Consider the following 57,671-nt stretch of genomic DNA (forward strand, 5'->3'; position numbering starts at 1 on the left):
GTTAACCACCTCAGGAAAATAGATTAGACTTTCGGGTTGAATACCTTTGAGGAAGTCGCCCGTATCCCACTGTCCGTTTTGATTCTTATCAACAACAATACGAAGGAAGTAATCGCCGGGACGCAAATACTGAAACGCAATTTTTCCGTTTGCCGGGATGGGAGCCTGTCTCACAACCTTCTCCTGTCGATCCAGAATTTGCAATAGCCAGGATGGCTCAGGTTCTGCCACATCTATATAGAAGATACCATAACTCTCCTCAGTTTTAACTGAAAACTCCTGTCGGATGGCATTGGTTGATAATCCATAAATATCTGTAAATGCTGCTGAGTCAACCTCGAGCAAATAGCGGCTACCTGGGACGCGATCAAACTCAAACATATACCTTCTGTGCCTTACCGAATCTTGCGTGAGACGCACATCCATGGGTTGAAACAAGGTATCAACCATCTCAGACAGGCGAATGCCTGCATGATTTATGTTTTTAACAGGCGATGGAAAACGGATTGTTAAATCCTCCAAAATTTCCAACGTGCCTTTAAGACCTTCCGGACGCAACACCGGAATCTCTCTCTCTTTTTCATCATCTCCCCGACGACGGGAACGGGTTTCACCTCCGCCTACCTGAAAAAAGTACGCGTTTAGGGTATCCGTTTTCAAAGTGAGATTGGCTGCCGAATCGGGCACGTGATACCGAACACGCAAAAACAAGGAATCGCTCCTGATGAGCACCGAATCGGTAAGCCAGAGCGATATGCTGTCGTGACGTGCACTACGCTCATATACAAACCAGTTGCTCATGTCCCTGTCGACAAGGGTTACATCCAACGTCTCTTTTACGGGGCGGCTAAAAAAGAAATCTATACGATTTCGTGATTTACGTTCCACATCGCGAAGATATTGCCCCACATTGTCTTCCTGAAACAGAAACAGTTGGATGCTATCGGGTAAAAAAGCCTGTTCCTGCACTACCACTGCCGAATCAGGTGGAATTGAATCAATGCGTTCATGAAACCCCACGAATGGTGAAACCAGTTGTGAGTGCCAGGCTATGCGCTCTCCGGGTTGATCATAGCGGAAATTGCGGTTAACATCCTCCAAAGCATAGAGTCGGTATTCGCCGGGAGACAGGTTCTGAATTGAAAACCGTCCGTCGGGATTTGATTTGGTTACCCTTATGGGCACTAGGGTTTTAAAGGCAGAGTCAGCCTGATTTTTATGTACCATAACCAACGCGTTGCTAACAGGAGCCAAGGTTTGCGCATCAAACAAAAAGCCGGAAATTCGCAAACTGTCGATTATCTCCCCGGTAGAAAAGGAGAACCTGAAATCCTGTAGCACATTGCCCTCATTGTTGTCGCTGATGGCATCGGCAAAATCAAGTGTATATGTAGTGTTGGGTTGCAAATCCTCCTTAAACCGGATAACCAGGTTGCGCCCTCTGGCCGACACCTCGGGCAATTCGTTCACGGGAGGCGAAACCATCAATTTCTGGAAAATATCCCTCACCTGAATAATCTCATCAAACTCAATTCGGATTTCATCTCCGATAAAACTCAATGAGCCTTCAGGCGGAATCGAACGAAGCATTACCGGCGGAACCTCATCGCGCGGACCACCGCCAGGGTAGCCAGTGCTGGCGCAACCTCCTGTTGAGAACACAATTGATGCAAATACCACAATAAAAAAGAGTGGCGCCGCATACTTTTTTAATAGTAACAACAGGCTTTGTATACTTTTATAACTCATGGATGATCCTCCGGGAATAAACATGAAATAAATTTAACTGTTTAAACTTAGAAAAAGATAGAAAGTTCTGATTTGTTCGTTATCAACCACACCTTTACATCTTTGCCCATCATTATTTTATAAAAAACGGACCAAAATCAATATTGTGCCATTAAAATAAATCGATTAGCCGCATGCCTCCTGATTTTTATAAATAATGCCCAAAGTTATAAAAAAAGGGCATTCGGGACTTGATGACGATGGATAAACAATATTTATGCCCAATAGCGATATTAAACCCTTTGTGGCAGAAACTTTGCAGGATATTCAAAAAGTAATAATTTTGCTTTGTTACAAAAAACAGCTCTGAAATGGAAATACAACCAGAAAGCACCCTGACAAAAAACAAAAAACTTATTATCGCCCTTGCTGGTCTGGGCTTAATACTAATCATTGTTAGCGCACTCTATTTTTTTCAAAGTAAGGAGATGAACCTCATCGTGGAAAATCTCACTGAAGAAAAAAACATACTTACGGAAGAGTATCAGCGACTAATTGTGAATTTTGACTCCCTGCAAAGTGACAATGACACACTAAATTTAATGTTACAGGTAGAGCGCGAACGAATTCACAACCTTGTGGAAGAGTTAAAAACAATCCGTGCTACCAACACAGCCAAAATACGTGAATATGAGCGAGAACTGACCACGCTCAGGGGCGTATTGCGAACCTATATTTTTCAGATTGACTCCCTAAACGCCAGAAACATTGAACTCACAAAAGATAACATTGAACAACGGCGGCGAGTGGCAGAGATGCAAACTTCAGTGAGGCAACTGGAAACCGTAAGAGCAAATCTTGAACAAAAAGTTACGATTGCCAGCAGGCTCGAAATTTCAGGGATAAAAGCCGATGGCCTCAACGCGTCGGGCAGAACCACCGACCGAAGCAGCCGCACCAGTAAAATACGTATCTGCTTTACGCTTATGCGAAACGTGACCGCACCGGTGGGGATGAAAGATATCTATCTGCGAATTGAACGACCCGACGGACAGCTTCTGATGCACTCACGTGACGACCTGTTTACACATGAAGGTTCACGAATCAATTATTCTGCCATGCGTTCGATTGAGTATGGCGGCGAAAGCACCGAAGTGTGTATCTTTTATGATGCGGATATGGGTGAGCTGCTAAGCGGAGAGTACGTTGCTGATATTTTTGCAGATGGTTTTCATATTGGCAACCACAAATTTGCATTGAGGTAAGTCATTAATAAACGCACGTTATCATATAAAAAAGCCGCTAGAGAAAAACTATCGGCTTTTTTATTTCTCCATGTAGTATTCTTTTGCCAGAGTCACAGTCTTAAGGCTTGTTTAGCACGCGGTTTTATGCATCGTTCCTACGGAACTCAATCGATTTATTAGTTGTTCCTGTGACCGGATTAAAATCCGGCCTTATAAGACTAGCCGTTCCTCCGGAACTCTCGAGAAAAGGGCTGTGACAATAGAAAAGATAGCCTTTATAGAAGAGCCATAGGCTCGAATTATTTTGTAAGGATGGACTTTAGTCCATCTGGTAAAGGTGTAGCATGCTATGCGAGAGCCGTAGGCTCGGGCCATGTTTGGATAGGATGGAATATGTAGCGTTCCTAAGGAACTCAACGAATTTGCTAGCTGGACTTGTGACCGGATTAAAATCCGGCCTTACAATATAAAACGTTCCTACGGAACTAAATATATAAAGTAACCTTTATGCCAGAGACGTAGGCTCGGATATGTTTTGTAAGGATGGACTTTAGTCCATCTGGTAAAGGTGTTGCATGCTATGAGAGAGCCGTTGGCTCGGGGCTTTTTTGGAAAGGGCGTTTTTATGGTTCCAACTCGCCCAGCTTATATGGCGTTGACTGATACACGTAGTAGTTTAGCCAATTTGAATAGAGCAAATGGGCATGGCCACGCCAGGTAACCACAGGCTTTGCCTCGGGATTATCTCCGGGGTAATAATTCTCAGGAACGGCAATCTCCATTCCTTTATTGATGTCGCGCCAATACTCCTCTCCCAAAGTATTTTCATCATACTCCGGATGGCCGGTTACAAAAATTTGCCGACGATCTTCTGATATGGCCAAAAACACGCCTGCCTCTGGTGACTGGCTCAATAAAATAAGGCTTGGCGCGGCATTGACATCCTCAACACGCACCTCGGTATATCGCGAATGCGGCACTTGATACACATCATCAAAACCACGAAGTAAAGGCTCCTTGGGCAGAAGCACATCGTGGTTAAACACGCCAAACATTTTTTTTGTAAGTTCAAACTTTTGCACACCAAAATGGTAGTACATTCCGGCCTGTGCTCCCCAGCATATATGAAAAGTGGAGGTAACATGCTTTTTGCTCCACTCCATAATTTCACATAACTCGGGCCAATAGGTCACTTGCTCAAAGTCGATTAACTCAACAGGAGCACCGGTAATTATCATCCCATCAAAATACTGATCCCTGATTTCATCAAATGTCTTATAAAAAGCCACTAAATGCTCCTGCGGTGTGTTGCGATGTGCATGCGATGAAGTCATCATCAACTCTATCTCCACCTGCAAGGGTGAATTTGAAAGCACCCGAAGCAGATGTGACTCAGTGACAATCTTAAGGGGCATCAGATTCAAAATGAGTATCTTCAAAGGCCGGATATCCTGGGATTCGGCCCGGCTGGCCCCCATAACAAATACATTTTCAGCCTCGAGCAAAGCCTTTGCAGGAAGCGTATCAGGAATATTAACAGGCATAACAATTTTCTAAAACAACAAATATCCAATTTGGGCTACGCTGGCATCCTTGATACCGGCTAACCACATCATCCGCACCCGCAGCAAGTCTGTAAAGACCCTTAGCGTTTCATTACTCCATAGAACAGGATATTCAGAATGTTATCCAGTTGCTGGTGAAATTCTTCACGGTTGGAAACACCTCTGAACAGAGGGATTTCGAGACCTCTGAGAGCTGTGGCTATACCGATAGCTCCCATCCGCGTGTTTTTAACATGAAACACATCATTCAGAACACCCTCATCGAGAATGGTTTTAAGCATCTCATCTTCGAGAGATTCGCCTCTCATCTTAACTGTGTCGAGAAACTCGTATCCACCATAAAGATCCTCCTTTAGCACCTTTTGATAGTTCTCCAGACCAGCCACTGTTTCCATGCGCACAATGACATAATCTCTTAACTTGTTTGCAGGATCCCGGTCGGAACGAACCACATCTTTCAGCTTATCATACAAGAGTTCGGCCTCCATTTCAATAACGGCCTGAAAAATCTCTTCCTTGTTTTTAAAATAATAATAAAGGGAGCTTTTCCCTTTTCTCAAAGCCATGGCAATGTCCTCCATGGTAGTTTTTTTATAGCCAAAACGGGCAAACAGGTCACGTGATGCATCCAGTATAGCCGATCTGGTAGCATCCTGCGCCGGTGTCAACGAACTGTTTTCCAGACTCATGGTGATTTAGATTTTCAATGGTTATTGCAAAAATAAAAATAGTTTCTCAAACAAATGGGAATGAGCGCAATTATTAACGCATCCAGGCATCCTCATCCTGAGCAGGCACAAAGTCCAGCTGTCGTTTCTCTAGGTTTGCACGTGCTACTTTAATGCGTATCGGGTCTCCAAGTTGAAAGCGCCTTCTGGTTTTTCGGCCAATGATGCAGTAGTTTTCTTCATCAAACTGGTAAAAGTCGTCATCCAAATCGCGTATTGGAATCATCCCTTCGCATTTGTTTTCAACAATTTCAACGTAAAGCCCCCACTCACTCACGCCGGAAATAACGCCATCAAAATTCTGTCCCTGACGATCTTTCAGGAATTCGACCTGTTTGTATTTGATGGATGCTCTTTCGGCTTCGGCAGAGCGCTGCTCCATATCGGAACTGTGCTCACACATCTCTTCGTACTTATCGGCTGATACCGATCGTCCGCCGTCAAGATAACGTTGCAACAATCGGTGCACCATCATGTCGGGATATCGGCGAATGGGAGATGTAAAATGGGTATAGTGTTTAAATGAGAGGCCGTAATGACCGATGTTATGGGTAGAGTAGATTGCTTTGGCCATTGTACGTACGGCCAATGTCTCAATGATATTCTGTTCCTTTTTGCCTCTCACATTTTCGAGTAACCTGTTCAATGCCTGGCTAACGCTCTCTTTGCCCTGCGGCATTGCTTCGAGGCCAAATCTGCGCACAAAGCGGCTGAATGTTTCAAACTTATCGGGGTCGGGCAAGTCATGTATGCGATAGACAAACGTTTTGGCGCTCTTGGATTTGCCTCCATCCAACTCATTTTTTCCTATCAACTCTGCCACACGCTTGTTGGCCATAAGCATAAACTCTTCGATGAGTTTGTTGGCTTCCTTCGACTCCTTGAAAAACACTGAGATAGGCTTTCCTTTCTCATCGATTTCAAATTTCACCTCTACGCGCTCAAAACTGATGGCGCCTTTACGAAATCGGGCTTCCCTAATTTTTTTGGCCAAGCTGTTGAGGGTGAGAATTTCTTCAGAAAAATCACCCTTCCCGGTTTCAATAACTTCCTGTGCCTCCTCGTAAGAAAAGCGGCGATCGGAATTGATGATTGTGCGACCAACCCAGGCATCCTTCACCTCAGCATCATCGGTCATTTCAAACACTACTGAAAAGCAGAGTTTATCCTCATTGGGGCGAAGCGAACAAAGGAAATTACTCAAACGCTCAGGCAACATTGGCACCACGCGATCAACCAGATATACCGAGGTGGCTCTGTCGTAACCCTCTTTATCGATAACCGAATCAGGAACAACATAGTGCGTGACATCGGCAATGTGCACACCCACTTCCCAAAGGCCGTTGTCAAGTTTTCGCAACGACAAGGCATCGTCAAAATCTTTTGCATCGGCCGGGTCGATGGTGAAGGTGGTTATATTGCGAAAATCGCGTCGTTTCTTTATCTCTTCAGCAGGAATTTCGTCGGGAATTTTTTCAGCCGCCGCCACCACCTCAGGTGGATAAAAATAGGGCAGGTTAAATTCGGCAAGTATGGCATGCATTTCAGCCTCATTGTCACCCACATTGCCGAGCACATCAACAACTTCACCTACCGGATTTTTAGATTTTGCAGGCCACTCTACAATGCGAACAACGGCTTTTTGACCGTTAACGGCACCCTTTAGTTTGTCTTTGGGTATGAAAATATCCCTATTGATGACTTTATTCTCAGCCACAAGGAAAGCAAAATTGGGACTTACATCAAGTACCCCCACAAAGAGCTCTCTTTTACGTTTAATTATTTCAACAACTTCGCCCTCCATTTGATGCCGCTTTCGTCGGGCATACTGTAGTACTCTAACCCTGTCACCATGAAGGGCATTGTTTAGATTGGCCTGTGTTACAAATATATCCTGCCCGCCATCGTCCGGAACAATATAGGCAGCACCAGAAGCGGTCATATCAACCCGACCCTCAATTTGCGACCCACGTGCCTGTAATTTAAAACGGCCTGTAGATACTTCACCCAAATATCCGCTTTCCGACAACTCATAAAGTAAAACTTCCACTAGCTGGCGACCGCTTTTTTTGGTTACACCAATTATGGAAGCTATCTGTTTATAATTGTAACTCTTTTGGGGATTATTGAAAAAAACATCCTGAATCAATGCTTTCATTTCGGCACGTTTGGGCCGCTTACTCTCCTTATCTTTAATCATCTGTTCTGTTTTAAATCAAAAATAACCAGACGTTCAATTTATTCTGAGCACTTAGGTGTGATGACTTCAGTAAAAAAGAAAATCACAAAAATGGCTGTAACTTTACTTCAAAAACAGTCATTGGCCTTGGCGTTGAAATTAATTGCCAGTCTAAGACTCAAACAATTATCACATCCGGCTTGGTTATCATATCAAATATAAGGATTAAAAGTCTCAAATGCTGAATTTTTGAATAAAAAAATCCGCTACAAAACTATTAGCCACCAAATTCGCCCCCTTAAACAAATCCATCAAAAGGAATATTCAACCGGAAAGGATTATGCCGATTAACCGGACTGCATTTATCCAATTAAAAACGTAACCTTATTCATTTTCAAACGAAAAAGTATTCAGAAACAACAATCAAAATAAACGAGATGTATCTCCTGAAAACGGTTATTTTAGTGCTGTTGATGGCCTTGTTGCCAAATGGAAATGTTTCTTCGCAGGAAACACAACGCAATCTGTTTGATGCCGAAGGACAAAAGACCGGATATTGGGCCATTTTTTCGCCAGAGGACTTCAGCATAATGGAAGAAGGCAGCTATGTGGATGGTAACAAAGATGGATTGTGGAAAACCTACTTCCCAAATGGAAATGTGAGTCACGAAATCACGTGGCGAAATGGTGTGGCCAGAGGCCCGGTGCGTTCATATTATCCTGACGGCACGCTCAGGGAAGAGGGTAATTGGCAAGAGTTCTGTTGGGTAGGCACCTATCGGTACTATCACCCAACTGGGCAATCGGCATACGAATTTCATTTTAACCGCAACGGACGACGCGAAGGCGAACAGCGCTACTTCTATCCCGATGGCGTACTAAAATACAGAGGCAAATGGGACAATGGAGCGATTCTTGGCCAGGTTGAAGTGTACAATGCCACCGGCGATCTGGTTCAACTGAGAAACTACAACGACAGCGGTGAGTTTGAAAGCCTCACCACCAACAACGACGCACTCAAACAGTTTATTGCCGAAACAACACGTCCACAATCCAGTCCCTTTCTTGGTACTGGACACCACACAATTTATAGAATGAATGGGCAGATATATCAAAAAGGCTATTACCAAAACGGCCAATTTATCACAGGCGAAGAGTTTATCTACGACGATCAGGAAAATCTCAGACAGATACGTGTTTATGAGAATGGGCGAATGGTAAGAATTAAATCGGGTGAGGAGTTAAACCGGGCCATCCGTTAATGCCAAACAATGTTACTCCACATATATACACCTAATTGAAAACCCGTAATTTGGGTTAAAGCTTCCCCGGTAAAAATAGTCGTAGTTGGGCAGCAGATAGCGAGCCCATGCTTCCATGCCATTTTTTGTATCTGAGGCAGTCCACCAATAGGCATACTGCCCTTCGCTGTTAAAATGTCCGCTGTGTCCGCGTCGGCCAGCCGGGAGAGCCGTAAAACCAAAACTATTGAATCCGCTTTGCCCACCAGTCCAACCCGATGAAGCTTTCAGGCTGGCACCACCTTGAGAGCCACGCCAACCGAGAGCGGTGTGAATTTGTATTTCGGAATCGATTAAAACTTCAAAATCGTACCAGTCGGCATCGGTCGGCACACGCCAGCCATCGGGACAAATATTTCCTGAAGCAATCACCTGCCAATTATAGAGCGCACCGTACCAATCTTTAAGCTGGTCATTGTTATCGTACCAACAATAGGCAGGCGAACTGTTTTCGCGCCAGTCACTCTCCTTTACAATCAACTCTATGGGAGAGCCATTGTTAAAGCGTGTGGTTTTAAGATTCTCTCCCATCCAGAGCTGCTTACCAATGCTCACCACTGGATAGTTGTTTCCATCGGCATCCCGACATGGCGCAAACCGAAAATCAACGGCGCCATCGATGTGCGGCACAACTACTGTCACAGACTGAAGGGTTCCGGCAGATGCTTTCAACAACAAACGTTCACCCATCCGATAGGGCATCGAGATTGACTTACCCAACGGCATATCATAAGTTGCAAGCGGCACTGCACCGGCACCTTGCAGGTATTCGGCAGAAACTTTGGCATTTCGGGTGTTGTTTCCTGACATCACCCAATGTGAATGCTCCCGGTTTGGGGTTGTAACGATGATGCGGTGCGCACCTGTTTGCATGCCAGATACCTTAAGCGTATGTTCGCCCGCTTTCATGTGAAAATTGGATTTACAAAGCAAGCTGGCATTGGCATTTAACACTTCAACCTGAACAGCGCCATTCTGCGAAAGATTTAACACAATTTCGCAGGTGCCGGCCTGCATATTTGGCCGTATGGTAAGAGGGCGTTCAGGGTTTAGAGCATCAGCCAGACTATCTGCAACAACCTTCAGATTTAAAATATCAAGGCCACTTAAAGTAAGCGTGGTGCCGTTGTGAAGATTTACAACTTCAACCCGATCGATGGGTACCGAGGCACCCGCGCCACGAAATACCAGACTAATGTCTCTGGCAGAAAGTGCAGGCAGGTTAAACAAAAAAAGCAAACAGATCCATCGTATCATAATCCGGCTAACAGTTACAGGAATCACATCTGTGATCTTTACGAATTAAACCCTTAATGGTTTCCCATTCCAGCTTGATATCGTTCACAATTGGCCTCACGGACTCATTTGTGAGGCCGGATGCAGCTTCCAGTCTTGTTGTAATGGTTGCCAGCTTTTCAAAACCCATATTTAGCGCAACCCCTTTGATGGTATGTGCCAATCCAACAACCGCATCAATATCTCCTACTCTGAGAGAATCGTCAATCGCATTCACAAAATCACGCATCTGGCGGCACACACTTTTAATAAGCCTGCTAAAAACTTCCTCGTCCTCATCTATACGCTCCATCAACTCCTTTAAATTGAAATGCTCGTAGCCCTCGAAAGAAAACACTCTGGGGGGCTGCTCGTCTAATTCATTAACAGACAGATACCGAAAAACTGTTTGTTTCAGTCGGTTCTGGTCAATGGGTTTTGTAAGAAAGTCATCCATCCCTGACTCAATGGCTTTTATTCGCTCCTCTTTTAGTGCACCAGCAGTGAGTGCCACAATGGGTACGTGCTGTCCGGTTAGCTTTTCTGCCTCGCGAATACTACGTGTAGCTTCGATGCCGCTTTTTACTGGCATCTGAATATCCATTAAGATCAGATCCACACTATGTTTTTTTATGAGGTTGAGAACCTCTTGCCCTGTGGAAGCTTCGAGGATGGTGAGGTCTGGAATAAAACTCTCCAACATCACCTTAATAAGCTCCATGTTCATTTCCACATCTTCCGCTACTATTATCACAGGATTGTTGATTGACTGCAGCTTCCCGGTTTCCTCAGTTTGAATGCTGATTACTGATTCAGGTGTATTTTTGTTTTCCCAGCGTACATTAATGGTGAAATAAAAAGTTGTACCAATTCCCGGCTGACTTTCGAGGTTGATAACACCGCCCATTTTCGCGGCCAAAAGATTGGAGATGATAAGCCCAAGGCCTGTACCTCCATATTTGCGGGTAGTGCTTGTATCGGCCTGAGAAAATGCCTTAAACAGCCGCACACGCTGTTGCGGTGTGATGCCAATGCCGGTATCGCGTATTTTGAAACTGAAGTTTCCGGTGTCTGCGCCAGTCTCTTCATAGTCGACAGACAATTCCACTTCGCCGCGGGCTGTAAACTTAACAGCATTGCCCAGTAAATTTACCAGAATTTGCTTCAACCTTAAGGGATCAACGTACACATAGCGAGGCATATTAGGCGAAAGCCGCAGTAAAAGGCGCAATGACTTTTGATCGGCCTGATAACGGACAATCTGCATGGTTTGCTCCACCAGCTCAATCAGGTCGATGCGTAACACATCCAGCTCAAGCCGCCCGGCCTCAATTTTTGAGAAGTCGAGAATGTCACTTATAATACCTAAAAGTGTATGAGCAGACGTATTTACATTGTCGAGATATCGGCGCTGAAGGGCATCCAAACTGGTATTTTTAAGCATTTCGGTGAATCCGATGACCCCGTTGAGCGGGGTTCTGATTTCATGACTCATGTTGGCCAAAAATTCCGACTTGGCATTACTTGCAGCCTCTGCCTCCTCCTTCGCCTTCAAGAGTTTTTGTTCCACATCAACTTTCAACAGCGTGTCGGCCAGGGAGTTGGACAAAACCTCTATTAGGAGCAACTCATTCTCATCCCACGATTTCTCATATCTTACAGTATCAAAACCCAGAATACCAACGGGTTCATCATTTTGAATGATAGGCACCGACAGCAGCGACTTAATTTTCTGACGCACAAACTCTTCTCTTTCAAAAACAGCCTCAGATGGCACTGTGTCCACATCGCAGATTTTAACCACCTGCTTGTTTTTGATCTGATTAAACCACCAGCTAATCTCATTCACAGGCAAATTCTGGATGGCACCTTTTTCGGAGGAGATACCGCTTGCACACCACTCATGTGTATTGCTTATTTTGGTTCCGTCATCAGAAAACAGGAAGATATATGCTCTGTCAGTGTCAAAGAACTCGCCGGTTTTTTTAAGCATAAAATCGATTTTTTCATCGATATTATTGACATTTGAGCTTATAAAATCGTAGGAGATCTCAGCAACCAGTTTATGAAGTCGAATTTGATAATCAATGAGATTTTTGGATATCCGCCGATCGGTAATATCACGTGTAACGCCCAGAATGCCTACAAAAAGTCCACGTTTGTCATACATTCCGGAAATGGTTACTTCTGTCCAGACCGATGTGCCGTTTTTACAAGGTTGTTCAAGTTCTATTCGCACATCGGGGAAACGTTCTCCGGAACTGACATAACGCTTCACCTGCTCCATGCCATTCTGAAACGCCTTAATAGAAGATGGAGATATTAATTCAGAAGGCTTTTGATTCATTACCTCTGACGGTGTAAATCCACGCAATCGCTCCACCGAGGGACTTACATAGGTGATACGTCCCTGCAAATTCATCGTCCAGATAACATCCGACGAATTGTCAGCCAGCAACCGGTGACGCTCTTCGCTCTCCTTGAGGAGCTGATCCGCTTTTTTCTGGCTGTTGATGTCTTTAAGGAAGTTCAATGTAGCAGGCTGCCCGTTCCATACGATACGTGTTCCGCTCATTTCGACCCACACAACGGAGCCATTGGCACGTATCAACCGGAGCTGATACCTCGCTTCAGTAGGCTCCCCGGCTATTCTGCTACGGTAACGCTGTATGGCCAATTCCTGATCATCCGGATGTATGAGTTTTGCAAAGTCGATGGACTTTAGTTCGTCGTAGGCATAACCCGTAATCTCTATCAATCTGGGGTTAAAATACACAAGACCAATCCCCTGTGCTACGGCAATACCATCCTGTGATGTTTCAACCAATAGCCGATAGCGCTCCTCGCTTTCCTGTAAAAGCGACATCGCGTTTTGTTGTACCGAGATATCCTCCATAACCCCTTCGATCCAACCCTTGGTGCGTAAGAATTTAGCAGAAATACGAAGCCAAACCGTACGCCCGTCCAACCTGCGAAATCGCGCAACAAAACCCTCTACTTCGCCTGCCTTCTTTAAAACACCTGTAAAATTCTCCCTGTCAAGGATGTTTTCATAATGATCCGAGACATTAAAGTTCGAAGTCATTAATTCAGCTCTGCTGCGAAAGCCTGCCAAATGCGCCACCACCTCATTGGCATCAAGCAGTTTACCGGTTTCAATATCGGTGCGAAACAACCCAACCTGTGAATTTAAAAACAAATTGCGATAAGTCTCTTCAGCACTGTTTAAAGCATCGAGTGCATTTTGGCGTTCTGTCTCATCTTCAAATGTCTCAAGCACAGCATATACGTTACCTGAATCATCTAGCAAGGGGCTTGCTGTTACTTTAAAAATCTTTTCTCCAAATGCGGTATGCTTCTTTTTGATGTAGGATGAAGTGGCTTTTCTCTCAAATGCCTCTCGGGCCTGACACTCATCACACTCCTGGCTCATAGCATTGTAGTTTAGGCACTTGTAACAAGTTGCATCCGACTTCAGATTGGCATGTGGAAACCACTTACGTGCCGCACGATTCATCTCCAACACCTTCATCTCAGATGAGATCATCACAACGCCCAGATTGAGGCTGTTAAAAAGCGTCTCAAACTTATCCCGTCCTTCAATTAGATTGCTTTTGGCCTGCGTCACATGGCGGCTATAAATCACGAGTAAAACCAACAACACCAAATGCATCGAAAAAAATGCAACCATCACCCCAAAAGCAGGGAAAGAGCCAACCGGCAAAAATGTTGATAAAGCATATATCAACAACATGAGTGGATAAAAAAACATTGCGTACTTTAATGCACAATCGTGCCCCACTATTAGATATGAAAAAAACGGAAATATAAAAGTTAACAATAGCAATGATTGACTGTGGCTGGCAGTTGTAAAACTCCACAAAATGAAAACCATTGTAAGCGAAGTGACCATGTTGGCCCAACCAGTATATTTTCTAAACCGGTAGAACCATAACCCTGCCAAAAGCACAAGTATAATATACCCGGCAGACACGACTGTCGATGTATTAAAGCCTTGATTACCTGCAAAAAAATGGACCACAGTCCATAGAATCAGAACCAGAGTAACCTGAAACACCAACCTTACACTCTTGTCCAGCTCTTCCATAAAGAATTCTCTCATATATCCAGATTATATAAGGTTCAAAACCATTACCTAAAACAGATAGTGGTACCAGTGTGTTTTCGAAAATCCATCAATACTTTCATTATACGAACCAACCATGGAAAAATAAACAATTCTTTTAATAAATGCTTGATTCTCTCCATAAACTAAGGGAATTTCTCAACCAACGGACATTTTTTTAGTGTCGATGATTTCGATACAATTTTGTAATTTAGCCATTTGAAAATATGAATAGCTGAAAAATGAAGTCAGAACTGAAAATATTCAATACCCTTACCAGAGAAAAAGAAACCTTTGTTCCGGTAAACCCCCCACATGTAGGGCTTTATGTATGTGGACCCACTGTTTATGGAGATCCTCACCTGGGTCATGCCCGACCGGCAATCACCTTCGATTTGCTTTTCAGATATCTGCAACATCTGCATTATAAAGTGCGCTACGTGCGTAACATCACTGATGTGGGACATCTGGAGAATGACGCCGATGAAGGAGAGGATAAAATAGCACAAAAAGCCCGCCTGGAACAACTTGAGCCAATGGAGGTTGTTCAATATTACACTGAGCGCTACCACAAATACATGGATGCGCTGAACGTGAAAAGCCCATCCATTGAACCGCGCGCATCGGGTCACATCATTGAGCAGTTGGCCATTGTAGACAGCATTTTACAAAAGGGGTTTGCATACGAAAGCAATGGCTCTGTCTATTTTGATGTGGAGAGATATAATCGTGAGCACAAATACGGCATCCTTTCGGGTCGTGTTTTGGAAGATTTATATAGTACCACCCGCAATTTGGAGGGCCAATCAGAGAAAAAAAACAGTTTTGATTTCGCCCTTTGGAAAAAGGCGACCCCATCGCACATTATGCGTTGGCCGTCAAAATACAGCGACGGTTTTCCGGGATGGCACCTTGAATGTACGGCCATGAGCGCCCGTTACCTTGGCGAGACATTCGACATACACGGAGGTGGAATGGATTTACTTTTTCCCCATCACGAGTGTGAAATTGCCCAAAGCACAATAGCTCATGGACATGGTCCCGCCCGCTATTGGATGCATAACAACATGATAACCATCAATGGACAAAAGATGGGCAAATCGTTAGGCAATTTCATCACACTGGAGCAGTTTTTTACCGGCAGCCACAAAATGCTTGAGAAGGCATGGTCGCCTATGACCATCCGTTTTTTTATTTTGCAGGCACACTACCGCAGCACTGTTGACTTCTCGAATGAAGCACTGCTGGCTGCTGAAAAAGGTCTTCAACGACTAATGGAGGGGATGGCGCAACTTGAGAAAATTAAGCCCGGCAATGTAAGTGAGTTTGATGTGGAGTCATTTAAATCAAAATGTTACGAAGCGCTAAATGACGACTTAAACAGTCCCATATTAATCGCCCATCTGTTTGACGCTGTGAAAGCCATCAACTCGGTTGCGGCAGATAAAATCAGCCTCACCGCTGACGATATAAGTGCTTTGTCATCAACCATGCATCTTTTTGTGGAAGAATTGCTCGGCCTCACTCCCGAACTTAAAAGCGAAACCGGCTCAGAAATGCTTGATGGCGTGATGAACCTCGTGCTAAAAATACGCCAACAGGCCAAATCAAATAAAGACTGGGCCACATCGGACCAAATAAGAGATGATCTCAACGCACTCGGCATAATAGTAAAAGATGGCAAAGAGGGTGCCTCATGGGAAATTAAATAGGAATTGATTTTTATCAACCTGAAAACTAAACGATGAACAACAAACTCATATCATTGGGCGTAATAGCTATGGTCTTCGGCATCATTTCGTGCGGGCAGTCCACTGGCAGACAAACAACCGCAAATCACCAAACAAAGCCTGACCTGACAACCCCTGTGTTCGATGCCGATTCGGCCTATCACTACATCGACACCCAGGTAGCGTTTGGCCCCCGCGTACCAAACACACCTGAGCATCTGGCCTGTGCTGAGTATCTGGCTGAAAAGCTGGAACAATTTGGTGCCGAAGTGATAGTTCAACAAGGTGAGGTGAGAGCATTTGACAACACGATTCTGAATATCCGCAACATCATCGGACAGTTTCAACCTGAGAAGAACGACCGTATTTTACTCTTTGCCCATTGGGACACACGGCCATTTGCTGATCATGACCCGGATCCTGCTCTCCGCAACAAGCCCATCCTGGGTGCCAACGATGGTGCCAGTGGCGTAGGGGTCCTACTTGAAATTGCCCGTCATCTGAAGGAAAATCCTACCCATCCGGGGATAGATATCATTTTTTTTGATGCCGAAGATTACGGGATACCTGATCACATCCAGGTAGCATACAAACCCGACACTTGGTGTCTGGGAAGCCAGTTCTGGGGCAGAAATCCCCACCGCAAAAATTATTATGCGCGATTTGGAATTTTACTTGATATGGTTGGAGCCAAAGGTGCTCAGTTTTACAGAGAGCAATACAGCATGCAATTTGCTCCACGACTGGTGGATCATATCTGGAATACAGCCGCAAGGCTTGGTTTCTCAGCCTGGTTCAATTTTGGCACCGGAGGCATGATTACCGATGACCATGTCTACGTGTATAAACACTTACGCATACCAAGTGTTAACATCATACAGTACGAGCCTGCATCACATACAAGTTTTGGACATTACTGGCACACCCATCAGGATACAATGGATAATATTGACAGAAACACCCTGAAAGCAGTAGGACAAACGGTTATGGAAGTAATATATACCGAAAAATAGTATTGAACCATTGCTGGGATATGTTCAAAACTAATTCTTTACGCCCTTATTTTCAACCTGAAGGAGTTGAGGCCGGATGTGATGAAGCAGGACGCGGCTGCCTGGCCGGACCTGTTGTTGCAGCAGCGGTAATTCTGCCTGCTGACTTTGCACACCCGCTGCTTAACGACTCAAAACAATTGAGCCACAAACAACGCTGCGAACTGCGTATTGTGATTGAAAACAAGGCCGTAAGCTGGGCAGTAGCAATGGTAAGCCATGAAGAGATTGACAGAATCAACATCCTGAAAGCATCCTTTTTAGCCATGCATCGGGCAGTGGATCAACTCAACACACGACCCTCACTGTTATTAATTGATGGCAACAGATTTAATCCCTACAGCGGCATACCCCATCAGTGCATTGTTAAAGGAGACGCCACGTATATGAGTATTGCTGCAGCATCGGTTCTGGCCAAAACCCATCGCGACGAATTTATGGAGGCTGCACATCAGGATTATCCAAATTACGACTGGGATAAAAACAAAGGATATCCCACAAAAGCCCATCGGCATGGAATTGAAAAATACGGACTTACGCCATTGCATCGTCGCTCATTCAGACTTACCGACGGGCAGTTGAGTCTGGAATTGTAATGCACTCTAAAATCGATATCCCAAACCTATGGAAGTCATTCTGGTTTTAAGTTCCAGATTGTCGCTTTTCATAATGTCATTCATACCAATTCCATAACCAACATTCAGGCTCATGCCAAAGGCAAACTCGTAGTAGCCGCCCACATTGATCCCGGCTTCAAGTCTATTCATCTCCTTCACAAAGTTAGTTTTAGCTTTGTAATAGTGCGACACACTTATATAAGGGTTTGTGCTTCCAAGTATATGTTTTTCCTTGAGAGTTGCAGCCATTATATAGCTGATGCGGGGACCACATACAAAATGCAATCCTTTGGTAAGTGTAAGGTCTAAATAAAGAGGAATATCAAGCGATGTGATTTTTAACTCTTCGGTAGAATGAAGCTGATCATAACCTGACGAGGAAGGAGCCGGTCCAGACCAAGTGTTAGAAGATCCCTTAAAAGCAACGCCTATTTCAGGCCGAAAAGCAACCACATCGGTAATTGGAATGTTAAAAAACAGGCCAAAATAAGGATAATATACCGGGTCAGGAACCGGGTAGACTGCTGCGCCATCAATCTGGTATTTCAAATTAGAGATTCCCAAACCGGCTTGAACACCTAAAACTCCGGAACCAAAGATACTGCGAGCGTGAGACGCTTCGCTGAGTTGCGCATGCATTGGACTTAGCACGCTTACGAGCGCAAACAATAAAATCAATCTGTGTAACATAAGGATTAGGATTAGGATAAATTTAACGCAAATCTATAAAAAATAGTAAATCACCAAAGCCAAATAAGCTATATAGAAACAATAAGTTAGAATGTTATGGTGCAAAAAACTTTTGCCGACTCCCTTATTTTAGTTTGAACAATCGACGAAAAAAGCAGAAAAATACATCCGTTAAAAAACACGGAACAAAAAAGACAATACAATTAAAAACCTATCTGTTTTATTATCATCCACTTGTTTTATTTTAAAATTTAAACACATTCTAAATTAAACAGTTTTTAACATCGGCAAATGATTCAAAACATATTTTAGTGCGATAATTATTTTAACTCAAGCATTATGATTATGAAAAAAGTACTCTTTTTATTTGTAGCCATTCTGGCTATTGGAAGCTTACAAGCTCAGGAAACAGGAAAATTCCGGGTAGGTGTTGATTTAGGATATACCATTCCTTCAGATGGAGGAGGTGGTGTGATGTTTAATTTTGAACCTAAATACAACATTGCAGACAACATGAATGTGGGCTTAAGAATTAGCAGCGCAGCTATGGCTAAAGGCATCTCATCGTCTGATGGTTCCGACATGGAAACCAAAATAAGCGCCAACGGTTCTTATATGGGAACTTTTGATTACTATTTTAGCAAAGGAACCAGCTCATTTGCGCCTTATGTTGGTGGCGGTTTGGGATATGTATCTCTAGCCTCCGTAGAACTTGAAAGCAGCTCAACATCAGCAGATGGAGGTTTAGATGTATCTGGCAAACTGGGCGGTCTTATTCGTGCCGGATTTGAAGCAGGCAAATTTAGAATGGGACTGGAATATAATCTGATTCCAAAGAGTAAAATTGACTTGATTTCTGGAGGTAAAGGAGAAATAGCCAATTCTTACTTAGGTATTCACATGGGTTTCTATGTGGGTGGTGGAAAATGGAAGAAATAATCAGAACACATTGCTCTCCTTTTTACATCTGTATATCCAGTATTTAAAAAGGAACCTTATTATGGATAAATCTGCGGGCTGCCTTTATTGGGCAGCCCGTTTCATTTCGACTCTTTATAAACATATAAAAACACGCAATAACAAAATGTGGTAATTTATCAACTAATATGAGATAAGAACAGCATTTAAGTTTACCGAAAGCAAACTAACTGAAAACTAGAGACCCTGCCCTTCAGGCGTCCATTGATAAAAAAAACATTAATCTCCACTTAAAAAAAAGTATCAATTTCGTTATTTGAACTAAAATATAGTTTTAAATTAGCAGAACTTAATTTTAATTCATGTATTATGAAAAAAGTACTACTCGCACTGGCCATTATTGCAGGCCTGGCATGTTTCACCACCGAAGCTAAAGCTTCTTACACCATTGACGATGCACAAGTTGAAGCTTTGTTCAGCAGTGCTACTCAAGCGTCTTTCTCTGTAATGTCAGAGGCAATGGAAATGGCTCCCGCCATGGCATTTGCTCCTGCAGCCAGTTCAAAAGATCCTTTGGTAGCTATTTTGCTCGACTTTTTCCTTGGTGGTCTTGGTATTCACCGTTTTTATCTTGGAACCAAAACCATGACCGGTATTGGTTACATCCTAACTTGTGGTGGTATCTTTGGCTTGGTGCCTCTGATTGACCTTATTGTGCTTGCTGTTAACTTTGATGACATCAGCGCTTATGTGGACAATCCAAAATTCTTCATGTGGTAGACTAGTCTCCCTATGATAAAAGGGGTCTCTAAATCCCATTAAGGCTTAATCATATAAGAAACCGAAACGTTTTTTATATCTTTAAGCCTTTCTTATTTAAAGTTCTGAAGCCTTTAGGCTGGGAACAATCGGCACGAAACCAACAACATACAAATGAAACTAAAGAGCCTAACCATATTGTTACTGGCAATCACAATGATTCCGTCTATTGCTGTCTCTCAAGCATACAAAGGCAAAGTATCGGTAAAAGCCAGGCATCAGGTATATCAAAAAGGACAACTATTCACGGTGGAATCAACATCGCTCTATGATGGCAGCACAGGCAATATTACCTGTCATTACATTGCACCTGTTGAGTTTTACAAAACCATCAACACCAAAGGTGAAACGATGATATACATGCCACGCGAAAACCAGGTATCGTTCACACAAAACAGCCAATATGGAAGTGACAGTGAACTGCTTTACTATTTTGTAAACAACTTCACGCAAGATCTGGGTCTTGAAAAAGAGGGATTCATACGCTCTGGTTCGCGACGCGACAACAAGTACCATGTGACCGTGTGGCAGGCACCTCCCGGACTCAAGCCGGTGCACACTGTTGAATTGGTTTTTGAGAACTTTCTTCCGGTTTATGCAGCCTATCTTGGAATGAATGGCCGCCCGCTCAAGAAGATATACTACTATGAGTATCATCATGACAATAACTTTTCGCTGCCAAAAAAAATCACTGAGGTAAGCTACTCTGCTCCAAACGACTCGGTAGTAAGACGCACAACCTTCTCGGATATCCGCACAGGATTCAATATTGAAGATTCCCGGTTCAACTTTGAAATACCACAAAATGCAGTTAAGGTTAATTTCTAGTTTGTCATTTTTGTATATACTACTTCTGTGTTGCATGGAAACAAAGGCACAGACTCCACTTATTGGCAATGACACTGAGCTTATTGCAGCAAAAGCAGAAGCCCATATTGAAATGGCGTCGCGCAAAAGGAACCCAAAACGCACATTTCTAATCCGGAAAGCAGATCCACTGACTGTAAAACTAAACCCGGTAAACTATGTTTTTGGTGGCTTGCTCTTTTTTTACCAAACATCCTTGTCGCGACAATTCTCTGCCGATTGTCTCTACGAACCCACCTGCTCAAGCTTTAGTAAAGATGTGATTTCGAACTACGGTCCGGCAAAAGGCTTACTACTCACAGCCGACCGGCTTTGCAGATGCAATCGGGTTGCGCAAAGCGACATTCATCCTTTAACCATAAATGAACAAACGTACAGGTCTGTGGATGGGCACGAAACCTACCAGACCATCAGACAAAAAAACAAGACGCATTGCTGTGACGAACATTAACGCCAGAATAAGAACCGCAGTTGTGGTTGTGTCGATGTTGATATGTAATTCTGCATCGGTGATAGCACAGAATAGATCCAACCAGATAGGTTTCATCAATCATCTCACGTCCTCAGGATATCATGAAGAGAGTCTTTATGAAAACCTGAGAATCAGGAATCAGTCTCTTACAAGCAATCAAATTGATTCACTCAACTATTTGGCAGGATGGTCTTCATATTACCTGAAGAAACTGGTTGAGTCTTCAAGCTATCTGAACACTGTTTCGCCCGAATCGCCTTTCTACGCAAAATCCCGTTTGTTTAGTGCCTATAACCAGATTCATATTGGCAACTACCATACTGCCGACTCCATACTCAATAACTTTACACCACAAAACCAAACAGAGGTGGACTTTCGAAACTTTATGAAAGCCGGATTGTCACTTCTGCAAAACAACGCTTCCGGATATAACGAGTACCGCAACCTCCTACCAGCAGATTACTATGGATTTTCCCGTGAGGTAATTAGTATGGATCTGCTTTTTCAGGAAAAAGTTTCCTTCAAAGGTAAATCACCATGGCTTGCCGGAGGCATGTCAGCCATTTTACCCGGGAGCGGAAAAATTTATGCCGGCAAAACAGGGCAAGGCATCATGTCATTTATGATAACAACCGGACTTGGTCTTGTTACCTGGGAAAACCAGAGAATAAGAGGCACCGACCATGCCGTAACAATTCTGTTTGGATCGGCATTCACCATTTTTTATGCCGGCAACATATACGGCTCCATGTTTTCAGCAAAAATTGCCAACGATGAAACAATTCAACTCCACAATCAGAAAGTGCTTTTTAATCTTCAAATTCCTTTGCGCAACATTTTTGACCAGCGCCGATAACGGATTGTTCCATAAAGCCGACTCACTGTTTGCTGAAGGTCATTTCTTTCGAAGCACAATTGAATATGAGCGCATACTTTTTGAGCATGAGGCACCAGGCATTCAGCGCGAGGCTCTCATAAAAAAAGCGGTGGCATTAAAATATCAGGAACGCTATACCGAAGCCATACGCGAGCTGAACCGCATCGCGATACGCAGTCCCAAAGACACGCTTCTTGCAGCGCGAACTTACCATCTGGCTGTTTGTTATTACCTCAACGGAAACTATCAGGAAGCTCTGGCAACAATTGACATGTATGAATATGCACTTGATGGACATCCATTGCTTTACGACATTTTAATAATTAAAACCTTAAGCAACAACCACCTTTTTAAATTTGAGGATGCTGAAACCAGTTTGCGTCAAATCACCGAACTGCAAGTTGATGAATCCAACGGCATAAATAGCATATTAAAAGAAATTTATGACAGGGGCAAAACGCCCCGCTACCGCAATCCGGAGCGTGCTCACGACTTCTCCATCGTGATACCTGGAAGCGGGCATCTTTATGCCGGAGCTTTTGGTGAAGGCGCAGTAAATTTTCTGCTGAACGCATCGGCCCTCTCCTTTGGCGTTTGGCAGGTATATACCGGTTACTATTTTACTGGCTATGTGGTTGGCGTTACATTTTTGGAGCGGTTTCATTCCGGCGGGAAAAAAAGGGCCTCAGTTCTGGCTGAACTTAAAAACATTGAAAACACCAATAAACTTAACATGAGAATTTTGGATGCTATAAAAGAGAACTAACTTTATACAATTAAAACATCTAATACCAAATGCCATGACAAACGCCACAAACTCGTCAAACACAAGAAAAACTGACTGTTCGGCAAACCATTCGGGACACGCCTCCTCCGGCGCTGTTTACGGATTGGGATTGATAGGTGCCGCAGTGTATTATATATCAGTAGCCACAACTTTTTGGTGCGGTGTGGTGGGTTTTCTTAAAGCCCTTGTATGGCCTGCTTTCCTGGTTTACTATGCCTTTAAGTCTCTAGGCGCTTAAATAATATACACATGGCAAATATCAACACAGAAACATTGGATAATCTAAGGGTATCGCTATCAATAAAAGCAAAAAACGGGATAGACTTTACTAGTGCTGCAGCAATAATCTGGCTTCTGATAGCCGTGATTTGGAAAATGGGCTTTTCAGATTACGACAAATCGGTACTCACATTTGTGGTTGGCGGTTTTATGCTCCCGCTGGCTCTTCTCTTCTCAAAACTGATAAAAACTGTCTGGACCGATAAAGAGAACCCATTACAACCACTTGGTCTATGGCTCAACTTCGCACAGCTTTTCTACTTTCCATTTCTCATTTTTACGTTGGTCAAGTTCCCCACCTATTTTGTTATGACCTATGCCATCATAACTGGGGCACACTTTTTCCCTTATGCCTGGTTTTACAAAACACCGCTGTTTGCAATTGCTGCCGGTATTATATCAGTGGGGGCGATGCTTGGAGGATTTATATTAGAGTCAGAGATGATGTTTCTCATTCCTCTATCGGTTTCAACAGCTTTGATACTGTTATCGATACTGTTATATGTCGACAGCAATGCAAAATCTCGCAAACTTAAGAGCGAAGCATCATAAATAACAGGTGCTGGCAATTCGCTTACACGGTATATAGCAGCACCATTCTCTGAAAGAAATTCAGAAACCTTTCAAAAAGATACAGGTGACAATTGATGTCAACAGATCAATTTGTTGCAGCTAAACAGACGGTATGAGACAAAAATCAATGTCATACCTGCGGTAAACTTTTATCTTTGCCACTTGTCAAATCAAAAAAATAACAGAATAAAACAAATATGAGAAAACTACTATCCATCTCACTTGTGCTAATTATTGGTTTTGCAGGTAAAGTGAGAGCTGACGAAGGTATGTGGCTTCTGCCACTTATCAACAAACTTAACATTGCCACCATGCAGGAGATGGGGCTGAAAATTTCTGCCGACGATATTTACAGCTTAAACCAAAGCAGTTTGAAAGATGCTGTGGTAATTTTTGGTGGCGGCTGTACCGGCGAATTAATCTCAGACAAAGGACTACTGTTGACCAACCACCACTGCGGATATGGTCAGATTCAGGAACTTAGCACCGTTGAAAACAACTACCTGGACAACGGTTTTTGGGCTGCAACATTTGACGATGAGCTACCGGCACCCGGACTGACAGTAACTTTTCTGAAGCGAATGGACGATGTGACCGAAGATATTCTTTCGGCTGTAAATGCTGATATGACCGAACAACAGCGCCAGGCAGCCATCAGAGAGAAAAGTGCCGAACTGGTTAAAGTTGCCAACGAAGGGAACAACTATCGTATTTTGGTGCGTGATTTCTTTGCCGGTAATCAATTTTTCCTCGTTGTTTACGAAGTGTTTTCCGATGTACGGATGGTGGGCGTGCCCCCCAGCTCCATTGGTAAATTTGGTTACGATACCGACAACTGGATGTGGCCTCGCCATACCGGCGACTTTGCGCTATTCAGAGTTTATGCCGATGCCGATGGCAATCCGGCTGACTACTCACCCAATAACGTGCCATACCAACCAAAACACCACCTTCCGGTATCGTTAAAAGGCTATCAAAAAGAGGATTTTGCTATGACCATTGGATTTCCGGGAAGTACGCAGCGCTATCTGCCATCATGGGGAATTCAGGAGCGTATGGGCATCTTTAACCAGACTTTAATTACCGTGCGCGGCGTTAAACAGGATATTTGGGCCGAGGATATGGCTGCAAGTGATATGGTGCGTCTACAGTACGCCACAAAATTCTCGCGCAGTTCAAACTATTGGAAAAACAGCATTGGCATGAACCGCGGCCTCGAAGCACTCGACGTATTAAGTCAGAAAAGAGCGCTCGAAGCGCAATTCACCAGCTGGGTTAATGAAGATGCGAACAGAATGGCCAAATATGGTAATGTGCTTACATCTGTTGAAAATGCATACACTTCGCGTGCAGACCATTACAAAGCCAACAACTACATGCGCGAAACCCTTATTCGCGGCGCTGAAATCCTATTCTTCGCAGCCAATGCGCGCGAACTGGAGAACGCATTAAAGGAGAACAACCAGGAGAAGGTTGATGCGGCAATCAACAGATTAAAGCAAGCCGGCGAAACATACTTCAAAGACTACAGTGCTCCTACCGACAGGCGCGTATTGGAAGCCATGCTGCATCTCTATGCAAAGGATATCGACAAAACCTTCCACCCCGACTTCTATCAAACCATCAATAAGAAATTTAAAGGAAGCTACGCCAGATTTTCCGACCATGTTTTCAGCAAATCGCTTTTTACATCGCAGGAGAACTTCAACGCATTTTTAAACAATCCGCGTCTAAAAACACTATTAAACGACCCGGCCTATCAGGCAGGAATCTCCACCATGGAGATGTACCGCCAGTTGCTTAATATGAATCAGGATGCTGAAACCCGCATTGCAGAGGCCAGCAGACTGTTTATTGCAGGCTTACAAAAGATGCAGCCTGAAAAAGTTTTTTATCCGGATGCCAACTTCACCATGCGTTTAAGCTACGGTACTGTTGGAGACTACTCACCGCGCGATGCTGTTATTTATAAGCACTACACAACCCTCGAAGGTGTGATGGAGAAAGAAGACCCTGACAACTTTGAGTTTGTGGTACCAGAGAAACTTAAACAACTGTTTCGCGACAAGGACTATGGACAATATGCAGATGCCGATGGACGTATGTATGTGAATTTCACAACCAACAACGACATCACCGGTGGAAACTCCGGAAGTCCGGTAATCAACGCCAATGGTGAACTCTTCGGACTGGCTTTTGATGGTAACTGGGAAGCCATGAGCGGCGACATAGCCTTCGAAGCTGAGCTGCAAAAATGTATCAACGTGGACATTCGCTACGTGCTGTTTATCATTGATAAGTTTGCAGGTGCCACACACCTCATAGACGAAATGACACTGGTTAAATAAGATATATGTTCAGAAATGAAACGGGAGAGCAAGACCATTGCTTTCCCGTTTTTTTTTCGTGGTACGAAGCCAACCAAAACCAGATATACAGAAGTATTATCCCTGTTCATATTTCCATTACTGAATACAAAAAGCTAATTTTACGCCATTAAATCGTAAAACCATGTTCGAAATCAACCTCCTTGAAGTAATCTCGGCATTTATTGTGCTTTTTGCCGTTATCGACATCCTGGGTTCCATTCCCATCATCATCAACATCCGTGAGAAAGGCGGGATTATCAATGCATTACAAGCCTCTTCCATCTCCTTTGTCATTCTCATCGTCTTCCTGTTTTTGGGAGAGGCTCTTCTGGGATTATTTGGGGTTGATATATCTTCGTTTGCCATAGCCGGCTCATTTGTACTGATGATAATGGCATTTGAAATGATTCTGGGTGTAGAGATATTCAGACATGATTCACCTGGAGGAGCTTCCATTGTACCCATCGCCTTTCCGTTAATTGCCGGAGCCGGTTCATTTACAACCCTCCTGGCACTGCGTTCCGAGTTTGCGCTGGGAAGTATTATCACCAGCCTTTTCCTCAATATCGTGGTGGTATTTTTGGTATTGAATTACACCAATCGCATCGAAAAATTCATTGGTGCAGGCGGCGTGTATGTGTTGAAAAAATTCTTTGGTATCATATTGATGGCCATGTCCATAAGGCTTTTTATGTCGAACTTTGCCAATCTGCTAATCGACTTTCTTCCAAAGCTTAAAGGGATATGAGCACTGCAAAATATTATGTAGTCTGGAAAGGTCGAAAACCCGGTATTTACAACAATTGGAACGATTGCAAAGAGCAGATTACCGGTTTTGAAGAGGCACGCTACAAAAGCTTTAAAACCCTTGCAGAAGCAGAAATGGCCTTTAAAAGTGGCAAGATGCTTCAACCCAGAAGCAAGAGTGCTTACGCCTCCACCCCTTCGGCGGGTGGACAACCCATTCGTAACAGCCTCTCGGTTGATGCAGCATGCAGTGGTAATCCGGGTGCAATGGAATACCGCGGCGTACATGTTGAAACAGGTGAAGAGTGGTTTCTAATGAAGTTTCAGTTGGGCACAAATAACATTGGTGAATTTCTGGCCATTGTGCATGGTCTTGCCGAACTAAAACGGCGTAACATCAACATCCCGGTTTACACCGACTCACAAACTGCGCTCAGTTGGATAAGAAAGAAAAAGTGCGGAACCAAACTTGCACTTGACGCAAAAACGCAGGAACTATTTGGACTTGTAAGGCGAGCAGAAAAATGGCTTAGCGAGAACAACTGGGTGCAACCACTGCTTAAATGGGATACCGAAAGGTGGGGCGAAATACCTGCCGACTTTGGAAGAAAATAACTCCCTCCAATTGCTAATTGGTTAGCAAGGGCAGGCTAAACCGTACACGACGTCCCTGTTTTACATTTCCAGAGGTACGTTCCTCAGTATGCAATGCGCCAAACAACTCCTGCTTTTTACGGAAAGCACTTCGGCTCTGGCTATCGGTGGCAATAGTCACACGCATGGCTTTGTGGCGCTCCTCGAGGCGGCTGCAACGGTAAACAGCAGCATCGTGTCCATTGTCTTCAATAATAACTTCCAGCAGGTTGCCTCTTCGCATAAAAGCGATGTTAACCGAAGGATGCTCCATTGTTCCGGTGAAATGTTCACCCGAAAACGCTTGCTCAAGAAAGGGCTGTGTAAGCATTGAAGGTACAAGAACCTCATCGGCATTTTTCATGAGGTCTGATTCAATGCGATATTCTATCTTGGAATTATACCGAATGGACTGCAAATCAAAGTAAGACTTCAGAAAATCAATTTCCCTGCTCAAAGGTATCAACTCCTCACAAGAGTGTTCAAGCATCTTACGAATCAACTCAGAGACATTGTCAAGATGTTTTACAGCTTGCTCTGTCTCCCCACTATTTAGCATCTCGCGCAGCGGCACAAGCATATTGATAATGAAACCGGGGTTTATTCTGTCACGCATCAACTGTTTTCGCATCATCTCGATATCTTTCTGATGTTTAAGTCGTCGGCGTCGGTTGCTGGCAATAAAAAATCCCAGCAATGCAGCTATACTCACAAAACCAATGATGCCATGAAAGAAGCGCTCGCGGGTTTTGGCTTTTTGAATGAGGAAATCACGTTCTCCAATCTTTTGTTCGAGATCTTCGTTGAGAATCCCCATGTTGTAATCAGGATTTTCGGCGAGGAGTAAATCGCGCATCCGCACATAATCTTCATAGGCTGTTAGAGCATTTTGCCATTGGTTCATCGCCTTAAAAGAATAATAGAGCGATTGAGCAATTTTAGCCTGCAAGTCTCTCAAATTCAACTCCTCTGCCTTGCGTTGCCCTCGTCCGTATAGGAATATTGCCTGTTGATAGTCTTTCCTGGCATGGTACAAATCACCTAACAACGTATAAGCACTTGCCTCTCCAATTCCATCGCCATGACTCTTCATAAGAAGAAGAGCCCGTTCAACCAGCTTACTACCATGTTCAAACTCCTGTTTTCTAACCATGAGAGAACCTATGTTACACAACACCCGGGCTTCGTTGCGTTCCATATTAAGGCTGCGATAGATGGAAATCGATTTTTTATAATGTGCCTCAGCTTGATCATAAAGGGTTAGCTCAGCATATAGCGCTCCCAAATTGTTGTTTACGGCTGCTACCTCTACCATATCCTTTTCCTTCTCGAATATATCTGCCGCTTTTGAATAAAACTCAATTGCCCTTTCAACCTGATTACCGTTGGCAAAAACAATAGCCATATTTTGGTAGCATTGCGCAATGCCTATCTGATTGTTCAAATTTAGTTCTATAAAAAGAGATTGGGAATAAGCATCCAACGACCTATCAAAGTCACCTTGAAAAGAATAGACCAGACCTAGATTGTTATAAGCAGCAGCGATCTTTGAAGAGTCGTTGAGCAAGGTGAAATACTTGAGTGACTCGACGTAAAAGTTTGCTGCCTCTGCCCAATTCTCTTTATAGTAGTAATATTCAGCAGTATAATAGGCCACTTTACCATTAATCAAAACCTCTCTCTGGGGCAAGAAAGACTTAAGCCCCTCGATAAGCGGCAGCACATCCACATTGGGGTCAACTAAAGCTCCAATGATTTTATCTTCCAACAAGTCGATGTCAGAAAATTGATTGTCCGCAAAAATGTCGGTAGAACAGGATATCCAGATAAACAGGACGATAGCTTTCCACCGAAAGGATGTAAAATTTAGCATGCGCAATGGGATTAATCACAGGTTCGTAAAATTAAAGAAAAAAACAAACAATTGCCACTAATAATTTCACCATCAGACAAATTGCTAAAACAGCTAAGAGACGATATAAAAATTGAGCGATTACCATCATCCAAAAAATAAAGCTGCCAGGCAAAATAGCCAGACAGCTTTATTGAAAATAATAAAATTGAGAACTTACTCTACATAGGTAAACAAAGCCTTTAAGTCGGCAATCATCACTTCAAAATCACCGGGTTCAGTCACCCTTTTATTTAAGGCATTGATAAACGACACATCGCCAGGTTTGAGCGTAAAGGTTACAGTTTTGCTCTCGCCGGCGGCCAGAGTTAATTTCTCAAAACCGCGCAGACGTTTCACATCGGGAGTGATGGAGGCATACAAGTCCGAAGTATATAACTGTACAACTTCCTTCCCTTCGCGGGCACCGATATTTTTCACTGTCACACTTACATCAACCGATCCGTCTTTGGTCAGCTTGTCACTACTCAATTTTAAATCACTATACTCAAAAGTTGTATAGCTTAAACCAAAACCAAATGGATACTGAATGGCAAAATCCGATTCATAGTCATACATACCCACCATTCTGGCCTGATGCTCCGATGGTTTATGATCGTAGGTAACCAGAGAGTTCACATACAACGGATAGGTAAATGGCAGCTTTCCACTTGGGTTCACATCACCAAAAATTACATCGGCGATGGCCAGTCCGCCGAAGTTTCCGGGAAGGTAGCTGTTAATCACCCCTTTCATAAGCGGCTCAATGGTGCGAATGATGCGGGGACGCCCCTGGTTAAGAACCAATATCACAGGCTTACCGGTAGCAGCCAATGCTTTCGCCAGCGCCACCTGATTGTCGGACAGCGACAAATCATGCAAATCGCCAGGTTTCTCGCAATAACTGTTTTCACCAAGCGCAAGAATGATGTAATCCACACCTGCAGCAGCGCGCACTGCACCGGCTATGTCATGTGCCTCATCCACCCAATAGCGTGCATCGTTGACATAACGCACCCCTTCGCGGAAGATGACGTTGCCGGCACCCACTTTTTCCTGAACAGCTTTTAGTATGGTGGAATATCCTTGCGCAAACTCTTCCACTTTCTCACCTTGCCATGAATAGCTCCAACCGCCATTGAGCGAACGCATGGAGTTGGCATTTGGACCTGCCACCAACACGCGTGCAGTTTTAGAAATTGGCAGGATGTTACCATCGTTCTTTAGTAAGGTAATGGACTCCTGAGCAGTGCGATAGGCATCGGCCTCAAATTCGGCACTACCAAACAGCGGATAGTCCTCATAATGGGTCACAGGGCGCTCAAAAAGGCCAAGTTTAAATTTTACATTGAGGATACGGCGAACGGCATCATCAATACGCGACATGGGCACTTCACCCTCGTTCACAAGTTCAATCAGGTAATCACAAAAATCGAGATTGTAAGGCACCATCGACATATCGATGCCTGCATTGATGGCCATTTTCACTGCCTCCTTTTGGCTTGAGGCCGCACGGTCGCGCTCATGAATGTTTTCGATGTCTTTCCAATCAGTAACTACCAAGCCGGTAAATCCAAGCTCCTCTTTCAGGATGGTGGTAAGCAATTCATAACTGGCATGAACTGGCACGCCATTGATAAGGCCTGAGTTAACCATCACAGTATGTGCGCCAGCCTTAATGGCAGCTTCAAAAGCAGGAAGGTGGCGTTCACGCAGTTCAATCTCAGGGATAAGCGCGGGTGTGCGGTCTTTTCCGGATACTGGTACCGAATAGCCAAGGTAATGCTTTAAACACGATGCCACACGGTTAGGATCGCTGATGTCGTTGTTGTCACCTTCGTAACCTTTTACCAACTGCACACCCATTTCACTGGCCAGGAATACATCCTCGCCAAAAGTCTCCCACATACGAGGGAAGCGTGGGTCGCGTCCCATATCCAATACGGGAGAGAAATTCCAGGGAATATTTGATGCACGTGTTTCGTAAGCGGTGATTTCACCACCACGGCGCACCAGTTCGCGATTCCAGGTAGCTGCCTGACCTATTTGCTGAGGAAAGAAAGTGGCACCGGCAGTATAAGTGGTTCCATGAATGGCGTCCACACCATAAATAATGGGAATCCCCAGTCGCGTCTCATTCATTGCCAGGTCCTGAAGCTGGCTGATGATGGTGTGCCACTCCTCAAGCGTGCGTGCTTTGTTGCTGGCAGTATTTAATACCGAGCCCAGACCATATTCTACAATTGCCTTGCGGGTTTTATCCATGTCGAGGCGCATGGGTTCTTCGGTATGAAATGCATTTACGCCAACGGTTATCACATCCAGCGTAATCTGTGTCATTTGACCTACTTTCTCTTCAAGCGTCATTTGAGACAAGAGCTTCTCAACTTCCGGAATGCGCTCCACCATGGAAGCGGCATCATGGTTTTTGGGCGCAGTACAACCGAAAAACAGGGCTGCAAAGGCCAAATACAAAAACAGTTGTTTCTTCATCATTTTAAAATTAGGTGTGTAGTTAAATTAATTTTCTACAAAAAAAAGAAAAAAAACCTAAGTGTAAAAGCTACACGAATAAAAATATACAGATTTTAAACCCAACTGCCATTTTAGAAATTGTTTAAATCTAATTTTTATGATATGACATTAACACAAAGAGTGCTAGTTTTTAGATAGATGGATTGATTGAGAAAGATGCTTAGAGCTATCTTTAGAGATAATATTCATCCGATGACTATAGACACAAACATGTAAGTCATCGGATGAATTGTATAATGTTTAGCCTTATTTTCTGTTATATCTTATCTGTCAGTCTAAATATCCTATCCCCAATTGCGGGACTTCGCTCTGCTCAGAATCTAATAGTCTAAAAATCTTCAAAGCAGATTTTGCATAAGTTTAAACTATCGTTTCATACTGCATAAGCAAATAGAAATACCAAAAAACTAACATCGAAAGCTGGGATGTGGGATATTTTTGTATTTTTAACGTTTTTGTAAACTAAACCCAAAATCATGAAATCATTTATCACTTTAATCATTACACTGCTTATCACTTTAGGACTCAACGCTCAATCGGTAAAAAACACGCGGGTGGAGTTGAAAATCAAGAATGAACGCATTTTTCCGATTCCGGACACGGTAAAAACCTACAGTTCAAACAATACCCATTTAAGAGTAAGGGGTTTGGAATTTGCCCAAAAAAATCCCGATCTAAAAGTGGAAATGCGCAGATGGGCACCCACAAAATACAATGTTTGGAAAGGCGCCAATAAACGAGTTGGGGGCTTAATAAACGAAAGCGACAGCCATTTCTCAGAATCATCTGTATTGAGCATTAGAGACAACGAAGGAAACATTCTGTATCACAGAGTCTATACCACCTTTGATGTCCAAGCTGGAACAGCTGTGCCAAAGGAACTTGAACCGGATTTATTCTTAAGCCACAGACTGTCAAATCAAACTGCACGCTGCTTCTCAGATAATTATGAAACAACACAGCGCTTTCAGTTTTATTATATTAATAAAAGCAGCAACCACAATGACGTGAACCAGGCATATGAATTGGCTCTGCAAGCTGCTGAAAAATACAATAACAGAGAGACGGAAGAATCGCATAATCTCTTTTCACAAGCCATCGACAGTTGGCAAAGCATCTTAAACGAAAAGGATCTGAACAACAAAAAAGCACGCATAAACCGCAAGGTTACTGAAGCCATCTATCGAAATATGGTCCAATGCCTTATCATAACCGAGAGACTTGACGAAGCATCGGAAATGATAAAAAACAGTGCGGATGAGGTGTCGAATATTTTTGCTTTTAGCCTTGGACGGTACAACAACACCCGTAAACACTTTGAGATAAACAACTACGTTAGGAACAACCGCGACAATCTAACACTACACGATCTCGAATTACCATCTGATTTAAAACCAGTGATTCATCAGGATGGCAGAAGATTTCCGGATAACACATCAGACATTACCAACTTGTTAGCTGGTTCATGGAGATTTTTTCTGATTACGGAAGACCGTTTACCCCGATCAAGGGATGATTTTAATGTAAGAAACCGCATGCAGAATCTGCTAAACGATGATGAACTAGAGTTACTGCACATCAACCCTGACGGTACAAAAATAGAGCAGACTGGCTCTATCGAGCGCAACGGAAAGCAAAGATTGGATGACGCAATGCCCTACTGGCGCGTGGCCAAAGGTCCCGAAGGAGAATATTATCTCTTCTTCTCTTACGATACCGAGTCTTTAGAGAACATCCGGTCAAATTTCAATCAACTTGAGCATGCCGTTATCCATTACATCGACAGGGAAAAACTGGTATTGCGCCGTCCAAACTACGACCCCGACGCCAATGCTGATGGCTATTTTCTTCAGTTGTACAGGGTGGGATTTTTTCTTGATTAGTTATTCAAGCACAAGCGTAGCATCATTAAATAACACACTACTTAACCGACGAAGCAACAATTGCAATCCGGATATGCAAATTTTCCGGATTGCAAACTTTTTGAACAGCTTACCAAACTAAAGTAACAACATCGCCACTTTCAATCGATAAAACATAACTGCCTTCAGAACTTTCAATTTTAATACTCTCGTTTTCAGGTGTATCATTCAGCACGACCAAAACTTTTTTGCCGTCGGGCGTTTTAAATGCAACATTAGGAAGACCCTCTACCTCATCAGACCATATTCTGACTGAGCCTGGACGAACAAATTTTGAGGCATGTGCAATAATATAGTATGCCACATTTCGCGTCACATTATCACCATTTATTGTAACTGCACCCAGACAAAGTGTGCATCCTCCATCGGTATGAGGTTTTAAGTTGGGGTCGGCTGCCAGATTCCACTCCAGCACGTTACGGCACCAGTTTCGAGTAGCACCAACAATCAATTCCCGAATATGCCAAGCCATATCGTTAGGGAAATTTTGAGGATACCCTACCCACTGTTCGGTAAAATAAAGGTTCTTGTCAGGATAGGCCTCATGCACCTGACTGATGTCTTCCACCCGGCCTCCATAAAGATGAAAGGCTGTGCCATCAATATATGATCTGGCCTCTTCATCAGCCAATACTTCCAGAGGATAATCGATTCTATCCGCATTATGATCATAAATCACAATTTTTGTGTCGATCGCATGCTTTTTAAACGCAGGCCCGAGACTCTGACGGATAAAAGCAGCCTGTTCGGAGGCCTTCATCAACAAACTCGGGTTATTACCTGGGTGTAAAGGTTCGTTTTGCACGGTGATTGCATCAATTCTTATTCCTAGCTGCGCCATAGCCTGGATGTACTTTACGAAATAGAGTGCGTATGCATCGTAAAAAACAGGTTTCAATGTGCCACCAATTGAGTGCTGATTGTTTTTCATCCATACAGGCGGCGTCCAAGGAGAACCCATGATCAATATATCCGGATTAATTGCCAGAATCTCCTGTAGCACGGGAATCAGGTGCACCAACTCGGTCTCGATGGAAAAGTTCTCCATAAAAGGATCCATTTGCCCTTCGGGCAAATCATTGTATGTAAAAACACTGTCGCTTAAGTCCGAAGCCCCAATGCTTAAACGCAGGTAACTGACACCAATTGCATCACCATCAACTCCAAACAACTCATTCAACAACGATTGACGCGCTTCAGGCTGCATTTCGTTTATCAACCTTGCACTGCCTCCTGTAAGCGTAAAACCAAAGCCATCGATAACCTGATACTGCTTATCATCATTCACACCAATGGTTATGGTTGTTTTGTCACTATTTTTGTTTGAAATCTCAACTGGCTTCTGCTTTTTAAAAAGCACTGATTCATCAGCCTTTGTTAGCCAAACCTCTACGCTTTTCACTTCGCCATTGGAACAAGCTACTAATAGCAAAAGCAATAAATATGAGCTAAAAAAAATATATAATTTCTTCATTTCGATAAGAGATTTATACCATTCCGGAACAGATAAGTCCCGGAATGGTAAAACAACAAACTACTGTTTCACAAACTGATAAGTACCTTCAGAAAAATCGTTGGCAACCTCAATACGCACCTTGTAGTTTCCTGATTCAGTGATACATTTAAAATTAGAACCACCCTTATTGGTCATAGAGCCTGAGAGCGCTTGTGGATCATCGGCACCAAACTCAACATCCCATGGAGAGTTGAACTTCATATCATGACCTGAGTTCAATTGGGCGGTTACTTCAAAAATGTATGGATGTTTATATTCCATCACAAACTCATTTCTCGAATCCCAGTCTGCCCAATGAAAAAGTTTCATATTGTAATGATGCCAACTGACATTTGCGGTCTCAAAATTCACTGTAAGTTTATAAGCCTGATTGCGGGCCACTGTAAACACTTGTCCTCCTTCGCCAAAACTGACTACGCCTGCAGGTTTGTCCCCTCCAGGGTTATCAGTCTCACCAAGAAGCCCTGCAAGATTATAGGTTGTGCCAGAGCCATCCTCCTTGCTGTTAAAAGAGTAATGTAGGGAACTTTGCAATGCCAGATACACATCACTTTCAAAACGGCTGCCGTTCTTCACCAATTGTGCTACGACATCAGTTCCGGAGAGGAGAAACAGTGTCTCAGGAACGGATGATGGAGGCGTAACGCTGTTGTCAACTTCAGTGGAAAACAGGTACTTATCACCTGATAGGTTCAAGGTGACAATATGCCTTCCCGGTTGTGGAATCTCAACATCCTGTAAGGACAGCCCCGCACTGGCAGCCTGAGACTCCATATACACCTCGTTGGCAGTTCCCTGTATTTGTTTTATGTTGTATGCCCAATCCCCATTAGCACGGAAAATAAATCTTGGGGTTTCGTTTTCGTCGTCGATAAAATCGACTACTCCCCGCCAAATGCCGTTGCCGATGTATGCGAGTGGCACATCGCCACCCCATCCGCCAGGAACGCCATTACCAACCAGACTCCACTTATCAATCTTTAAGAGCGAATAAGTATTGGTATTAAAGTCAACGATGATACGCCAGGTTCCTTCTCCGGGAGTTGAAATAGCCGGTCCGGCCTTGGCCAATGCACCACCACTTGCCCCATAGGCTACAGATTCCTGTGAAGGCATTGCAAGGAAACGATAAGTTCCACTGGACTTAAATGAGGTATAAACTTCAAAAACATTGGCCGGATTGCCATCCGCATCTTTAAGGGCACGCATGGATATGGCATTTGCCGCCGACTCCCCAGCTTCGGTTGCACTACCGGTGAGATATAATGACAAAGGAATCGCCTCGGTAGCAAATCGCTTTAACACGATTGCTCGCTCAGCATGAGTTGTTTTGTCCATACAGGTAGCCACTACCCGCCATTGCAAATTTACCTCGATCCCGGCCTCATACCCTGCAGCAGATAACGCCTGATCAATCTGCTGATAAGTAGGAGAAACCTGAGTTGCCCTACCATTATTTGCAGAACTGGTTTTAAACAAGAAAGACTCTGAATCACTTGATTCAGGATTAACCAGCAAAAGAGAGTATGTTACAAGATAACCTGCATCCGACACAGCAGCATCCCATTCAAAATCAATCCTATTTAAGGGATTGGCCTCATCAAGAATAACAGATGCGCCATTATTGGGACTTAATAAGACCGGTGATGTAAAATTCCACTGGCCAACCGGATCTAAATTATCCTTTAACTCGCACGATGACATCCAGACTGCTAAACAAGCTGTTAGTAATGTCGGTAATATATTTTTCTTCATAAATTTAAACAGTTAAAATTGCAGGAAAGTCAAAAAAAATGGATTATGAATGCCTGCAATGGTTTTTAAACTAACGTTGACTAAAAATCAGGTATGCGACTACCAGACAATAGTAGCCACTGAACGTTCAGAAAGCGTATAATCGAGACGATGCCCGTTAAACTTAACCGAAAAGGTTTTGGATGCATATCCGGTGTTAAGCACAACAAGCACTTTTGACCCGTCTGGATTCAGAAATGCCACACTTTCGAGTCGTTCTGCAGATGCAAACGCGGTGGATTTCACCCGTCTGGCACCCGGCTTAACAAACTTAGACATGTGCCCCAATGCATAATACTCTACATTTTTCTCAATACCGCCATTGGAAAGAATGGTTACAACGCCTCTGCAATCCTGACAGCCTCCATTTTTTGGTCCGCCATCAGAATCTAAAGCGAGATTCCATAAAAGCGCATTCTTCGACCAATTATTTGCAGTGCCGATAAAAATGTTGGACATCTTCCAGTTTAGATTATCAGAGAAATCTGTAGCCCATCCTCCTCCTGATATTTCAGTGAAATATAACCCCTTATCAGGATGGGCGGCATGAACCTGCGACATTGCCGAAACGTCGCCACCATAGGCATGAAATGCCGAGCCTGCCACATAATTGCGTGTTACAGGATCATTCAAAATATGAATAGGGTAGTCAGGCTGATCCCAATTATGATCGTAAATTATGATTTTGGCATCAATCCCTTCTGCCTCAAACAACGGCCCCAGATGATCGCGCACAAAAACATTCTGCTCGGCAGCTTCCATTCGCATGGAAGGATAGCCAGAGGTAGTGTGCAACGGCTCATTCTGCACTGTAATGGCATCAATTCGGATACCTTCATTCTGATAAGCACGAATGAACTTCACAAAATAGAGCGCATATGCCCCGTACCATTCCGGCTTAAGACTTCCGCCTCCCAGAGCGGCATTGGATTTCATCCAGGCTGGCGCACTCCAGGGACTTCCCATGATTTTGATATCTGGATTTATGGCCAATATCTCTTTAAGGATTGGAATGATGTCAGCCCGATCAGGATCAACAGAAAATAAAAGTTGATCCGGATCTGTACTTCCAACAGGTAGGTCGTTATAAGTATAATTGCCAAGCGAGAAATCTGATGCTCCCATAGGCAGTCTTAAATAACTAATGCCAATTCCGTTATCGGGATGAAATAGATCCGACAAGAGCTGGGTTCTTTGTGTAGCACCTAACTGGCGATTGATTAACCATGCAGAAGAGCCTGTTAAAGCAGCACCAAAGCCTTCCATCTCCTGCAAACGATCATCAAAGTTGATGCTAATTGCCGGAAAGGAAGTTTCAACCCCATCAAAAATGGCAATATCCAGACCAGGACTTAAAAGTCGGTTTCGTGCCCCTGAAGTAACCCAAACACGAGCTTTATCTATTCCTTCGCCCGGCGGTTTTGGCGGTTCAAATCCCTCTTTGCTTTCTGAACATGAAAACATTAACAAAAACACCGGTATAATCAAATATGTGAAAATTCTTTTCTTCATCCTTAAATAATCAATGAACACCGAAGCCTAAGCCCCTATTCATATTAGGTTATAAATAAAATGACTGTACGCGTTATTATAAGAAACAGAATACCAGTTATAACAGACCGGAGAATCAGTTCTCCAGTCATGTTATACAATTACTCCCTCTAATTATAACCCGGGTTTTGGGAGAGATTTGGGTTTCGGTTACGCTCCTGCTGGGGAATAGGTAACAGCATTTTATTCTCCGTCATATTGAAATCGACACGGACATTTGTGCGTAAGTCAATCTCGTTGAGGCTATTAATGACTTCAACCGCCATATTCAACCTTCTAAGATCGTCCCAGCGTCGGGCTTCCTGACACAACTCAAGCCTGCGCTCATTAAGAATTGCGAGACGCATTTCATTTTTATTTGATGCTGGCGTGTCTCCTAATCCAGCTCTGGAGCGGATTCGATTTAACTCGATTCGGGCAGATTCCAGCTGATCCAATTCATTAAGAGCTTCAGCTTTAAGCAGAACTATATCTGCCAATCGAAAAATATACTGTCGGTTTGTGCTTGCCCATCCGTTGGCACTTTTCCATTTAAACGCAAATGGGATGGAACTACCTACGGTATTGCCCCAAAATTCGTCGGCCCAGGGTACGGACTCAAACAAAAAACTGGCATTTTTACGAATCACGTCTCCCTCAGCATCAAATGCATTTATTAAATTGACCGATGGAACCACAAACTTTCTCCAGCTGTCGCCACTTATTGAAGGAGGCAGCAATAACTGTGGACCCCAGTTAGCCTCTGTATCGCCAGTATATTGAATTTCCATGATGGATTCATCATTATTATAGTGATTACCATCGAAAAGATGTGCAAAGTTTTGCAACAACCGATAACCCGCTGCACTTTTCTCCACTTCCTGAGCGTAGAACAACACCTTTTGATAATCACGATCGGGCTTATGCGCATAAACGGTAGCCATAAGTGCATTGGCTGAACCGGAAGTGGCTCGTGCCTTGTTTACGCTCTGGCTGGGCCCGTAAACCTCAGGTAACCTTTCGAGGGCAAACTCAAGATCGCGGATAATCTGGGCGTAAACCTCAGTTACACTGCTTCGTGGCAACTGGGTTTCAGCAGGATCTAAAGAAGCGACCGGTTCGAGTACCAATGGCACCCCACCCCACATCTTCACCAACTGATAATAATGAAATGCCCTAAGAAAGGCGGCCTCACCAAGAATTTGCTCCCTTCGGTTGTTCTGATCTAATTTGAGGTCATTTATTGCGGGCACTTTCTGTAATACCACATTGGCTTTTGAGATGGCGTTATAAAGTTGAGTCCAATTGTTGAAAAGCCTGCCATTTGTAGGCGAAAAATTGAGTTCGGCCACAGCAATAACTTCGGGATTGTCGCCTCCTGCATAATAGTTATCCGAAATTACATCGTTAAAGATGATATTGTCCCAAATGTAATACTCAGACTGAAAGGAGTCATAAGCCCCTGTAAGCGCAGCTTCAGCATCACTTGCTGTACTGTATGCATTTCCAGAAGTGGCTTCAGAAATTGGATCAAGATCCAGAAAATCATCACAGGATGTTAGCCCAATTGTTGCCCCTACAAGTATATAATGAATGATATTTTTGATTTTCATAATGCTAATATTTTTAGGATTCGATTTCATATACCGCAATTTAGAATGATACATTCACACCAAAGATTACATTTCTGGTATGCGGGTACGTCCCATAATCAATTCCCAACGCCACATTGCTGGTTCCAAAGGCATTCACTTCAGGATCATAACCCGAATAACCGGTGAAGGTGAATAGGTTCTCTCCGGTAACATGCAGCCTGACTCTTTGTAGATTGAAACGCGACAAAATATCGCGCGGCACCTCATAACCAAGGGTAATGGCTTTAACCCTCAGATAGGAGCCATCCTCCACAAACCGGGTGGAAATGATTGAGTTGTCGGTATTGTCGGCCATCGCCCGTGGAATATCGGTCACCTGGCCGGGTGTTTTCCAACGATTAAGTACTTTACGACTTTGATTCTTTGCATCAATCATACCTTCCGTTTCGATTCTGGTCGCATTAAAGATATCATTGCCCTGTGAGCCTTGAAGGAAGAATGACAAGTCGAAATTCCTATATCCAAAAGTATTGGTCATTCCGTAAAGAAAATCCGGGTTTGGATTTCCGATAACGGTGCGATCTTCGGGCGACGGTTTATACACACTTGCGCCATTTCTGTTGATGTAATACATCATTCCGTTTGAAGGGTCAACACCTCCGGCCACATAGCCATAAAATAATCCCAATGGTTTCCCCTCGCGTGAATAACTTACGTCGCCCCTTCCGGCCACACCGCCGCCAATAATTTCTTGTCCTACGGCATCAATTACTTTGTTGCGGTTAAAAGAGATATTGAAATCGGTGTCCCAGGTGAATTCACCAGTTACATTACGAGATGTAACCTGAAACTCTAGCCCCCTGTTCTCGAGCTTTCCTACGTTTTGCAGTCCACTCGAGAATCCGGTAGAACGAGGCAAGTTCACATACAGTAATAAGTCGGAGGTATTCTTGATGTAGGCATCAGCTACTATAACCAATCTTGAGTTGAACAATGCCACATCAAGTCCAATATTTTTTTGCTCTGTAGCCTCCCATTTAAGGTTTCGATTTTCGATAGAAGAGGGATAAGTACCGGGAAGAATTACCCCGCCGATGGGATAATTGGCACCAACTCCCACCCGCCCAAGATAGGCGTAACCTGGAATTTTATCGTTACCAACCAACCCCCAACCAGCGCGTAGCTTCATATCTGACAGAAAATGCCATTTGGGCATAAAAGATTCTTGCGAAATTCGCCATCCGGCAGAAAAAGATGGAAAATACCCCCAGCGGTTTCCTGGACCAAAAGAGGATGATCCATCGGCTCTAAAATTTGCTGTTAGCAGATATTTATCGGCATAGTTGTAATTAAGCCTGCTTATAAAAGATGCATTGGCCTTTTCAGACTTGTTGGCATCTGCATTTTGAATGGTTGAGCCGGCGTTTGGCGTAGTGATGGCATCGCTCGCAAACCCAATACGCTCGATGGAGCTGTTCTCCCATAAGTACTTTTGTGCAACCGCACCCCCCATAACATTAAAAGAATGTGCATCTATACTCTTGTTATATGAGAGGATATTTTCGAAAATCCAGAAATTACTCAAGTTGGTATTGTAGCGTCCAATTCCCTGACGTGCCCGGCCATAACTGGTGCGGAAAGGATCCAGAAAATAATCATACACAGAATTGGTGTACTCAATACCCAGGTTTGTTCTAAGTTTCAAATCCGGAATGATATTAACCTCTGAATACACATTGCCCAACAGCCGTTGACTTTTATAACTTCTGTCGGAGCCATCGGTAAAAGCAACCGGGTTTTCCCAATCTTGAAATGGGTTACTGGTAAAAGTACCATCGGCATTGTAAACTCCGATATTGGGTGGCGTAGACAACATTCCCAGTATTACACCACCTTGGTTGATTGCCTGGTTATCGGACACATCCACGTCGGAATAATGAGAATAGCTGATGTTGGCACCTAATTTAAACCAATCGTTCACCTCCTGATCCAAATTCATTTTAAAGTTATACCTGTCCATTGATGAACTTCTGACAGCTCCTTTTTGCTCCACCCAGCTATATTGCGAAAAACGAATTGTGCTGCAATTTAAAAACGAATTGTGTAAAACAAAACACATCGAACATTGATTGCAGCACACATTTAAACTCCTTTTAAAACAGCTTTAAAGACTCATTAGGAGGTTGATAATTGCAAACCATCCATTCTTCTTGCTTTCTTCTTGATGTTTTGGATGCAGAAATCGTTCTCTCTATTCTATGGATAATCCATCCTTGTGACTTTGCCCGAAGCTCAATCTCATCATATGGAAACATAGTCAGCATGAATTGACCCTTTATATTTGACAGCAGATCTAAAAGAGACATTAAAGCGGTGTGATTAAACATACCGTCATAATGACCACAGTCAGAATTAATGTAAGGGGGATCGACAAAATGAAAGGTCTCGGCGCTATCGTAAGTTTGAATCACATCTAGCGCATTGCGATTTTCTATTGTAACTTTCTCTAACCTTTTGCATAGTAGTTCAGTGAAGCCGTCTTTAGCCCCTTGAATCTTTTTGGGCATACCTCCACTAAAATCGTATCCAAAGGTTCCATCTAACCGGGAGCTAAAACTTGTCTTTGTGAGCGCCCACACAGCCCATGCTCGCTCAACAGGCGTGAAGTATTGCGGGTATGTATTGATATGTCTAGCATGGGCATGTATGTCGCGAGCGTGTAATGTCTTATTTATTTCACGTTTTAAGTCTGGGTAGTACATTTGGGCAACCCAGTAGAAATTTATCAACTCTCCATTTAAATCGTTAATAATTTCTGAATCTGCAATAGGTTTAGCAAAGAGAACGGCCGCACCGCCGCAAAATGCCTCTGTATACCCTTTATGTGCAGGAATAAGCGGAATGATATGCTTTAGCATTGTTTGCTTGCCTCCGTAATAAGTAATCGGTGTTTTCATAATTTATCTATATTTGTAATCCCCAACAGAAAAAAAGCGCACCACCACAGCTGAAAGCATATGCCCTCAGCTGCCTTGGGTGCGCTGCACACTGTTGGGGAACAGAAAGGTAGCTGGGGGCTCATTAGCCCCCTTTGTATTTATGACTCAATCATTGGCATTAATACTTTCAGATAGTCATACTCAATTTCCGGCACATCGGCAAAGGGTATTTTCTTAAGTTCGATGTCGGCATTCTCTTCGAGAGTTTTGGTGAACTCCTCTTGTTTCTTTGATTCTTTTTCGAGAACCGTTTTGTACTTCTCTTCAAGCTCCTTTGCTTTTGTTTCAAAGGTTTCAGCATCCTTCACAATATTTGGGAAGCCATAGTCATGTCTGCGCTGGCCAGTGCCGTTTTGCCCTGAATAGAGAATGATTGTTCCCTGTTCGTCAATTTCGGCGTGACCTGACAGAAGTTCTCGTTTTTCTTGCAGGAATTTGTTGTAATCCTCAGATGGCTTACGAAGCTCTTCCAGTGCCTTGATGTGGCCGTCAATAGCCATTTCGTTGAGGATTAGCGGCAGCTTGAATTTGTTTGTGCCTTTTTCTTTCACGGCTACAATAGCCTCTTTGATTTCAAATAATTGTTTGTTTTTCATGTTATATGGATTAAATATTAATGTGGGTGTAATACGTTCCATCCTCCATTGTAATAGATAAGCTCGACTGCCGTTCTACCCATTACACTAAAATTGCTTCGCCTCATTCCTGATAGTTCTATGTTTGATGTGCTTTCATTCAACATCACAATTCTCTTACCTATTGGGATTGTGGCATTAGTAGGCAGAGTGCGGCTTGCTGATGTGACAAAGAAGCCATTCGCTAAGATTTGTTCCACCGTAGGATTAGCCGATAAAACAACCGGGGTTGAAAGAACATAGGATTTTGCAATTAATTCACCATCATGGTTCCATCCACCGGCACTTATAATTCCGTTAGAATCAATCCTAAAGTAATTATCAGCAGCCCATACACTTTGAAAACCCCTCGATGATACTTCGGTAACACCTGATAGCGGCAAACAAGATATTCCATTACTACCTCCTGATAGAGATACATTACAACTATATTCCTTAACCAGAAAGTTGCCGCCGCTTGCAGGCTCAAATGTTTTATACCTTACAATATTGGATGGCGAAATAAATCGCATCCTGACCCTAACAGCAGTGGTTGTAGGTATAAATTGTGTGCTTACATTAACATCAATGATTGAATCAAACGAGAGACTAATTCGTCTATTTATGTTTTTTATAAGCACATTGCCACTCGTAAGTATATCTACTTGCAGTCTCAAATCTCCTTCGTAATGGTTTGAGCCACCTACGAACGAAATGTATTCCGTTCTAAGTGTTGATGTTGATAAGTTTAGCCTGAAATGTGCATTAAGGGCATAAGTTCCACCGGTGTTGAGACCAGTGACAAGGTTTGAGGCCGTTGTTGTAATAACTCTACTTGAATTTACCCACCCCTCACCATTCACATCAAAGCCATGCAATGAATGCGGATAATTAACACTCGAAGTCATAAGCCCCCAAGCAAGGCCACCACTGAGAGCTGATAGTGATGCAAGGTTAAAACTTCCGATTTTTACGCCAACAGCATTCCTGATTTGGTCATAAACCTGAATATGGTTATCTGCCACTGATGTGCTATCAGTTACAATACGAATGATATTTGCAAAGTTTAAAATCCCGTTGGTCAGGTCAAACTCAGTGCCTACATTGCCATCTCCGGTGAAATTGCTTGAACGAATGACATTACCAATCAGACTACCGTCAATCTCCATATCTCCGGCTGCCGTCCATGATATATTTCCATTAGCAAACGAGCCTGAACCATCTGCATTAAGCGCCCATCTGTTTGTCCAGATGGACTGATGATTGAAGTTTACTCCTGCGATTAGATTCTGCGAACCTAAGCTAAATACTGTATTACCACCGTTAAAACCTTTGATGCCCCAATCGTTGTTATTGTAGTTATAAATCAGGATTCTATTTCCTATATTTCGCCACATGCTTAACCGTTGGTTGTTGGCTAAGGAAACAAGCTCAACACCGGGAGTGGTGTCATTGGCCGATTCAGCACCTGACCACATACGAATAGAGCCAATATTAAAGCCGCCAATCACACCTTTTGTCGTTGATAAAGTCAAAGAGTTAATGTGGGTAGCCGTTACTACTGATGAACGAATCCAATCCGCGTCTATCAATCCGGTTACTATTTTTCCACCAGAAATTATTGTTGTGTTGTTTGTGATGGAGTTGCCTAATATTCCATCTAACTGATTTGGCAGGTCTTCTGGTGCTGGTGTCCAGTCGGTGACCTTATTCCCTCCTTCAAGTTTAATTCCTCGCACAGACACTGAACCAGAGCCAAAGCCGGGGTTACGTCGCCCTACAATAAAACGTTTCTGTGTTGTTGTTATGCTCTGTTTGTATTTTACCCAATAACGCTTCCAGCTACTTGTTAAAGCAACCTGTGTGCTCCCGTCACTTGCCGTGCTTGTATGTCCGGTTGAGCTGACACCTTGTGTTGTTGTTCCAGGACTGTAAAAATAGCAATGTATAACATCACCATTTACAGTTGATTTTGCTTCAAAGGATAATACATATTCATCACCTGTCACCGGGATAGATGACAACAAATTAACACCCTCTTGCCATGTAGTACTAAAACTTCCTAAGACGGTTTCATTCATGCTTTGATTAAGAGCTAAATTTCTACCCCCCACCTGAACAGCATCTACATCACTCTTTGTCGCGGCATTTCCTCCGGTAACGGTTATCCGCCCTTTTAGTGTTAATTGGCCATTTGTGTATTCTATGTATTCGCCAACTTTAGTGAGGTCACCTACCAACAGTTTATTAGTTAGAAATGAGTTCTCACTATACACACCCCATCCGTTCGCATTACTAATGCCGTTAAGGTTTCCGGATTGGTAATGTAACGTATAATTAGCGGGGCTGTCGGGGCTGCCTGTCCACGTCATCACACGGCTGTACGGGCTTCCTTGCTGGTCTAAAACTGTGCGTTCAATTACCCCACTGCCACTCGTCCCGTAGTCTAATATCATCGAACCGGCATAAACCGTTTGCCCTGTCATGCCGCCCGAATTAACCGTAATTGTGTAACGCTGTACATTGTTGGTTGTACTCACGTAGCTGGCCACGGTTGCCCATACATTTTTTATCAGCAAACCCCCACCGCTTCGGTCAAATAAACGAAGCAAAAGCCTGTCACCAACTGAGAAAACTTGAAAACCGGGGAACCCTTCTAACTCTTCTACATAGATTGTAGACGTAGTGCCGTTTGCTGTTGATGCCCAGTTCTGAGCCAGCTTAGCCACTGATTTGGTCAACACATCACTACCCACTAATGCTTGTGTTATATCGGCTGTAAATGCTTTTGCGCGTAATTCATTTGTGAAGACATGTCGGAAGTCTGCGTCCCCTGCTGCGGTTATCCTCCATCCTGTTAATTGTGACACATAGCTTGAAGAGCCTACGTATGAACCAAAAAGGCCGGTGCCGGTGGCGAGGATGTTGTTCGCAGAAACATCGCCAGGTGTTGTTATAGTACCAGTTTGGGCGTTAATTGCAACCGTTGTAACATCATTGTATTTAATGTTAAGTGCCTGAAAACCACTGCTTGAGATAGCTACTTTTTGGGTATTGTCTGTACGTCTCCAGAATAGTATATCTCTCTCCGTGTTTGCAATATTGTAAATAGTGCCTGTTACAAGTGCATTACCTGCAACGTGGAGGCGTTCGGAAGGGGTGGCGGTGCCAAGACCTAGCCGCCCATCTGCGCTAATTCTTGCAACCTCTGAATAAACATTATTTTTAGTTGTGTAAAAACGTATTGCTGAACTGCTATTATCTCCATCTGTACTTGCTACTACTCCAACAAAAGGATTTCCTGTGTTAAAGCTATTCCACCGTATCCTCCCTAGTATAGTATTAGCGCCGCCAACAGTCTCCCTCGTAAAAACTAAATCATTGCCGTACAAATCTTGCGATACGAGGTGCAGCATTTTTTCATGATTACCTTGGAAAGTCCACGCCCCAGTAACAGCTTCATTTACATTTCTCCTCAAATAATCCGCAGCAGCAACACCTCCTAATTGCCCCGCGTTATCCGCGAATGGCCTGTAATTATTTGTATATAACCGCTGCCCGCCTGCTTTCCACACGTTATCCGTGTCATATTCCAACTTGCTAACCTCAGTCTGCGTGTCCTTATTATAAATGATAATTCCTGAACTTACCGTTGCACCGCCCTGCCTTCTGTTGAGTTGCAAGTTTGCATCATCAACGGTAATTGTGTCGCCGAGCCAATGATTGACAGTCCCGTGGATAACCAGGTCCTTAACCGTGAAGTTTTCAGTTGACGAACCGTTTTTGTTAGCCTTTCCATCAAGCAAAGTATTGACTTGTGACTGGGTGTAATATCCTCCTAATAAGTCGCTCCACAGCACATAGTTCGTAAGGTCGGCTGTAATGGTGTTGATGTCATTTGCCGTTGCTACTTCGTATCCATTATGCATCCAAACACCAGCTGAACGGATTAATGCGATTGGATCATTTCCATCTATCCGGAAATATCTATTTTGAGCCCACACCGTTTGAAATCCACTTGTTGTAAGTTCAGTTACTGCTATGGAAGGGAAAAAGCTGGCACCAACTCCCGCTTTCGACTGAAATTCAATTTGCCAATCGGTTCTGGTGCTCCAGTATTTTGATAGGAAGTCTGTTGTCCATCGCTGATAGGTCAAATCGCCCGAGAGGTTGATGTTTAAAACCCAATAGGCCGATATGCAATCTACACTGTTGAATGAGGCTTTTAAGGTTACCGGGTGTTCATCGTCTATTATCTCATTGTCTGACCGGTTGATGTTCATGGTTATGTTGCGTGACACCAATTCCTTTGTGGTTCCACCGGCCGTTACCCCTTTTAGGACTGCTGATATAGTAACTTTCAAATCACCATGCAGCTTATGAAGTCTGCCATTTGCCGATTCACCACTGTGTTGGATTACGAATAAGTAGGGTAAATCAACTGCGTAGTTTTTTCCTATTGCAAGGGTAAAGCGATTGTTGGTTCCGGGAATACTGCCACCTACTAAAGTGTTTGTTGCTGACAAACGACCTATGTAAACCGATGGGATATTAGTGCCCCCCGATGCGCGCAATTGGTCTGACGTTCTCCATGTTGAATATCCGGCCGATTTTAGGGTAGATGAATAGGTGTTTCCGCCACCATTAAACAGATTAGATAATGGTTCAAGGTTACCAGCCTTCATTCTTACAGCTGAGACGCCTTCGTTTACTGTGCGGTTTTCAATAGTTATTTCCCGCGATATCGGGTCGATAAATATTGCATTGCCATCACTACTTACAGCTTTAAGAATAGAGGCATCAACCTGAAAGGCTCCAACACTACCCGATTCAAGATGAAACTTCTTTGCGTACAAATCCTCTGTGGTTAGGAGGCCTTTAACGTCAATCTTAGAAGCTTCAATGGTGCCACTCACTAGCAAGTGTCCGCTAATAGCCACATCGGTTGCATATATTTGCTCAGCAAGAAGCTGTGTGACTTCCACAGTGTCGGCATGTATTTTCGAGGTTGAAATTCGTCCCGGAAGTATTTCAGTAAATCCATAAAGTTGCGCAAAGGAGCGTTCGTCAGACACTTCACTGTTAAGATAGCCAACCAGGAGGTGATAATATCCGGCTACCTCTTCTAGTTTTATAGCAGCTTCACTAAGGTAAAATAGCGCAGTCTCATCGGTTTTGCTTGCTTTTATATACAAGTAATATGGTTTGTCGGCATTAACAAGCGGTGGCGAATTAAATTCTGCAACTGACCAATATCTATACTCTTCCGGAGCATAACTCCCCGACTTTAGCTCAGAAAGGCCGAGCGTCATGTGCTGAATAACTCCTCCTTCAGAAGTCAGAATTTTGTTTGAATTGTTAAAAGTAATAACATGATCAACCTGAATGGGGCTCTCTTTGCTCACCACGAATCTATACTGCAATGATTCGCTACCTACTAAAAGCGACATAGTTTGAACAAAAAGAGGATTAATCCCCTCGGTAAACCCTTCTATTGAGTCAGCCAGCATGGTCAGTGTTTCCATTGCCGACCGATAACGACGCTTACTAAAGCCAATAGCTTTACGGTGCAACTCAGCAGTAACAACCTCATTGGCTTTAATTCTACCGAGTTCACTAAAGATATTCCCGCCGATGGTCTGGTTACTCAGTTCTATTTCCGGAGAGTATGGGTTGTTAATAAAATCCTTGATACCCACGATTCGAATCAATACCGGCTCGGCCTGAAACTGATAGTCGGTGAAGCTTACATAGCCTCCAGGCACTATCTTTCCGCCTATATTCAGCCAGTCTGTTTTTGCCCAAATTCCATCCAACTGGCCTGTAAAGGTGAATCTGGGGTCTTCATTTTCATATAGATACTTAACAGCTTCGCGCAACATATCCCAAGATGCTCCAGTCTTATCCTGGTCATTGCGTATGTATGCATCTGGTAGTTGAATACCAAAAATGGCGTATTTCTGCCCTACTTCAGGCTTAAATATGTTATTAGGCAGTCTTAATCCATCTGCTTCTTGCGGAACTATTCTAAATAGTCTTTCGGAATGCACGTAGCTGTCAATTTCAAATTCACGACCAGCCAGCATGCCTTCCTGAAATACCACAGTCATAGTTTCTCCATCCATTAACTGATGAGCATAGTTCAAATCATGCGGAATGGATGCATCTTTGAAGTCGTACAGGTGTCGATTGGCATCCACAACAACAACTTCACTTACTTCGCCTACTCGCGATGGATAGATATGAGTGCAATCCAGGCTATCCTCAATTCCAGATATCAACGGTTTGTCGCTTCTTTGTACGGATCGTCCATCGCCACTTACAATATATTCTCTCCCTTCATATTCTATGGATTGCCCGGCGGGTAAGAGCAATTCCGGATTGCCATACTTGCTGCGGTCGATATTGCGTTCCCCTCCCTGTACATGCAATACCTCAACGGCACTCTTTTCATCGGTGTTACGGCGACCAAGCCCGGGTTTAAAGCCATTACCTTTACCATAACTTAGTGCCAAAGGATTATTCTTATTGTACTCGACCCGGCGCAAATGAATTGTTTTACCATCTATCTCCCATTCAGTCTCAAAGGTTTCGGAAATCATTTGCAGAGCTTCACGAAGATTAGTATGGTTATAGTTAACCAGTTTTTCCGGGGCGTCAATACAATCACCAACCAACCAACCGCTCTCACGCTCATTAAGGTTACTAACAACAAGTTGGATGTGTTGTAATGGGCGTGCGGTTAATGGAAATTTCAACAGTTTTTCAGCCGCATCCCTAATTTTATACTTAAGAAGATTTCCCTGTTCACTCTCCAGCTCAAGCGTGTAATGAAACTCGCGGCTATGATTTTTCTTAAAATTGTCTGGCTGATGAAGATAATATGCCCGGCCTTCGAACCACGTATATGCGCCCGGATGAATTTCTACATATCCAGGGTGCGAAAACTGAAGGTATAGCTTATCATCCCCCATAACCTGACGGAACCTGTAACTTCGGTCATCAACTTTTATATCAAGCGTGCCGCCTATGCCGTTATAATTGTGAAGTATCATATTTCTACAAACCTTAATGTGAAACCCAACTTAATTTTACGCGCGAAACTTCTTTCTTTCCGAATATTCAACATTGTACTGTAGTAGCAATTAATCACACTGTCATCAGCCAACTTTATCTGCAGTGGAGCTTTTACAGAAATCACTTCAAACAGGGCTGCATAGTTGTTCCAAAACGCCAGTATTGAATCAGCTATAAGAGTACATTCCATGTTTATTTGTTTTCCCTCCTTTTTCGGCATGAAGCCAGTATCCGATAGCGCTCCGGAGACGTTCGCAAACTCCTGCACCAGTCCTCTTTTTGGACTCCGAATTGCGAGTCCTGTGTTGTATATCTCCTGTACGATAATGCCATACGCTGACATATCAATGTTGTTAATTGTCACCCTGGATGGGTGCCCACTGCCTGAAGGTGCCCAAGTGCCATGAAAAAGGGCTTCGGGATTATCGTCCACATAATCAGCCGTGATGTAAGCGCTTTTCTTTCCCGATTTGTAGAGCCCACCCGAGAATTTGAAATCTGAAATTGAAGAGAATCGCAGATGAAAAGTCTTGTTAAACTCCCGCACATATATCTGGCGAACTCCTGCAGCAAAATGGATTGTTTCAAATGTGTTTAAACGGTTTTGAAACGATGTTTTATCAGGGGCTGATAAATAGTACACAATCCTTATGGCTTTTGGGCGAAATGTTAGCCCATCAAAATCAATTTCCTGCCCGTGATGCTCAAACCAATCATTAGATTGAGGCTCCCGGCGCGATGGATATAACACAAAATCAGAATCTCCACCCCGGATAATGAACATACCCAGAGATGCAATGTCAATTGTATCAATTATGCAAGCTCCCGTCATTGTCTTAGTTTTACGCCCCGTGTGTTTATATCATCAAGTGAATTGTGAACATTCTCCAGATAACGACAATACGCTGTATTTATCGCTATAACGTCGAGTAATGAGTACATTGCTTTATAGTACATTACTGACTCTCTCTGAAGACCAAGCATCTCGATGCTATTTTGATTGATTGTGTACACATTGCCACTTATGGCCATCACGCGCCCGTTGAGTTCGTCAATGCTGTCTTGTGAAGCCTGTGCAATACCCTTTGTAAAGCCGCTACGACCATCCGTATCTGCATATGGGTCAATGCCGGTTTCGTCCTTGATTTTCTCCTGTATTTTTTCCAGCCCCTGATTGTAAGCATCTACAAGCGCGGGATAATTATCCATGAACCATGCAAGCTCATCGGTAATGTCACCATCGCCATCAGCGCCAAAGCTTTGCTTCATCTTGTACTCTAACTGACTGAATAACGCTCCAAATACAGTATTGAAGAGTTGTTGAGAGGCAAGCTGTTCCATCATCTTCGCTACGTTTTCAGTCATCGTTCTGGCTGAGTCCGTGCCGCTACGAAACGCATCATCGAGCGCATTCTTCAGGTCGTTACCCAATGTTCCCACCATACTTTGAAGAATACTTTCCACCTGTTGCATTGCATCGGCCGCGATACCCTCCGCTTCTATAATTTGTTGGATAGTATCTCGTGCTTCTTTACTTAAATTCCCTGCTGAAAGCAGCGTTTCAGCCAGCTCCCTATTCAGATTCCCTGCTTCATCAACGAGCTTCGGATACTCCTTCAACAGATTGGAATAGATGTCTTTTGTACCTGTGGTAATACCAAGAAACTTCTTTTTCTTTACACCCGTTTTAACGGTTGCCTCTCCAAGTTTATCCGTTAGCTCTCTTTGCTTATTCAATGAAGCCTCATAAGCAGACATTCCTTGCGACAATGTGTTGGTCTGGTTATCAATAAATATTGAATCAAACTCCCCTTTTACATCTTTTATGGCCTTGATAACCGCAATGCTATAGTCAATAGCCTGTTTGGCGATACTGTAGTTAAAGTCTCTGATTTCACGATTAGCCTGCCTGTTTGCTTTTATAGCATCTCCAACAACTGTCAATAGCTTTTTGCCTCCTTCAACAATCATTTGCGGATCCCCCAACAGGGCACCGGCGGTAATCTCAGTCAGACCCCTCATGGTCTGGTCTAGCATTTGAAGTCCCTTTGCAAACTCTTCATCAAAAACAGATGCAAATTCGGCAATTGTCTCCATTGCTTTACTTGCGAAATCACCAAGCTCCTTCATCTTATTAACCGGCATTTCAGCCAGCTGGGCGTTTAATGCTTGAACAGCCATCTCAGTGTGTTCAATCTCAGCAGCTGTGTCGCCGCCTGCGTCTTGTAACTCCCTAAGTTTTTTAAGCCTTTTCTTAGCTCCATCAAGTTCAATTCGCAACAGGTTCTCCTGTCGATGAGTTTCGAACACTATACTACGATTCGCTATTTGTTGACGTTTAATGTCAATGGCTGTTTGGAAGTCAATCTGCTGTAAGGCTGTTTCAGTATTTATTCGCTGTAATTCCCTATTCCTGTCATGTTCGATTTTTGCTGCTGCCTCCTTAAGCACATCTTCCTGCACAATATTTTTCTTCAGCACCTTAAGTTGATCATCGTAAAAGCGATTTGTGTCAGATAGCCGGTTCTGAAGTTCGGTGCGATGCCTGGAGTTAACTTCGCTCCACACTTTTTGAACCTCTAGTGCTGCCGCCTGTTCCGCTAACGCACGGTCAGATGCATATTGCTTCGCTATCGCATTATCCAATACACTAAGTTTCTCACGCTGAGTGGTGGCCGGTTTGCCGGTGACTTTCTCAAGTGCTTCAATCTCTTTGAGCCTTTCAGTGATAACATTTTTACGCTTCTCGTAATCTGCATTAAGAGCTGCCAGCTTTTTCGCAGCTCCATCCTCCATAGCAGCAATAACTGCAGCATCAATTTCTTCTTGCAGAGAAACATTGAGCTTTCGCAGTTTATCGAAAGCCTCCTTTTGTTTGTTTTCGTCCTTATTATCTGGTGTAAGGTTCCATGCTTTTAGCTTTTCTTCAGCTTCGCGAAACCTCGACAATTGAGCTCTCCATGCTTCTGAACCCATTTCAATGTCACGCATAGCCTCTATGCGCTCTTTGGCATCCTGCTTCTGAGCCTCCCAATATGCCTTAGAGCCTTCAAGTAGAGTTTTGGCATTTCTCTGCCCTGCCTGAGCCAATGCATCCGCTGAAGCTGACTCATGCTTAAGGGCAGTGTCAATCATTATTTCCCAATTTTTTATATCCGCATCTATTTGCTTTTTAAACTCATCTTTTCTGCGGTTTTTGGCCCAGGTACCTGTTTCCATACCTTCATGCTGGAGCTGCTTAACAACTATGGTTTTGTATTTTTCTGCGGCAATCTCCATTAGAGCGATGCTTTTTGCCCTTTCCATGATGGCCTTCTTAAATGCCTCAGTTCCCTGGGTACTGAATATCTTCTCTGCATCATTTACGTTGTTGAGTGTTAGTCCAAGCTTCTCAAACTCCGAGCGATTGTCAGCAAGATATTTGTTCTGCGCGTCGATGTTTCCGTTTAACGCTTCATACCCTTTCTTGAGCTTGTTAAAAGAGGCCATTTGGCCTGCAGCAGCATCTGCCACAGCCGCATTTATTTTTCGCTGTTCATTGGCCGTTTGCCTTTGTTTTGACACAAACCTGTCGAGCAAAACCATTACAGCTGTAATGGCCACCGAAAGTCCAAGGGTGAGCGTTGCCATAAGCACCTTGGCAGCAACGGTTGAAATCCCTAGCGACGTTGCAAGCTTTAGGTTGGCACCCGCCCAAAGCTCCTTTGCTTTTCTTACTGTTGTGATACGAAAGGCGCTGGTTGAATGGAGAACATTAGATACTTGCATCAACCCGATACTAATGGCCATTATTCCCTGCAGCTTTGTTTGAATTGCGGCCATCTTTTCAGAGTCACCATTAAACAGAGCCATAGCTCCAGCTCCTGCCGACAAAGTTCCACTTAGTGCATTTAACCCATCCATGAAACCAGCCAATTGTGTGCCGCCGGTGCTTGCTGCCTTTTCTAGTGTTTGCATTTCACGATAGGCAGTTCCGAGTGTGCCTAATTGCGCCTCAAGCCTTCTAAACTCCTCAGTGTTTTCTCTCCCGGCCAGTCTCAGCTGAGCCATCGTGTTTCGGGTGTTCTGCATTTGTGTGCGCAAACTGCTCATTTTTGCAGCTGCCCCCTGGGTGCGTTTCTCAAGTTCGCTGAGCGCCTGCACTTCTCCTTTTAGCTCACCTCTCATTTCCCTTATTATGCCTAACAATCGCTGACGCTCGGCGGCAACTTTTGGGTCGTGAGTGGCGTGGTTTACCTTTTTGAATTCAGCCTCAAGCGGTTTTAGCTCAGCCCGTAATTGGGCTATAACCTTCTTTTGAATGGCAATATTTTCACGCACCTCCTTGTGAGTATCGTTCGCTGCCCTTGAAACATCACGCATTCCTTCACTGGCTTTTTTCGATTCAGTGTCGAGGTTCTGCTTCAGGCGCAGTTCTATTTCTACCGGTTGTAAGCTCATCGTCTGTTTTCAAGTATGCGTTTAATGTCATCACTGTTTTCAGCTATTGGTGCTCGTGGTTTCCCACTAACATACCTTGGCGCATCAGCACTCTCCATAAGAAGGTTTATCCAACTATCGCCCCAGAGTATTTGTTTTCTTGTATAACCCCGTTCAGTCATTATGCGACCAAATACACCCCACGGGCTATGAAGACCATCCATGTAGCCTGTTACCTCCCGTTTGCGTCGTGGCCCATATTCTTCGGATTCATCATCAGTTGTGTCTGATGGCAAAAGAATATGGTAATAGGTGTAAAATCCTGAGCCTTATTTAGCTCGTTGAGAATGATAAACATTTCGAGTATTTGACCATAAGTAGCCCTCCACATTATCCAATTGGATAACAAGCCTGCAAACCATCTAATCCGCCACTTGTTGTTAAGAATGGCTACAGATATGCACTTAGACATTGCTTCAGTTGCGGCTATAATGGCATCATGCTTATTAAGCATCACGGCATCCTCCAGATTGTGTGCTATTACAATTTTTGAAAACGCTAATATTGCTCCCGGGCGCAGTGGGCGTACCGTTAATCTGTTTAACCTCAATACGCGAATTAGAAAAGGGGCGGGCATCTTGAAACGCACGCCCCTGTCCATTATCCTGTCGGCTGCTGCCATTCTGGCGTCCATAGGCTACCAAATAATGTCAACATCCCAGTTTGAAGCTGCAACCAAAGCTTTGAACCGAAATGGGAACTTGCTTACTCCACCATAACCAAGGCTAAGATTTGTATTGACATACCCCTTGGCATTAGGGATTATGATTTCACCACCTCCTTTGAGTGTGAATTTCACAGCTTTGCTAAGCATAACTTTTTTTGCCGACTTATGAAATCTGGCATCAGGTGCGGCGCCTTGTTTTACACCTCCCAGTAGCTTTACAAGGTCATCATACCCGACCTTTATAAATGAGCCACTGGCAGTAATCCCGGTACCAATGATGTCGTAATCTTCGGCTGCGTCGTTCTCGTGTGAGAAAACTTCGCTTTCTTCCGGATCTTCCTCCGCAATCACCACCTCGTCATCGCGGAGCGTGAGCGGTTGTTTTTCCCAGTCAGCAGTGTCCAATCCTGCGGCTGATGTGATAGGGTCGGCAAAGTGAATTTCTGCTACCCTGGCTTTTAAGAGAATATTTTCTGCCATAATTTTGAAATATTAAATCGTTTCAATGATAAATTGACTAACACAGACAACAACAGCAGCCGAAATCCCCATATTTGAAACCACTGCCAACCGGTTGGCTCATAGGTTGTCTTTTCAACGACACCCATGCTGGCTTCAGTTAATTCCGATACTCTTCTTTTGTAAATAGTGAGTTCACGGGTCATTGATTCAACCATTAACTGTAGGCTGTCACATTGTGCGGTTATGGATATTACGCCCCCTGGCTTTTTAGTAATTGCTATAGATGCCATTGATTGTGGGGCACCTGAGATGTCCTGTTTGCTTGCTTTTGCAAAATAGCCTGCGCCATTTGGTAACAGTGCAAATTCCGATTCAGGCACCAATAGCTCAACCGAAGACCCGAACACAACAATTGGCTTAACATCACGGTGCACACTTTCTGAAATACTATCCAGCAATGATGTGTGCTCAGATTTTGTGGTTTCATGTAGTTCCTTAATAGGAACACACGCTATCAGCAGTATAACTGACAACATTAGAAATAGAATATTACTCTTCATGAGTGAGTGTTTTTTTTATGAGTTCTACAATGTTTTCAAGGTTTTCCGGATTTATTTTATCCAGTAATTTTAAGATCTTATTGTTGATGGTGTTTAAGCGCTTAACCTCTTTTCTCAGGAGATCTACCTGCGTTGATACAGATTCATATTTATCACTCATATCCTGAGCTGTTTCTCTCCATATCCTGATAGCTGCTTCAACATTTTGCAACTCATTGGTGCGTGCTTCAGCAATTGCCCTCTGTGCCTTTGCTCCAGCTTCCTTCCTTATTGCACGCAAGGTAGAAAGTGTTACAACCAAGCCACTCCCAAGTGCCAAATTCAAAATCAAGCTAATAATTTCAAACAGTCCAAGTCCCATACTTATGCCCTCCCAAAGTAAAGGTTGGCCTCATCCTCACGCCGCTTGACCAACCCTGGCAATACGCGGCCACCACCTTTATGCCAACGC

42 protein-coding genes (2 of these 42 running past the window's edge) are annotated in these 57,671 nt (G+C 43.6%); 17 read left to right on the forward strand and 25 right to left on the reverse strand.

The features are described from left to right. Positions 1-1,749: the 5' portion of an Ig-like domain-containing protein gene (locus ALKIM_RS0106395; protein ID WP_044118189.1), read on the reverse strand. It extends 105 nt beyond the left edge of the window; only the first 1,749 of its 1,854 coding nucleotides appear in the window; its start codon is at positions 1,747-1,749; its stop codon lies beyond the left edge, outside the window. A 350-nt stretch (positions 1,750-2,099) separates the two neighbouring features. On the opposite strand from ALKIM_RS0106395, the gene ALKIM_RS0106400 reads away from it, so the two are divergent. Next, positions 2,100-2,993 (forward strand): MCP four helix bundle domain-containing protein, encoded by an 894-nt coding sequence (locus tag ALKIM_RS0106400; RefSeq protein ID WP_026473919.1) that lies wholly within the window; start codon positions 2,100-2,102, stop codon positions 2,991-2,993. A gap of 605 nt (positions 2,994-3,598) precedes the next feature. Here ALKIM_RS0106400 and metA read toward each other — a convergent pair. The 3 genes from metA to rnr all read right to left on the reverse strand — a co-directional run bounded on the left by metA (position 3,599) and on the right by rnr (position 7,468). After that, entirely contained in the window at positions 3,599-4,519 is a 921-nt protein-coding gene (metA, locus tag ALKIM_RS0106405) for a homoserine O-acetyltransferase MetA (protein ID WP_026473920.1), read from the reverse strand. 101 nt (positions 4,520-4,620) lie between these two features. Further along, positions 4,621-5,229 (reverse strand): TetR/AcrR family transcriptional regulator, encoded by a 609-nt coding sequence (locus tag ALKIM_RS0106410; protein WP_026473921.1) that lies wholly within the window; start codon positions 5,227-5,229, stop codon positions 4,621-4,623. Positions 5,230-5,302: 73 nt separating this feature from the next. After that, positions 5,303-7,468, reverse strand: a complete 2,166-nt coding sequence (gene rnr / locus ALKIM_RS0106415; protein ID WP_026473922.1) for a ribonuclease R — start codon at positions 7,466-7,468, stop codon at positions 5,303-5,305. A gap of 416 nt (positions 7,469-7,884) precedes the next feature. Here rnr and ALKIM_RS0106420 point away from each other — a divergent pair, with 416 nt between their 5' ends. Next, a complete protein-coding gene (locus ALKIM_RS0106420) occupies positions 7,885-8,709 on the forward strand; it encodes a toxin-antitoxin system YwqK family antitoxin (RefSeq protein ID WP_084555816.1) in 825 nt (274 codons plus the stop codon). Between the two features lie 12 nt (positions 8,710-8,721). Here the strand turns inward: ALKIM_RS0106420 and ALKIM_RS0106425 are convergent, their stop codons facing one another. Further along, positions 8,722-10,005: a fibrobacter succinogenes major paralogous domain-containing protein gene (locus tag ALKIM_RS0106425; RefSeq protein ID WP_026473924.1), complete on the reverse strand. Its 1,284-nt coding sequence runs from the start codon at positions 10,003-10,005 to the stop codon at positions 8,722-8,724. A 7-nt stretch (positions 10,006-10,012) separates the two neighbouring features. Continuing rightward, the gene (locus ALKIM_RS0106430) at positions 10,013-14,146 is read right to left on the reverse strand and encodes a PAS domain S-box protein (RefSeq protein ID WP_084555817.1); all 4,134 of its coding nucleotides are present in this window, start codon (positions 14,144-14,146) and stop codon (positions 10,013-10,015) included. Between the two features lie 245 nt (positions 14,147-14,391). Between ALKIM_RS0106430 and cysS the strand changes: the two genes are divergently transcribed. The 3 genes from cysS to ALKIM_RS0106445 are packed head-to-tail and all read left to right on the forward strand — an operon-like array spanning position 14,392 to position 17,527. Continuing rightward, positions 14,392-15,861 (forward strand): cysteine--tRNA ligase, encoded by a 1,470-nt coding sequence (gene cysS / locus ALKIM_RS0106435; protein WP_026473926.1) that lies wholly within the window; start codon positions 14,392-14,394, stop codon positions 15,859-15,861. 32 nt (positions 15,862-15,893) lie between these two features. After that, positions 15,894-16,892, forward strand: coding sequence for a M28 family peptidase (locus ALKIM_RS0106440; protein WP_026473927.1), 999 nt, complete (start codon positions 15,894-15,896; stop codon positions 16,890-16,892). Between the two features lie 20 nt (positions 16,893-16,912). Further along, complete coding sequence (locus tag ALKIM_RS0106445; RefSeq protein ID WP_026473928.1) at positions 16,913-17,527, forward strand: ribonuclease HII; 615 nt, start codon at positions 16,913-16,915, stop codon at positions 17,525-17,527. Between the two features lie 6 nt (positions 17,528-17,533). Here ALKIM_RS0106445 and ALKIM_RS0106450 read toward each other — a convergent pair whose 3' ends face one another. Then, positions 17,534-18,238 carry an outer membrane beta-barrel protein gene (locus tag ALKIM_RS0106450; RefSeq protein ID WP_084555818.1) on the reverse strand — a complete coding sequence of 235 codons (705 nt, stop codon included), beginning with the start codon at positions 18,236-18,238 and terminating at the stop codon, positions 17,534-17,536. A 339-nt stretch (positions 18,239-18,577) separates the two neighbouring features. On the opposite strand from ALKIM_RS0106450, the gene ALKIM_RS0106455 reads away from it, so the two are divergent. The 11 genes from ALKIM_RS0106455 to ALKIM_RS0106505 all read left to right on the forward strand — a co-directional run bounded on the left by ALKIM_RS0106455 (position 18,578) and on the right by ALKIM_RS0106505 (position 27,561). Beyond that, positions 18,578-19,177, forward strand: a complete 600-nt coding sequence (locus ALKIM_RS0106455) for an outer membrane beta-barrel protein (protein ID WP_218916676.1) — start codon at positions 18,578-18,580, stop codon at positions 19,175-19,177. Between the two features lie 348 nt (positions 19,178-19,525). Further along, the gene (locus tag ALKIM_RS0106460) at positions 19,526-19,936 is read left to right on the forward strand and encodes a TM2 domain-containing protein (protein WP_026473931.1); all 411 of its coding nucleotides are present in this window, start codon (positions 19,526-19,528) and stop codon (positions 19,934-19,936) included. Between the two features lie 153 nt (positions 19,937-20,089). Further along, a complete protein-coding gene (locus ALKIM_RS0106465; protein WP_044117782.1) occupies positions 20,090-20,803 on the forward strand; it encodes a LolA-like protein in 714 nt (237 codons plus the stop codon). Between the two features lie 34 nt (positions 20,804-20,837). Beyond that, positions 20,838-21,293 (forward strand): membrane protein insertion efficiency factor YidD, encoded by a 456-nt coding sequence (yidD, locus tag ALKIM_RS17810; protein ID WP_044117783.1) that lies wholly within the window; start codon positions 20,838-20,840, stop codon positions 21,291-21,293. Next, on the forward strand, positions 21,280-22,170 hold the full coding sequence (locus ALKIM_RS0106475) for a hypothetical protein (protein ID WP_026475702.1): 891 nt from the start codon (positions 21,280-21,282) through the stop codon (positions 22,168-22,170). The genes yidD and ALKIM_RS0106475 overlap by 14 nt, the downstream gene beginning before the upstream one ends. Beyond that, positions 22,154-22,957, forward strand: coding sequence for a tetratricopeptide repeat protein (locus ALKIM_RS0106480; RefSeq protein ID WP_052345448.1), 804 nt, complete (start codon positions 22,154-22,156; stop codon positions 22,955-22,957). The genes ALKIM_RS0106475 and ALKIM_RS0106480 overlap by 17 nt, the downstream gene beginning before the upstream one ends. A 34-nt stretch (positions 22,958-22,991) precedes the next feature. Further along, the gene (locus tag ALKIM_RS0106485; protein WP_026473934.1) at positions 22,992-23,216 is read left to right on the forward strand and encodes a hypothetical protein; all 225 of its coding nucleotides are present in this window, start codon (positions 22,992-22,994) and stop codon (positions 23,214-23,216) included. An 11-nt stretch (positions 23,217-23,227) separates the two neighbouring features. Next, positions 23,228-23,809: a DUF7010 family protein gene (locus tag ALKIM_RS0106490; protein ID WP_026473935.1), complete on the forward strand. Its 582-nt coding sequence runs from the start codon at positions 23,228-23,230 to the stop codon at positions 23,807-23,809. Between the two features lie 218 nt (positions 23,810-24,027). Next, a complete protein-coding gene (locus tag ALKIM_RS0106495; protein ID WP_026473936.1) occupies positions 24,028-26,178 on the forward strand; it encodes a S46 family peptidase in 2,151 nt (716 codons plus the stop codon). A 163-nt stretch (positions 26,179-26,341) separates the two neighbouring features. Next, the gene (locus ALKIM_RS0106500; RefSeq protein WP_026473937.1) at positions 26,342-26,947 is read left to right on the forward strand and encodes a MarC family protein; all 606 of its coding nucleotides are present in this window, start codon (positions 26,342-26,344) and stop codon (positions 26,945-26,947) included. Beyond that, positions 26,944-27,561 carry a ribonuclease H1 domain-containing protein gene (locus ALKIM_RS0106505; RefSeq protein ID WP_026473938.1) on the forward strand — a complete coding sequence of 206 codons (618 nt, stop codon included), beginning with the start codon at positions 26,944-26,946 and terminating at the stop codon, positions 27,559-27,561. The genes ALKIM_RS0106500 and ALKIM_RS0106505 overlap by 4 nt, the downstream gene beginning before the upstream one ends. 13 nt (positions 27,562-27,574) lie before the next feature. Here the strand turns inward: ALKIM_RS0106505 and ALKIM_RS0106510 are convergent, their stop codons facing one another. Together ALKIM_RS0106510 and ALKIM_RS17815 are read right to left on the reverse strand one after the other, a co-directional pair. Then, the gene (locus tag ALKIM_RS0106510) at positions 27,575-29,452 is read right to left on the reverse strand and encodes a tetratricopeptide repeat protein (RefSeq protein WP_026473939.1); all 1,878 of its coding nucleotides are present in this window, start codon (positions 29,450-29,452) and stop codon (positions 27,575-27,577) included. 195 nt (positions 29,453-29,647) lie between these two features. Next, positions 29,648-31,966, reverse strand: a complete 2,319-nt coding sequence (locus tag ALKIM_RS17815) for a glycoside hydrolase family 3 N-terminal domain-containing protein (protein ID WP_173400717.1) — start codon at positions 31,964-31,966, stop codon at positions 29,648-29,650. A gap of 515 nt (positions 31,967-32,481) precedes the next feature. Between ALKIM_RS17815 and ALKIM_RS0106520 the strand changes: the two genes are divergently transcribed. Then, positions 32,482-33,888, forward strand: coding sequence for a hypothetical protein (locus ALKIM_RS0106520; RefSeq protein ID WP_026473940.1), 1,407 nt, complete (start codon positions 32,482-32,484; stop codon positions 33,886-33,888). Positions 33,889-33,997: 109 nt separating this feature from the next. Here the strand turns inward: ALKIM_RS0106520 and ALKIM_RS17820 are convergent, their stop codons facing one another. From ALKIM_RS17820 to ALKIM_RS0106600, 16 genes are all read right to left on the reverse strand, one after another. After that, entirely contained in the window at positions 33,998-35,401 is a 1,404-nt protein-coding gene (locus tag ALKIM_RS17820) for a glycoside hydrolase family 30 protein (RefSeq protein WP_044117785.1), read from the reverse strand. 60 nt (positions 35,402-35,461) lie between these two features. After that, positions 35,462-37,198 carry a SusE domain-containing protein gene (locus ALKIM_RS0106530; RefSeq protein WP_084555821.1) on the reverse strand — a complete coding sequence of 579 codons (1,737 nt, stop codon included), beginning with the start codon at positions 37,196-37,198 and terminating at the stop codon, positions 35,462-35,464. Between the two features lie 99 nt (positions 37,199-37,297). Then, positions 37,298-38,749 (reverse strand): glycoside hydrolase family 30 protein, encoded by a 1,452-nt coding sequence (locus ALKIM_RS0106535; protein WP_026473942.1) that lies wholly within the window; start codon positions 38,747-38,749, stop codon positions 37,298-37,300. Between the two features lie 149 nt (positions 38,750-38,898). Then, a complete protein-coding gene (locus ALKIM_RS0106540; RefSeq protein ID WP_026473943.1) occupies positions 38,899-40,380 on the reverse strand; it encodes a RagB/SusD family nutrient uptake outer membrane protein in 1,482 nt (493 codons plus the stop codon). Positions 40,381-40,420: 40 nt separating this feature from the next. Continuing rightward, positions 40,421-42,481 (reverse strand): SusC/RagA family TonB-linked outer membrane protein, encoded by a 2,061-nt coding sequence (locus ALKIM_RS17825; protein WP_052345449.1) that lies wholly within the window; start codon positions 42,479-42,481, stop codon positions 40,421-40,423. A 34-nt stretch (positions 42,482-42,515) separates the two neighbouring features. Continuing rightward, entirely contained in the window at positions 42,516-43,319 is an 804-nt protein-coding gene (locus ALKIM_RS0106550) for a DNA adenine methylase (RefSeq protein ID WP_026473944.1), read from the reverse strand. A 140-nt stretch (positions 43,320-43,459) separates the two neighbouring features. Beyond that, complete coding sequence (locus tag ALKIM_RS0106555; protein WP_157363808.1) at positions 43,460-43,957, reverse strand: hypothetical protein; 498 nt, start codon at positions 43,955-43,957, stop codon at positions 43,460-43,462. A 17-nt stretch (positions 43,958-43,974) separates the two neighbouring features. Continuing rightward, on the reverse strand, positions 43,975-51,030 hold the full coding sequence (locus ALKIM_RS19185; protein WP_052345450.1) for a hypothetical protein: 7,056 nt from the start codon (positions 51,028-51,030) through the stop codon (positions 43,975-43,977). Continuing rightward, positions 51,027-51,884 carry a hypothetical protein gene (locus ALKIM_RS0106565; RefSeq protein WP_026473946.1) on the reverse strand — a complete coding sequence of 286 codons (858 nt, stop codon included), beginning with the start codon at positions 51,882-51,884 and terminating at the stop codon, positions 51,027-51,029. The genes ALKIM_RS19185 and ALKIM_RS0106565 overlap by 4 nt, the downstream gene beginning before the upstream one ends. Beyond that, complete coding sequence (locus ALKIM_RS0106570) at positions 51,881-55,492, reverse strand: hypothetical protein (RefSeq protein ID WP_026473947.1); 3,612 nt, start codon at positions 55,490-55,492, stop codon at positions 51,881-51,883. The genes ALKIM_RS0106565 and ALKIM_RS0106570 overlap by 4 nt, the downstream gene beginning before the upstream one ends. Next, the gene (locus tag ALKIM_RS19835) at positions 55,489-55,767 is read right to left on the reverse strand and encodes a hypothetical protein (protein WP_157363810.1); all 279 of its coding nucleotides are present in this window, start codon (positions 55,765-55,767) and stop codon (positions 55,489-55,491) included. Before ALKIM_RS19835 ends, ALKIM_RS0106570 begins: the two co-directional genes overlap by 4 nt. Further along, on the reverse strand, positions 55,704-56,165 hold the full coding sequence (locus ALKIM_RS0106580) for a hypothetical protein (protein WP_026473948.1): 462 nt from the start codon (positions 56,163-56,165) through the stop codon (positions 55,704-55,706). Before ALKIM_RS0106580 ends, ALKIM_RS19835 begins: the two co-directional genes overlap by 64 nt. Positions 56,166-56,168: 3 nt before the next feature. Further along, positions 56,169-56,678, reverse strand: a complete 510-nt coding sequence (locus ALKIM_RS0106585) for a hypothetical protein (protein WP_026473949.1) — start codon at positions 56,676-56,678, stop codon at positions 56,169-56,171. Next, entirely contained in the window at positions 56,657-57,220 is a 564-nt protein-coding gene (locus tag ALKIM_RS0106590) for a hypothetical protein (protein ID WP_026473950.1), read from the reverse strand. Before ALKIM_RS0106590 ends, ALKIM_RS0106585 begins: the two co-directional genes overlap by 22 nt. After that, a complete protein-coding gene (locus ALKIM_RS0106595) occupies positions 57,210-57,551 on the reverse strand; it encodes a hypothetical protein (protein ID WP_157363812.1) in 342 nt (113 codons plus the stop codon). The genes ALKIM_RS0106590 and ALKIM_RS0106595 overlap by 11 nt, the downstream gene beginning before the upstream one ends. Before the next feature lie 32 nt (positions 57,552-57,583). Next, on the reverse strand, positions 57,584-57,671 hold the 3' end of the coding sequence (locus ALKIM_RS0106600; RefSeq protein ID WP_026473952.1) for a lysozyme. It continues 344 nt past the right edge of the window; the window shows 88 of its 432 coding nt (coding positions 345-432); its start codon lies off the right edge, out of view; its stop codon occupies positions 57,584-57,586.

Source organism: Alkaliflexus imshenetskii DSM 15055 (assembly GCF_000517065.1).
GTDB lineage: Bacteria > Bacteroidota > Bacteroidia > Bacteroidales > Marinilabiliaceae > Alkaliflexus > Alkaliflexus imshenetskii.

Coding starts and splice junctions, on each gene's coding strand:
- ALKIM_RS0106400 (WP_026473919.1), top strand. CDS start 2,100: ATGGAAATACAACCAGAAAGCACCCTGACAAAAAACAAAAAACTTATT.
- metA (WP_026473920.1), bottom strand. CDS start 4,519: ATGCCTGTTAATATTCCTGATACGCTTCCTGCAAAGGCTTTGCTCGAG.
- ALKIM_RS0106410 (WP_026473921.1), bottom strand. CDS start 5,229: ATGAGTCTGGAAAACAGTTCGTTGACACCGGCGCAGGATGCTACCAGA.
- rnr (WP_026473922.1), bottom strand. CDS start 7,468: ATGATTAAAGATAAGGAGAGTAAGCGGCCCAAACGTGCCGAAATGAAA.
- ALKIM_RS0106420 (WP_084555816.1), top strand. CDS start 7,885: ATGTATCTCCTGAAAACGGTTATTTTAGTGCTGTTGATGGCCTTGTTG.
- ALKIM_RS0106425 (WP_026473924.1), bottom strand. CDS start 10,005: ATGATACGATGGATCTGTTTGCTTTTTTTGTTTAACCTGCCTGCACTT.
- ALKIM_RS0106430 (WP_084555817.1), bottom strand. CDS start 14,146: ATGAGAGAATTCTTTATGGAAGAGCTGGACAAGAGTGTAAGGTTGGTG.
- cysS (WP_026473926.1), top strand. CDS start 14,392: ATGAAGTCAGAACTGAAAATATTCAATACCCTTACCAGAGAAAAAGAA.
- ALKIM_RS0106440 (WP_026473927.1), top strand. CDS start 15,894: ATGAACAACAAACTCATATCATTGGGCGTAATAGCTATGGTCTTCGGC.
- ALKIM_RS0106445 (WP_026473928.1), top strand. CDS start 16,913: ATGTTCAAAACTAATTCTTTACGCCCTTATTTTCAACCTGAAGGAGTT.
- ALKIM_RS0106450 (WP_084555818.1), bottom strand. CDS start 18,238: ATGTTACACAGATTGATTTTATTGTTTGCGCTCGTAAGCGTGCTAAGT.
- ALKIM_RS0106455 (WP_218916676.1), top strand. CDS start 18,578: ATGATTATGAAAAAAGTACTCTTTTTATTTGTAGCCATTCTGGCTATT.
- ALKIM_RS0106460 (WP_026473931.1), top strand. CDS start 19,526: ATGAAAAAAGTACTACTCGCACTGGCCATTATTGCAGGCCTGGCATGT.
- ALKIM_RS0106465 (WP_044117782.1), top strand. CDS start 20,090: ATGAAACTAAAGAGCCTAACCATATTGTTACTGGCAATCACAATGATT.
- yidD (WP_044117783.1), top strand. CDS start 20,838: ATGGAAACAAAGGCACAGACTCCACTTATTGGCAATGACACTGAGCTT.
- ALKIM_RS0106485 (WP_026473934.1), top strand. CDS start 22,992: ATGACAAACGCCACAAACTCGTCAAACACAAGAAAAACTGACTGTTCG.
- ALKIM_RS0106490 (WP_026473935.1), top strand. CDS start 23,228: ATGGCAAATATCAACACAGAAACATTGGATAATCTAAGGGTATCGCTA.
- ALKIM_RS0106495 (WP_026473936.1), top strand. CDS start 24,028: ATGAGAAAACTACTATCCATCTCACTTGTGCTAATTATTGGTTTTGCA.
- ALKIM_RS0106500 (WP_026473937.1), top strand. CDS start 26,342: ATGTTCGAAATCAACCTCCTTGAAGTAATCTCGGCATTTATTGTGCTT.
- ALKIM_RS0106505 (WP_026473938.1), top strand. CDS start 26,944: ATGAGCACTGCAAAATATTATGTAGTCTGGAAAGGTCGAAAACCCGGT.
- ALKIM_RS0106510 (WP_026473939.1), bottom strand. CDS start 29,452: ATGCTAAATTTTACATCCTTTCGGTGGAAAGCTATCGTCCTGTTTATC.
- ALKIM_RS17815 (WP_173400717.1), bottom strand. CDS start 31,966: ATGATGAAGAAACAACTGTTTTTGTATTTGGCCTTTGCAGCCCTGTTT.
- ALKIM_RS0106520 (WP_026473940.1), top strand. CDS start 32,482: ATGAAATCATTTATCACTTTAATCATTACACTGCTTATCACTTTAGGA.
- ALKIM_RS17820 (WP_044117785.1), bottom strand. CDS start 35,401: ATGAAGAAATTATATATTTTTTTTAGCTCATATTTATTGCTTTTGCTA.
- ALKIM_RS0106530 (WP_084555821.1), bottom strand. CDS start 37,198: ATGAAGAAAAATATATTACCGACATTACTAACAGCTTGTTTAGCAGTC.
- ALKIM_RS0106535 (WP_026473942.1), bottom strand. CDS start 38,749: ATGAAGAAAAGAATTTTCACATATTTGATTATACCGGTGTTTTTGTTA.
- ALKIM_RS0106540 (WP_026473943.1), bottom strand. CDS start 40,380: ATGAAAATCAAAAATATCATTCATTATATACTTGTAGGGGCAACAATT.
- ALKIM_RS17825 (WP_052345449.1), bottom strand. CDS start 42,481: ATGTGTTTTGTTTTACACAATTCGTTTTTAAATTGCAGCACAATTCGT.
- ALKIM_RS0106550 (WP_026473944.1), bottom strand. CDS start 43,319: ATGAAAACACCGATTACTTATTACGGAGGCAAGCAAACAATGCTAAAG.
- ALKIM_RS0106555 (WP_157363808.1), bottom strand. CDS start 43,957: ATGAAAAACAAACAATTATTTGAAATCAAAGAGGCTATTGTAGCCGTG.
- ALKIM_RS19185 (WP_052345450.1), bottom strand. CDS start 51,030: ATGATACTTCACAATTATAACGGCATAGGCGGCACGCTTGATATAAAA.
- ALKIM_RS0106565 (WP_026473946.1), bottom strand. CDS start 51,884: ATGACGGGAGCTTGCATAATTGATACAATTGACATTGCATCTCTGGGT.
- ALKIM_RS0106570 (WP_026473947.1), bottom strand. CDS start 55,492: ATGAGCTTACAACCGGTAGAAATAGAACTGCGCCTGAAGCAGAACCTC.
- ALKIM_RS0106580 (WP_026473948.1), bottom strand. CDS start 56,165: ATGGACGCCAGAATGGCAGCAGCCGACAGGATAATGGACAGGGGCGTG.
- ALKIM_RS0106585 (WP_026473949.1), bottom strand. CDS start 56,678: ATGGCAGAAAATATTCTCTTAAAAGCCAGGGTAGCAGAAATTCACTTT.
- ALKIM_RS0106590 (WP_026473950.1), bottom strand. CDS start 57,220: ATGAAGAGTAATATTCTATTTCTAATGTTGTCAGTTATACTGCTGATA.